The following is a 57,220-nucleotide window of genomic DNA, read 5'->3' as shown; positions in this document are numbered from 1 at the left end:
CCACGTCCCACTTGCCGCCGGCCGACTTGAGGCTGTCGAAGAACCAGCGGAAGGTCGCGTTGTCGTGGCCGTTGGCCAGGTGCACGATCACCTTGGCGTTGGGATAGACCGACTTGCTGGCGTTGTAGCCGCTGTTGATCAGTTGCGCGAGGTTGCCGAAGTTGGGCGTCTTGCCGTCCGGCCACAGCATGCCGCTGTTGATCTCGTTGCCCACCTGCACCCAGCTCACGTCGATGCCGTTGGACTTGAGATAGGACAGGATGCCGCTGGTGTGCGCATACACGTCCTTCACCAGGGTGGCGAAGTCGTGGTTGTTCCAGGCCGCCGGCTTGGTCTGCTTGCCGGGATCGGCCCAGCTGTCGCTGTAGTGGAAGTCGATCATGATGCGCATGCCCTGCGCCTTGGCGCGCTTGGCCATGTTCAGCGTGTCGGCGCCGTCGTTCCAGCCACCCTGCGGATTGACCCACACGCGCAGCCGGATCGCGTTGACGCCGGTGCCCTTGAGCAGCGAGAAGAAATCGGTGGTGGCGCCAGAGGCGTTGCGGAACACGCGCCCGCTGCTTTCCTGCTGGTCGATCCAACTGACATCGGCGCCCTTGGCGAAGGTCTGTGCCATGGCCGGCGCACACAGACAGGCGAGCAACAACACCAGCAGCCAGGCGGACACGCGCTTGCTCGATCGGTTCATGCGATTCTCGCGGTGATGGGAGGAGGGAAGGGGGGCGTCGTGCGGCCCCGAGGAGTGGGCGCCGCGACGTGCCGGGCCGTCCCCCGCGGCCGCGGCGCGCACGAGGCTAGCGCGATCGTCACGGCGACGCGCGCTGCACTGCAGCGGTGTTGTCGCGACGTCCGCAAGCGCTGTCTGGATAGCCGATGAATCTGCGCGGTGCGTCACTTGACGCGATGCGGCATCGGCGTAGCATTCCGCTCACGCCAAGGGACAGACCCGCGGCGATCCACCCAACCGTGAGGGATGCTCATGGAGTTCGACTATCTGGTGTTCATCGGGCGCTTCGAGCCCTTCCACAACGGCCACGCCGCCGTTGCCCGCCACGCCCTCGCGCGTGGTCAGAAACTCATCTTCCTGATCGGCTCGGCCGAGACCCCCCGCACCATCCGCAATCCCTGGACCGTTGCCGAGCGCAGCGTGATGATCCAGGCCGCGCTGGAAGGTGCCGGCGAGCGCTTGATCCTGCGGCCGTTGCGCGACCATCTGTACAACGAAAGCCAGTGGATTGCCGCAGTGCAGTCCACGGTGGCCGAAGCGGTGCGCAGCGACGGCGGCAGCGCCGAGGCGCGGATCGGCCTGATCGGCATGGACAAGGACGCCAGCAGCTATTACCTGCGCGAGTTCCCGCAGTGGCCGCTGGTCGATGTGCAGCACACCGAGACGCTGTCGGCGACCGAGCTGCGCCGCTATCTGTTCGAGGCCGGCAGCATCGATTTCCACGGTGCGCTGCTGATGCTGCGCGGCAACGTGCCGACGCCGGTGTTCGACATGCTCGAGGCGTTCCGCAAGAACTCGCCGTCGTATGCCGAACTGCTCGCCGAATACCAGTTCATCGAGCAGTACCGCGCTGCCTGGAAGGAGGCGCCGTATCCGCCGACCTTCGTCACCGCCGACGCGGTGGTGGTGCACTCCGGGCATGTGCTGCTGGTGCGCCGCCGCGCGGCGCCGGGCAAGGGCCTGTGGGCGCTGCCGGGCGGCTTCGTCGGCCAGCACGAGAGCATCCTCGACGCCTGCCTGCGCGAGCTGCGCGAGGAGACCCGGCTGAAGATCCCGGTGCCGGTGCTCAAGGGCTCGCTGAAGAACCGCCACGTGTTCGACCATCCCGAGCGCAGCCTGCGCGGGCGCACCATCACCCACGCCTTCCACTTCGAGTTCGTGTTCGGCGAACTGCCCGAGGTGCGTGGCGGCGACGACGCCGACAAGGCGCGCTGGGTGCCGGTCAGCGAAGTGCTGGGCATGGGCCCGAAACTGTTCGAAGACCATTTGCACCTGCTCGAATTCTTCCTCGGCCGCGGTTGACGCGGCCTCCCGGCCGGCGGACAGACCGCCGGCTTTCCCAGACGCGAAGGAGCTTCCGTCATGCAATGCCTGAACAACCTGCTGCTCAATACCGATAGCTACAAGGCCAGCCACTGGCTGCAGTACCCGCCCGGCACCGACGCCACGTTCTTCTACGTGGAATCGCGCGGCGGCGTCTACGACCGCACCGTGTTCTTCGGTCTGCAGTCGATCCTCAAGGAGGCGCTGGGCCGCCCGGTCACCCATGCCGACATCGACGAAGCGCGCGACCTGTTCGCCGCGCACGGCGAGCCGTTCAACGAGGCCGGCTGGCGCGACATCGTCGACCGCCTCGGCGGCCAGTTGCCGATCCGCATCCGCGCCGTGCCCGAGGGCAGCGTGGTGCCGACCCACAACGCGCTGATGACCATCGAATCCACCGACGCGCAGGCCTACTGGGTGCCGTCGTACCTGGAGACGCTGCTGCTGCGCATCTGGTACCCGGTGACCGTGGCCACGGTGAGCTGGCACGCCAAGCAGACCCTGCGCCAGTTCCTGGAGCGCACCAGCGACGATCCGGACGGGCAGTTGCCGTTCAAGCTGCACGACTTCGGCGCGCGCGGCGTCTCCAGCCTGGAATCGGCGGCGATCGGCGGTGCGTCGCACCTGGTCAACTTCCTCGGCACCGACACCGTGTCCGGGCTGTTGCTGGCGCGCGCGCACTACCACGAGCCGATGGCCGGCTATTCGATCCCCGCCGCCGAGCACAGCACCATCACCAGCTGGGGCCGCGAGCGCGAGGTCGAGGCCTACCGCAACATGCTCAAGCAATTCGGCAAGCCCGGCGGCGTGGTCGCGGTGGTGTCCGACAGCTACGACATCTTCCACGCGATCCGCGAGCACTGGGGCACTACGCTGCGCGAGGAGGTGATCGCCTCCGGCGCCACCGTGGTGATCCGCCCGGACTCCGGCGATCCGGTGGCGGTGGTGCACCAGTGCCTGGAACTGCTCGACGAGGCCTTCGGCCACAGCGTCAACGGCAAGGGCTACAAGGTGCTCAACCACGTGCGGGTGATCCAGGGCGACGGGGTCAACCCGACCAGCATCCGCGCGATCCTGGAGCGCATCACCAGCGCCGGCTACGCCACCGACAACCTGGCCTTCGGCATGGGCGGCGCGCTGCTGCAGCGGCTTGACCGCGATACCCAGAAGTTCGCGCTGAAGTGCTCGGCCGCCCGCGTCGACGGCCGCTGGATCGACGTGTACAAGGATCCGGTCACCGACAAGGGCAAGCTCAGCAAGCGCGGCCGCATGCGCCTGCTGCGGCACCGCGAGTACGGCAGCTACCGCACCGAGCCGGTGGCCGCCGATGCCGTCTCTGCCGAGGCGGTCGCCGGCCCGGCGGGCTACGACGATGCGATGGTCACCGTGTGGGAGAACGGCCGCCTGCTGCACGACTGGACCTTCGCCGAGGTGCGCGAGCGCGCGAACGCCGCGCGCCTGTAGGAGGCACCCATGCATGCGTCCCTGCCGAGTCCGCCGCCATTGAGCGGCGGCTCGCCGCTGTTCGCCGCGCTGCGCGCCAGCACTCCGCATCTGGAATGGCGGGTGCCGGCCGCGGCGGATGCCTCCCGCTGGCGCCAGCAGCACATCGGCGCGCGCGAATACCGCGTCGCGCAGCCGGTGACCTTCACCCCTTACGCATCGGTGCGGCCGTGTTCGGCGCGCTGCCGTTTCTGCTCGGAAACCCTGCGACCGCAGGCCGGCGGCACCGCCGCGGCGAGCCTGCGGCCACCGCCGGATTATTTCGCGCACTTGCGCCAGGCGCTGGTGCAACTGCGCGGGCTGCCGCTGTCGCACTCGCTGTCGGGACTGGAGATGACCGACGACGAAGCCTGGTTCGTGGAACTGCTGCAGACCCTGGGCGCGGCCGAGCGCGAGGGGCTGCTGGTCGAGCAGCGGGTGCTGTACAGCAACGGCGCCGGTTTCGCCCGCAGCCAAGGTGAGGTGTTGCTGCAGGCGTTGCAGCGCTTCGGTCTGTCGTGGATCGAGCTGTCGCGGCACCATCCGCAGCAGGCGCGCAACGACACGATCATGCGTTTCCGCGAAGGCGAAGCGATCGCCGACGCGGGCGTCTTCGTCGCCACCGCGCAACGCATCGCCGAAGCGCTGCCGCTGCGCCTGGTGTGCATCCTGCAGCACGGCGGGATCGCCGATGCCGACGGCGTCGCCGCCTACCTGGACTGGGCGCGTGCCTGCAGGGCACGCACGGTGATCTTCCGCGAGTTCTCCCGGCTCGGCGACGGCTACCGCGACGGCGGCACCGCACGCTATCTGACGCAGGCGCGGGTCGCGGTGGAGCAGGTGCTCGGGGCCTGCATGGCCGCGCCGTGGTGGCGCACGTTGCAGCCGCTGCAGATCACCGAGGGCTACTATTTCTGGAACCTGCGCCTGGCCACCGCCGACGGCATGGAGGTGGTGTTCGAGACCTCCGACTATGGCGCGATGCACGCGCGCCATGACAGCGGCGACATCTACAAGCTGGTGTTCTTCGCCGATGGCCGGCTGTGCGCCGGCTGGCAGCCGGATCGCGATCTGCTGTGGCGGGCGCCGCATGGATAGCCGCAGCTGGTGGACGCCGTTGCCGGATCCGCCCGAGCATCGCCTGCCGGAGGACCTGCGCCAGCGCGATCCGCTGGGCGCGCGCGACTGCGGCTGGGTCGGGCAAATGCGTCCGTTCGTCCGCCACTTCAGCGCGCCGGGCGAGCGCGTGCTGGATCCGTTCTGCGGCTTCGGCAGCACGCTGCTCGCGGCGGAACTGGAAGGGTGCCACGGCATCGGCCTGGAGATCGACGCGGCGCGCGCGGCGCTGGCGCGCGAACGGCTGCAGCGGCTCGGCCTGCACGCCGAGGTGCTGGACGGCGGCTTGCCGCACCGCGCGCCGTCCGCGCCGGTGGACCTGTGCCTGACCAATGTGCCGTACTTCGGCTGCGCTTGGCCGGCCGCGGCAGCGCCCGCCCAGCTCTACGCCAGCGCCGACTACGCTACCTATCTGCACGGCCTGCGCGCGGTGTTCCATGGGGTACGCCGGCACCTGCGCGAAGACGGCTTCTGCATCGCGATGGTGGAGAACGTGCAACTCGGCGCAACCACGGTGCCGCAGGCCTGGGACCTGGCGCGGATCCTCGGCAGCCTGTTCGCGCCCTGTCCCGAGCGCGTGTTGTGCTATCCACGCGAGACCGCGCAGCCGCTGGCGCCCGGCGACACCCGCAGCGACCGCAGCCACGAGTACGCGCTGATCTTCCAGCACCGCCGCCAGCCCATCGACCTGCCGGGTACGGCGCAGTTGCTGGAGGCGCTGCGCGCCGACGGTTTCGTCTTTGCGCTGTACGGCAGCTATCCGCGTTGGCTGGCCGATCCGGCGGCGGCACCGCGCCTGCCCGGCGACGCCGATCTGTTGCTGCCGCGCGATCTGGACGGGCTGCTGCGGCTGCTCGACTGGCTGCGCGCGCGTGGCTTCCTGCTGAGCCTGTGGGGCGAACCGCTGACGGTGCCGCCGACGCTGGAAGTGCTCGACGCCCATCATTACCTGCGTGCCGAACGCCGCGACCGCCACGGCGGCTTGCTGCGCGTGGACCTGGCGCTGGAACCCGCCGTCGCCTGACGCGGTGGCGGCGCAGACCGCCCATCTCGCTAACCGCGGGATGAGCGGCCGCGGTGGCGTCAAGGCCGCGCCGACGCGCTTGCGGCTATCCTTTGCTGCGGTTCCCTCTCTCCGGTCAACGGCCTATGTCCGCTCCCTCCAAGGTTCTCGCCATTCCCGCGCTCGCGCTGATCGCGATCGGCCTGAGCGGCTGTTTCGCCCGCAAGCAGGACGGCCTGGTGAAAGAGACCTTCAATTCCGACAACACCTATTCGCGCAACTACCCGGTGCAGCCGGCGCAGGCCTGCGAATCGGCGCGCCGGGCGCTGCTGAGCCAGGGCTACGTGGTCTCCAAGGCCACCGCCGATGCGGTGGAAGGCACCAAGAACTTCCAGCCCAGCGACGATCTGCACGAGCAACTGGAACTGCGCGTGTCCTGCGTGGCGCACGGGCAGGACGAATCCTGGGTGTTCGTCAGTGCCTTGCAGGACCGCTATGCGTTGAAGAAGAGCCCGACCTCGGCCAGTGTCGGCGTCGGCGTGCTCGGCTCGGTGTCGCTGCCGATCGGCAGCAGCGACGACTCGATGGTGCGGGTGGCCAGCAGCACGGTGCAGGACGGCGACTTCTACAAGCGCTTCTTCCAGCTGATGAGCGAGTACCTGCCCAAGAACAAGCCGGCACCGGAGCCGCCTGCGCATCCACCCGCGGCGGTGACTGCGCCGGCGCCGGCAGCGCCCGCACCTGTCCCTGCAGCGTCGACGGTGCCGACTCCGCCGCCCGCCGCAGTGCCCACGCCGCCGCCGGCACCCGGGGCCGCGGCCGCCACTGCGGCGCAGCCGCCCGTCACGACCGCGCCTCCCAGCGGCGAGCCCGGCGGCGCCGACTGATTCAGGCGTTGCTACACAAGCTGAATGCGGCCGATTTCGCTTCACGAACCATTCGCGAATCCGGTGAGAAGGTGGCGCCCGTCGAGAGCGCGGTGCTTGTGCATCGGCTCCGCCACCCAGGAGCAATCAGCATGAACACTCTCAAGTCCGCCTTGTGTCTTTCCGTCCTCGCCATCGCCACGGCCGCCGCGCCGCTGGCCGAGGCGCAGCGTCACTACGGTCCCGAGGACGCCGGCCGCCGCTTCAGCGACGGCACCCGCGTGCACTGCAAGAAGGTCGCGGTGCGCAAGAACAGCACCGATCCCGACCGCATCGGCGGCACCCTGGCGGGTGCGGCGATCGGCGGCCTGCTCGGCAACCAGATCGGCAAGGGCGATGGCCGCAAGCTGGCCACCGTCGGTGGCGCGGTTGCCGGCGGTGCGACCGGCCGCTACATCCAGGGCCAGCGTCAGCAGGCCAATGGCAACCGCGTGGTCGAGACCGTCTGCAAGCGGTATTGAGTCGCGCGACCGCATCGTGTTGGTCGGCGCCTGACTCCGACCTTGCAACCTGATGCAGCACGCCCCGGCGGAGGCCTCCGCCGGGGCGTTTTTTTGGGTGCTGGTTGCGACGTTGCGCGATTCGGCGCCGCGGCGGCTCAATCGGCGAGCAGATCGCGCAGCGCCGCGTCCAGTTCCGGATAACGGAACACATAACCCTCGCGTTGCGCACGTGCCGGCAGCACGCGCTGGCTGCCCAGCAACAGCTCGGCCATCTCGCCGAAGCCAAGGCGCAGCGCCGCCGCCGGCATCGGCAGCAGCGCCGGACGATGCAGGGTCGCGGCCAGTTGCTGCGCGAACGTCGCATTGGTCGCCGGCGCTGGCGCGGTGGCGTCGTAGGCGCCTTCGCCGCCTTGCTGCAGCAGCCACAGCAGCAGCCCGACCTGATCGTCGCGGTGGATCCAGCTCATCCACTGGCGGCCATCGCCCATGCGTCCGCCCATGCCGAAGCGGAACGGCAGCAGCATCCGCGCCAGCGCGCCGCCGTCGCGGCCCAGTACCACACCGGTCCGGACCAGACTGGTGCGCACGCCCAGTGCCTGCGCGCGCAGCGCTTCCGCCTCCCAGTCGCGGCAGAGCTGGGCGGCAAAGTCGTCGCCCGGCGTGCTGTCTTCGTCCAGCACCTCGTCGCCGCGGTCGCCGTAGTAGCCGATTGCCGAGCCGGAGATCAGGCAGCCCGGGCGCTGCGCGGCGTCGAGTCCGCTCATCCAGTCGATCAGGGCGCGGGTGGTGCCGATGCGCGAGGTGCGGAAGCGGCGCTTGCGGGTGGCGCTCCAGCGGCCCTCGGTCAGCGGTTCGCCGGCGAGATTGATCACCGCATCGGCCGGTGCGGCGCGCTGCAGATCGTCCAGCACCTGCACCGCCGGCAACAGGCGCGCCGCGCGTGCGGGGTCGCGGGTCAGCACGCTGACCCGGTGCCCGGCGTCGAGCAGGGCCGGGCACAGCGCGCGGCCGATGAATCCGGTGCCTCCGGTAACGAGCACGTGCATGCAGGGGATCGCTTGCGCCAAGGGAGCCGCAGTGTAGGTGCGCCGGGCATGGCGGAAGAGTGAACGCCGGGGGCGTCGGTGCCGCGGCGGCGGGCTTCGCGACGCCTGCACGGGGTGCAGGGCAGGCTGCGCAGGCGCCGCCTGCCGCGCGGCCACTGGAAACTGCTGCTCGCGATGTCCGTTCCATGATCCGACCACCCAGGTTTGCTCGCACGCCGCGTCTGCGCCGCGGTGTCGGCCTGTTGCTGGCCGCGCTGCTCGCCAGTGCCGCGGCGACGGCCGCACCGGCGCCGTCCGACCAGGCCAGCGCGGCCTGCCTGGGCGCACTGCTGGAGCGGCTCGGTTGGCGCATCGGCACGACCACCGCGGCGCAGCCGCAGATCGCCGCCGGCGCACCCTGCGAGCGCGGTTCGCTGGCCGAGGCGCAGGCGCACGGCGATCTGCAGGCGGCCTTGCCCGCTGCCTGGAACGACGCGCAACGGCAGCAGGCCTTGCGTGCCTTGCTGGACGCGCCGGCCACGCAGTGCGGCTACTTCCTGCAACTGGGGGCGGCCACCACGCGCGCGGTCGCACGCCTGCAGGACAATCCCGGCTACCGTTTCTCGGCGCTGCAACTGGGCTGGATCGGCTTCGGCCTGCGCGGCGCGCAGGCGCAGGGCTGGGAGCGCTTCCGCAGCTTCGGCCGCGGCTATCGCCCGGCAGGCGGCAATGCGCAGGCGATCGAGGCGTTCTACAGCGGGCACGTGCGTTCGGAATGCGGCGTCGGCCGGCAGATCGCGCAATTGGCGACACAGCGCGAACTGTATGGCGACGCGGCGTTCGATCGTGCGTTCAGCGCCGACGAGTTGTCGATCGGCACCTTCCTCACCCTGCACGACACCGACAGCATCCTGCTCGGCGCCCACGCCGGCGAGTTCTTCGCCGACGGCAAGGCGGCCAAGACCGCGCAGCGCGGCCGCGCCGCCTTCCTCGGTGCGCCCGGCTACATCGTGCACGTGTTCGAGCGCCGCTACCTGGACGACATCAACAACCAGGCCGAGAACTTCGTGGTCGCCGCGGTCAGCGCCGAGGCTGCCGCTGCGCTGCGCGCGCACGGCGGCTTCGCGTACTACGACGCCCAGAACCGGCGCATCTGGGAGCTGGCGCGGGCGCTGCGCGGCCCGGGCCGCGAACGCTTCGAGCGATTGCTGTACGCGCGCGACCCGGCGCTGCGTGCGCGCCTGGATCCGACGCAGCAGGCGGTGCTCGCGCAACTGGACGCCTTGCTCGACGATCCGTTCTACCGTGGCTTCGCGGTCTACGTGCATCCCAAGGGCGTCAAGCCGATCGGCTATCACGTGGTGCGGCTGCTGGATCGCAATCCGCGCACGCCGTTCGCGATCGAGCTGACCCTGCATAACCTGCACACCACGCTGTACCGGCGCTGGCGCGACCTGCAGCTGCGCGACTGTGCGCAAACGCCTCCGCCGGCACCTGCCGCCGCATCGGCGCCTTAGCTGCGCGTCACGTCGGCATCGCCGCTTCGTGAGACCCTAACCCTCCTTTTTTCGAACCGGGAACGACGCATGGAACTGGGACTTGTAGGCTTGGGCCGGATGGGCGCCAACATGGCCGAGCGGCTGGTGCGCGGCGGGCATCGCGTGGTCGGTTTCGACCTGGGCGAGGCCGCGCGCAGCGCGGCGCAGCAGCGCGGGGTCGACGCGGTCGACAGCATGGCCGCGCTGATCGCGGCGCTGCCGGCGCCGCGCGCGGTGTGGCTGATGGTGCCGGCCGGCAAGGTCGTCGACGACACCCTGGCCGCATTGCTGCCGTTGCTCGGCAAGGGCGACGTGGTGATCGACGGCGGCAATTCCTACTACAAGGATTCGATGCGCCGCGCCGGCGAACTCGCTGCGCACGGCATCGCCTATGTCGACTGCGGCACCAGCGGCGGCGTGTGGGGCCTGCGCGAGGGCTACAGCCTGATGATCGGCGGCGACACGGCCGCGGTGCAGCGCCTGCACGACGTGTTCGCGACCCTGGCGCCGGCCGCCGATGCCGGCTGGGGACATGTCGGCCCCAGCGGTGCCGGCCACTTCACCAAGATGGTCCACAACGGCATCGAGTACGGGATGATGCAGGCCTATGCCGAGGGCTTCGCGCTGATGGGGCGCAAGCAGGAATTCGCACTGGATCTGCACCAGGTCGCCGAGGTCTGGCGCCAGGGCAGCGTGGTGCGTTCGTGGCTGCTGGACCTGTGCGCGGATGCATTGGGCGACAACCCGACCCTGGCCGGGATCGCGCCGTTCGTCCAGGACTCCGGCGAGGGCCGCTGGACCGTGGCCGAGGCGATTGACCTGGACGTGCCGGCGCCGGTAATCACCCTCTCGCTGCTGGAACGGCTGCGCTCGCGCGACGACGATTCGTTCGCCGACAAGTTGCTTGCGGCGATGCGCAACCAGTTCGGCGGCCATGCGATCAAGCACGAGGGCGGCGACGCGCCCGCGCCGGGCGGTACGCGCCCGGCCTGAGGCCCGGCGCTCAGTCCAGCGTGACGCTGCATCCGGAGGCGGCGCTGCGCACGCCGGCCTCCAGCAGCCGCATCACCGCCAGCGCCTGCGCCGCATCCACCGGCGCGGGCGCGCGCCCCGCGATCGCCTCGCGAAAGGCTGCATAGCAGTCGCGGTAATCGCCGCGCGGCGCGGGCAGGGTCTGCACGGCGTGCGTGCCGTCGGCGCCGACCAGGCGCAACTGGCCGGGCAGGGGATCCTCGCCCCAGCCGGGCGCGCCCGGCGCGACGCCTGCGCGCAACTGCGCTTCCTGCGTATCCAGCCCGTGCTTGATGTAGCTGCCGCCGCTGCCGTGGACCGCAAAGCGCAGGCCGTTGGCAGCGACCAGCGACCCGGCATGCAGCACTACGCGCAACCGCGGATAGCGCAGCACCGCATGCACGTAATCCACGGCCTGCGCGCCCGGGCGTTGCAGCGCCAGATCGGCCTGCAGCGCCTGCGGCGGCCCGAACAGTTGCAGGGCCTGATCGAGCAGATGCGGCCCCAGATCGAACCACAGCCCCGAGCCGGGGAGTGCGTGCTCGCGCCAGCGGTCGCCGACCTGCGGACGGTGGCGGTCGAAGTGCGAATGGAACTCGGCGATCTCGCCCAGCGTGCCCGCCTCCAGCAAGGCGCGCACGCCCAGGAAATCGCCGTCCCAGCGCCGGTTCTGGAACACGCTGACGATGCGGCCGGCGCGCTGGGCCTGGGCGAGCACCTGCTGCGCTTCGGCCACGTCGAGGGTGAACGGCTTGTCCACCAGCACGTGCTTGCCCTGCGCCAGCGCGGCCAGCGCCAGCGGTGCGTGGGTCTGGTTGGGCGTGGCGATCACCACCGCGTCGATCTGCGGATCGGCGAAGGCCTGTGCCGCATCGGCAACCACATGCGCCTGCGGCCAGGCCGCGTTCACGGCCTCGGCCTGGCGCGAGACCACGGTGTGCAGGTGCAGGCCGGGCGTCTGTGCGATCAGCGGCGCATGGAAGGTGCGGCCGACGTAGCCGAAGCCGAGCAGGGCGAGATTGAAGTCGGACATGGGCGCAGGCAGCAGCGGTGGGACGCCAGTATCGCCTGGGCTGTGTGGGCGGATTGCGCATTCACGCTGCGGCGATTCTTCGGTCACGCCGCCTGTACGACGGCCTGGCGGAGACTGCGCGCACATTCAGCGGAGGAAGACACGATGAAGACGATCAATGCACGCACCCTGCTTGGCGCCACCCTGGTGGCCGGTTTCGCGTTCGGCGCGGGCCAGGCGTTCGCAGCCGGCCAGGCCACCAGCGCCAAGGACCACGGCACCATGGGCCAGCAGGACACGATGCAGCACGACACCACGGCCCATGACGCGAGCCGCCACGACTCCAAGGAGCCGGTCACCGACACCTGGATCACCACCAAGGTGAAGGCCGATCTGCTGGCCACCAAGAACGTGTCGGGCACCGAGATCAAGGTCGACACCGTCAACGGCACGGTCAAGCTGTCCGGCGCGGTCGCGACCAAGGCCGAGAAGGACAAGGCCGTGGCGGTCGCCAAGAAGATCGACGGGGTCAAGAAGGTGGATGCGGCCGACCTGAAGGTCAGCGCCGCCGCCAAGAAGTAAGCATTGCGATCCGCGGCGCGGGTGGGGATGCGACGAGGCGCCCCGCCCGCGACAGCCGGCCTGCGACGCACCCTGCGGGGTGCGTTTTTTTTGGGGGCGACAAATTCGCGACGGCCATCGCATTTCGCGTCGCATTGACACCCGCTCAGACATCATTCCTTCATGTTCGTCAACGGATCACGCGCGATGTTGGAAACCCAACCCCATCCGGCTGCGGGGCACGCGGCCGCGGCTGCCGAAGCGCTGGGCGCCGCGTTGTCTGGCCATGGCGCGCAGCCGTCGCTGCTGCTGCCGGCGGTGCGCCGGCTGGAAGCCCAGTTGAGCATGCTGTTGACCACGTTTCACGACGACACCGGGTTCTGGCCGGCGTTCTCCGCGCTGATGCAGGAACTGGATCAGGGCCTGAGCCAATCCGAGCGCCGGCGCCTGCGCAGCCATGCCGATTTCCTGCTGGTCCGCGCCGGCATGCCGGCCTGGACCCTGATCGGCACCTCCGCCGGTTCCATTCCGCCCCCGGCGCGCCGGCCCTGAGCGCGGCGCACGCGTGGCGCTCCCGCGGGCGTCCGCAGGCCGCCCGTTTCGCCGTGCGCGCGGCCTGGGATAGAGTCCGTGCGGGTGCCGCGATCGGGGTATCGCGCTTCCGCTGAATAATTCATCTGCTGCCGGGGAAGATGGGCGACAATGCGCGCCCGCGATGGCCGCAGCCGTTCCTTCTTCTAACGCACCAGCTATGCAGACCATCGCCAAACACGATGCTTGGGACCGCTGGCGGCTGCCGTTGCTGGCGCTGGCCGTCGTCCTGATCGTCATCCTGCCCTCGCTGCTGCTGCGGCAGATGAATGCCAGCACCCTGCGTGCGGCCGACTGGGTCGGCCACAGCCAGGAAGTGACCGCCACCTTGAACGCGATGGAAGCGGACATGCGCGACATGGAGTCGGCGGCGATGGCGATGTCGCATGGCGCGCAGTCGCCGATCCTGACCGCGCGCTTCAAGGATGCGCGCGCGTCGTTGCAGCCGACCATCGCCCATCTGGCCGAGCTGACCCGCGACAATCCCGACCAGCAGATCCGCATCGGCCGCCTGCAGAGCACGCTGGAACGGCGTGCCCTGCTGGCCGAGCGCATCGCCCAGGCGCGCGATCCGGAGCGGATCCGCGCGCTGATCCAGGACATGACCGCCGACAATCCGGTGCGCGGCCTGATCGCCGAACTGCAGCGGCGCGAGGACGAACTGCTGAGCGAGCGGACCGCCGACGCCGAGCAGCGCCGCATGCTCGCCTCGATGATGAGCTGGACCTCGCTGGTGGTGCAGCTGTTGTTGCTGGGCCTGGTGATCTGGCTGCTGCAACGGCAGATCGGCCGGCGCCTGGACGCCGAGCGCCACATGCTGCGCGCCAACGGCCGCGCCGCGGCGGTGCTGCAGACCGTGCGCGAGCCGATCGTGCTGCTCGACAACGGGCAGCGGATGCTGATGCACAACACCGCCTTCGCCGAACTCTACGGCATGGACTTGGCGGATCCGCCGAAGCTGCTCGCCGACGTCGGCGACGGCGTCTGGCAGGATCCGGTGATCGTGCAGCGATTGGCCGACGTGCTGCTGCGCGGACGCGAATTGTGGGATTTCGAGCACGAACAACTTGGCGCGGACGGCGTACCAAGGACCATGCTGCTGAATGCGCGGCGCATGCCGCTGCCGGACAGCGAGGACGAAGTGGTCTTGATGACGGTCAGCGACATCACCTTGCAGAAAACCGCGCAACAGCGCATCCAGGAGCTGAACCGGCAGCTGGAGGGCAAGGTCGAGCAGGTGTCCGAAGTCAATCGCGAACTGGAGGCGTTCAGTTACTCGGTCTCGCACGACCTGCGCGCGCCGCTGCGCCATGTCGCCGGCTTCGCCGACAAGCTGGCCCGCCATCTGGGCGAGGGCGCCGACGAGAAGAGCCGCCACTACCTGGAGGTGATCGGCACCTCGGCACGGCGCATGGCCTCGCTGATCGACGACCTGCTGGTGTACTCGCGCCTGGGCCGCAGTGCGCTGCGCCTGCAGGCGGTGGACATGCAGTCGCTGGTGGCGGAGACGCGCTCGGTGCTCGATGCCAACTACCAGTCCGATCACGGCGACAGCGGGCATCGCATCGAGTGGAGCATCGCGCCGTTGCCGATCCTGGTCGCCGACGAGAACATGATGCGGCAGCTGTGGCTGAACCTGCTCGGCAACGCGGTCAAGTACAGTGCCAAGCGCGAGATCGCGCAGATCGAGGTCGGCTACCAGGTGCAGCCGGACGGCAGCCACCACTTCAGCGTGCGCGACAATGGCGCCGGCTTCGACATGACCTATGCGGCCAAGCTGTTCGGCGTGTTCCAGCGCCTGCACAAGGCCAGCGAATATTCCGGCACCGGCATCGGCTTGGCCAGCGTGCGCCGCGTGCTGACCCGCCATGGCGGCCATATCTGGGCCGAGTCCGCCCCCGACCAGGGCGCCACCTTCCATTTCGTCTTGCCCCCGGCGCCCGAAGCGCCCACTACCGAGTTCATCGCATGACCGCCATCCGCACCATCCTGCTTGCCGAAGACAGCCCCGCCGATGCCGAAATGGCGGTGGATGCGTTGCGCGACGCGCGTCTGGCCAATCCCATCGTGCACGTCGAGGACGGCGTGGAAGCGATGGACTACCTGCTGCGCCGCGGCGCCTATGCCGACCGCGAGGAAGGCCTGCCGGCGGTGCTGCTGCTGGACATCAAGATGCCGCGCATGGACGGCCTGGAAGTGCTCAAGCTGGTGCGCAGCGACGAATCGCTCAAGCGCCTGCCGGTGGTGATCCTGTCGTCCTCGCGCGAGGAGAGCGACCTGGCCCGTAGCTGGGACCTGGGCGTGAACGCCTACGTGGTCAAGCCGGTGGACGTGGACCAGTTCTTCACCGCGGTGAAGACGCTGGGCACCTTCTGGGCGCTGATCAACCAGGCGCCGGACAAAGAGTAAGCGCGCATGCCCACCACCGGCCCCAGGCTTGGCCCGATCCGGATCCTCATGGTCGAGGATTCGCCGGAAGATGCCGAGCTGCTGTCCGACCAGTTGCTGGACGCCGGCCTGGAGGCGACGTTCCGCCGCGTGGAAAACGAGCCGACGCTGCGCGAGGCGCTGCGCGAGTTCGCGCCGGACATCGTGCTGTCGGACCTGAGCATGCCCGGGTTCTCCGGGCACGAAGCGCTGCGGGTGGTGCGCGAGGACGGCAATGCGGTGCCCTTCATCTTCGTCTCCGGCACCATCGGCGAGGAGACGGCGGTGGAGGCGCTGCGCGACGGCGCCAACGACTACATCATCAAGCACAACCCGACCCGTCTGCCGTCGGCGGTGGCGCGCGCGATCCGCGAGGCGCGTACCGAGCGCGAGCGGCAGCGCGTGGAACGCGAACTGATGCGCGCGCAGCGGCTGGAGAGCCTGGCCCTGCTCGCCGCCGGGCTCAGTCACGACCTGCGCAACATCCTGCAGCCGCTGCTGATCGTGCCGGAACTGATCGTCGGGCGCAGCGACGATCCGCAACTGCGGCACTTGGCCGACGTCATCGCCGAGTGCGGTCGGCGCGGCCACGAAATGGCCGAGTCGATGCTGTCGTTCGTGCGCGGCTCGCGCACGCCCAGCGAGCCGGTGCGCATCGCCGAGCTGTTCCAGGCGGTGCAGATGCTGCTCAAGAGCAGCCTGCCGGAGCGGGTGACGCTGCAGGTGGACGTGGCCGATGCGGCGCTGTCGATCGAGGCCAACTACACCGAGCTGCAGCAGTGCCTGCTCAACCTCGGCCTCAACGCGATCCAGGCGATGCCCGACGGCGGCCAGCTGAGCTTCTCGGCGGCGCCGGCGATCGGTGCCGACGGCAGCGAGCAGGTGCGCATCTTGGTCCGCGACAGCGGCATGGGCATGAACGCGGAAACCCAGGCGCGGCTGTTCAGTCCCTTCTTCACCACCAAGCCGGACGGCACCGGCCTGGGCCTGATCTCGTGCAAGCGCATCGTCGAGAGCTACGGTGGCCGGATCGGCGTGGACAGCACGCCGGGCCAGGGCACCTGCTTCGAATTGCTGATCCCGCTGCGCGCGCCGGTGCCGTCGTTCGAGCCGGAGCCGTCGCTGCCGATGGGCAAGGGCCAGCGCGTGCTCCTCGTCGACGGCGAGGCCACGCGGCTGTCGCTGCTCGGCAATGCGCTGTCCAGCCAGGGCTACCGTCCGCAGTTGGCGTCCGATGGCGCCGCCGCGCTGCGCGACGTCGAGGAGCACGGCCTGCCGGACCTGGTGATCGTCGACAGCGACATCATCCTGCTGTCGGCGGTACGCCTGCTGCTGGCGCTGCAGGACCTGGGCTACCAGGGCCCGGCGATCGTGCTCGAGGACACCGGCACCAACCTGGAACGCGACCACTTCCCCGCCGACATCGCCGTGCACGTCCTGCGCAAGCCGCTGGAAATGCAGCGCGTGTTCCGCGCGGTGGCGCATGCCCTTGAGAGTGGTTGAGGCGCTGGGATTCGGGAGTCGGGATTGGGGATTCGTTGTGAAGCGGGGATTGGGGAGTCGGGAGTCGGGATTCGCTTAGGGCAACAGCAACAGCCGTGGCCCCTTCGCGCGTGAAGCGCAGCAACGCTTTAAGCGCGTTGTTTCAATCCTAGCAATCCGCTCTTGCCAATCCCCAATCCCGACTCCCTAATCCCGGCTTTTCACTGTGAAGCGGGGATTCGGGATTTGCCCAAGGCAACGGCAACAGCCTATTGCCCCTTCGCGCGCGAAGCGCAGCGACGCTCTAGGCGCGTTGTATCAGCTACCCAGAAACCCGCTTTTGCGAATCCCCAATCCCGATTCCCCAATCCCGGCCCCTCACTGCTGCGCCGACTGGTCTTCCGGGTCGCGGCGGGCGGGGGAGCGGCGGGGGGGCAGGGGCGGCAGGGCGTCGCGCGATTCGGTGTCGTGGTCGGCGGACAGGGCCGGTTCCCAGGGGAAGCGCGGCAGGGTGCGCACGGCGTTCTCCAGCTTGCGCGACCAGGTGTCGTGGATCTCGGCGTACAGCGGGGTGTCCGCTTCCAGGCGCATGCGCTCGGTCACCCGCAGGTCGTTGCGGCGGATCAGCGCCACATCGATCGGCATGCCCACCGACAGGTTGGAACGGATGGTCGAGTCCAGCGACACCAGCGCGGTGCGCGCGGCGTCCTCCAGCTGCATCTCCGAGCGGATGATGCGGTCCAGGATCGGCTTGCCGTACTTGGATTCGCCGATCTGCAGGTACGGCGTTTCCGGCGAGGTGGCGATGGCGTTGCCGAGCGGGTAGATCATGTACAGCCCGGGCCGTTCGCCGGCGATCTGCCCGCCCAGGATCAGCGTCGACTGCACGTTGATGCCGCTGTGCTGCGATTGCTCGGACAGCTTGACCTGGCTGGAGGCCAGCACTTCGCCGACGTACTCGGCGACCTCGAACAGGTGCCGGAAGGTGCGCAGGCTGCGCGGCGCGTCCGGATCGTCGGCGTCGCGCTGCAGGCGCGAAAGCGTCAGCTGCGTGGTCGCCAGGTTGCCGGCCGACATCAGCGCGAACACCGCCTGGCCCGGATACTCGAACACGTGCAGCTTGCGGTGGACGCGGACGTCGTCCAGCGAGGCGTTGGTGCGGGTGTCAGCGGCGAAGACCAGGCCTTCGTCCACTTCGATGCCGACGCAATATGTCATGGCGCTGCCGAAAACCGGGTACGTCCCGATTCTATGGGGGCGGCTCGGGCTTGGCTAGCCGTTGACGCTCGCGGTCGCGGCATGCGCGAATAGCGCATGACCACCGTGCTTCTGAGCCTGGGCAGCAACCTGCGCCCGCATCACCATCTGGCCGCGGCGATCGCGGCGCTGCGCCGGCAGTTCGGCGCGGTCGCGGTGTCGCCGACCTATCGCACCGCGGCGGTCGGTTTCGACGGGCCGGCCTTCCTGAACAACGCGGTGGCGCTGCAGACCGACTGGGAGCTGGCGCCGCTGGACGACTGGCTGCACGCGCTGGAAGACGCGCATGGCCGCGACCGCAGCGGCCCGCGGTTCAGCGACCGCACCCTGGACATCGACGTGGTGTTCTACGGCGACCGCATCGTCGAAGGCCCCGGCCACCTGCGCATCCCGCGCCCCGAGCTGCGCCACGCCTTCGTGCTCAAGCCACTGGCCGACATCGCCGCCGACTTCGTCGACCCGGTCAGCGGCCAGCGCCTGGGCGCGCTGTGGCAGGCGCATGCGGAGCATGGCAAGGCGTTCGAGGTGGTCGAGTTGGATGAGTAGTGGGGAGTGGGGAGTCGGGATTGGGGATTCGCTGTGAAGCAGGGATTCGGGATGCAGGGATTGGGGATTCGCTTCAGGCAGCAGCAACAGCGAGACCTCATCGGGTAAGCGCAACGACGTTCGAGCGGGCGCTATCGGGCCGCTGCAATCCGCTTTTGCGAATTCCCAATCCCGACTCCCCAATGCCGGCCTCACATCAGCCCGCGCCCGCCATCCACCCGAACGGTCTGCCCGGTGACGAAGCTGGCGTCGTCGAGCAGCCAGCGCACGGCCTCGGCGATTTCCTCGACCTGGCCGGTCCGCGCCAGCGGGGTGCGTGCCAGCAGCGCCTGTTGCGCGGCCGGGTCCTTGCCGGCGTCGGGCCACAGGATCGCGCCGGGGGCGATGGCGTTGACGCGGACCTGTGGTGCCAGTTCCAGCGCCAGCGAGCGGGTCAGCATCGCCAGGGCGGCCTTGGCCGCGCTGTACAGCGGATGCGCGCGCAGCGGCGTTTCCGCGTGTACGTCGGTCATGTTGACGATCGCGCCGCCGTGCTGACGCAACTGCGCGGCGGCGGCCTGCGCCAGGAACAGCGGCGCGCGTGCGTTGACCGCGAACAGGTCGTCCCATTGCGCCGGCGTGGCCTCGTGCAGCGGCGTGGGATAGAAGTTGGAGGCGTTGTTGACCAGCGCATCGAGCCGTCCGAAGCGCGCCACGCACTGCGCCACCAGGTCGGGTAGCCGCGCGGTGTCGCGCAGGTCGGCCTGCAGGGTCAGCGTGCTGCCGGCGCGCATGGCGTCCAGTTCCTGCGCCAGCGCGTGCAGCTCGGCCTGCGAGGTGTGCGCATGCAGGGCGACGGCGTAGCCGGCCGCGTGCAGGCGCCGGGCGATGCCGGCGCCGATGCGCCGCGCGCTGCCGGTGATCAGGGCGACTTTGGTCTGGGTCATGTACGGATTCCATGCTCGGCTATGCTGTGCATTGTCCACGCAATCCGGCACCGCATGCCCACCGACCTTCCTTTGCCAGATGCCACCGCGCTGGCCCACAGCGAGCGCCTGGCCGCGCATCTGCGCGCCGAGATCGCCGCCGCCGGCGGGGCCATTCCGTTCTCGCGCTTCATGGAGCTGGCGCTGTACGCGCCCGGCCTGGGCTACTACAGCGCCGGCAGCAGCAAGTTCGGCGAAGAGGGCGATTTCGTCACCGCGCCGGAACTGGGGCCGCTGTTCGCCGCCACCGTGTCCAATGCGTTGGCGCCGGTGCTGCAGCAACTGGGGCCGCAGGCACGCATGCTGGAAGTGGGCGGCGGCAGCGGCGCGTTCGCCGAGGTCATGCTCAAGCGCCTGCTGGCGCTGGATGCGCTGCCCGAGCGCTATGCGATCCTGGAGCCCAGCGCCGACCTGCGCGAACGCCAGCGCGAGCGCCTGGCGCGCGCACTGATCCCGCCGGTGTTTGAGTTGGTGGAGTGGCTGGACCGGCCGTTCGACGACGACTGGAACGGCGTGCTGTTCGCCAACGAGGTGATCGACGCCTTGCCGACGCCGCGCTTCGCGCTGCGTGACGGCGAGGTGTTCGAAGAGACCGTGACGCTGGATGGCGAGGGCCGCTTCCGCCGCGGCGAACAGCCGGCCGATCCGCTGCTGGCGGCCGCGGTGCGGCACATCGAGCGTTATCTGCAGATGCCGTTCGCCGATGGCTACCGTTCCGAATTGCTGCCGCAGTTGCCGTACTGGATCCAGGCGGTGGCCGGCGGCCTGCGCAGCGGCGCGATGCTGTTCGTGGACTACGGCTATCCGCGCCGCGAGTTCTATCTGCCCGAGCGCGACGAGGGCACCTTGCGCGCGTTCTACCGGCATCGCACGCATGCCGATCCGTACCGCTGGCCGGGCCTGCAGGACCTGACCGCGTCGGTGGACTTCACCGCGCTGGCCGAGGCCGGCACCGGGGCGGGCTTCGACCTGGCCGGTTACTGCAACCAGGCCAGTTTCCTGCTCGGCAATGGCCTGGACGCGCTGCTGGCCGAGGCCGAGGCGCGCAGCGACACCGCCGCGCAACTGCGCCTGCGCCAGCAGGTGAAGCAGCTGACCCTGCCCAGCGAGATGGGCGAGCGTTTCCAGGTGATGGGCTTCGAACGCGACGTGTCGCTGGCGCCGGCATTCCTGTCCGGCGACCTGACCTGGCGGCTGTGATGGCGGCAGTGCGCGCGTTCCGCTGGCCCTGGCTGTGGCTGGGGCTGTGGTGGCTGGGCATCGCGGTGCTGATCTACGTGTGCATGATGCCGCACCCGCCGCAGTTGTCCGACCTGCCCGACAGCGACAAGGCCGAGCATTTCATCGCCTACCTGCTGCTGGCCGCCGCGGCGGTGCAGGTCTATGCCGGGCCACGCGCCTGGACCTGGGCCGCGCTGGGCCTGCTGGCGCTGGGCGTGGGCATCGAATTCGCGCAGGGCGCCTGGACCACCACGCGCTCGGCCGATCCGCTGGATGCGCTGGCCGATGCCCTGGGCGTGGCGGCCGGCATAGCCACCGCGGCCACGCCGTGGCGCGATCTGCTGTGGCGGCTGGAGCGCGGCAGCCGCCGTTGAGCGACGTCACCGCGCGGTCTACGGCGTCGGCCAAGTTGTGGAATTCCCGGCCGCGCGCAAGGCGCGGCACACGCACCGCGTCCTAGAGTGCCGGCGCCGGGCAGGTGCCCGGTCGCCGCGCGGCGACTCCGCGCGCCTGTGCAGGAGAACACGCATGCAAGCACGCTACTCCCCCCGTGCCGCGCGCGGCGCCGGCCTGTTCGTCGCGCTGTGCCTGGCGGCCAGTGCCGCCGCACCCGCCAATGCCGCCTGGAACGATGTCTGCAGCGGTACCGCCACCTACACCAGCTCCGGCTATTCCGGCGGCGCCCTGCTGCTGGATCCCATCGACCCGACCGCGACGATCACCGCGCTGAACCCGGCGCAGCTTAATTACGGTGGCGTCCAGGCGGCGCTGGCCGGTGCCTACCTGCAGGTGCAGGGACCGCGCGGCACGGTCACCGTGTACGTCACCGACCTGTATCCGGACGGCGCCGACTGCGGGCTGGACCTGTCGCCCAATGCCTTCGCCGCGATTGGCGACACCAGCGCCGGGCGCATCCCGATCCGCTGGCAGGTGGTGGCCGCGCCGGTCACCGGCAACGTGGTGTACCGGATCAAGGAGGGCAGCTCGCAATACTGGGCGGCGATCCAGGTGCGCAACCACCGCTATCCGGTGGTGAAGTTCGAATACAAGAAGAACGGCGACTGGGTCAGCTTGCCGAAGACCGCGTACAACCATTTCGTCGGCGAACAGATGGGCGCGCAGCTGCTGGAGATCCGCCTCACCGACATCCGCGGCCAGGTGGTCACCGATACGCTCGGTGCGTTGCCCAGCCAGGGCGACAAGGGCGTGTACTTCGCCGACGGGCACGTGCAGTTCCCGCGCTGAGGCGCGTTCACGCATGCGCGGCGGTTGCGCCGGCGCATGCGCTATCGGTCTACGCGCGCCTGCGCCGCGGAGATGACCCCGCAGCGCAGGCGCGGTGGTGCGCTCAGAACTTGAAGTGCAGCGTCGCCATGTAGCGGCGGCCGTTGTGGTAGCGCCCGGCCGGGTGGTCCTTGTCGCCCAGGTACTGCAGGTATTCCTCGTCCAGCAGGTTCTGTGCGTCCAGCTGCAGCGACCACTGCGCGTTGAACGCATAGCCCACGCTCGCGCCCAGATCGGTGTAGGCGTCGACGCTGGCCGGCGCGGCGCCGGCGACGTAGCCGCCGGCCAGGTAGCTGTCGCGCCAGTTCAGGCTGATCCGCGCGTTCCACGGCCCCTTCTCGTAGTACGGACTGAAGGCGACGCTGTTGCGCGACTGGTAGGGCAGCGGGTTGCCGCTGTTGTTCTCGCCGCTGGCATAGGTGTAGTTGGCGGAGAGGCCGAAGCCGCTGTCGCCGAACGGCTGCTGGTAGGCTAGCGTGAAACCCTTGACCTTGCCGTCGCCGGCGTTGCGCGGGCGCTGGATGCTGTAGTCGCAATAGCCGTCGGCGGTGCAGCCGTTGCTACCGAGCATCTGCGCCCAGGTCTGCGGCGAGGTGTCGCGGATCGCGTTGTACTGGCGCTCGATGGTGGCCGAGGTGTCGATGTAGTTGTCGATCTTCTTGTAGAAGATGGACCACGCCACCACCGCCTGCGGCGCGAAGTAGTACTCGGCCGAGAGATTGAAGTTCCACGATTCGTAGGGCGAGAGCGCGGCATTGCCGCCGCTGCCGGTGAGCGTGGTGTCGTTGAGGAAGGTGTTGTTGACCATCTGGTTGTACGGCGCCCAGGCGATCACCTTGCCGGCGCCGAAGCGGAACACCCAGTCGTTGTCGGTGTCGTAGGCCAGGTTCAGCGACGGCAGCAGGAAATGCTCGGTCTGCGTGCGGGTCTGCCACTTGCTGTCCAGGTCCTGCAGGGTTGGCGTGCCGCTGTAGACGAAGCCGCTGCCTTCGGTCTTGGAGCGCACGTAGCGCAGGCCCAGGTTGCCGCGCAGGCCGGCGTTGGAGAAGTTCAGCTGCACGTAGCCGGCGTTGTTGGTCTGCTGCAGCGCCCAGGTGTTGTTGAGGTAGCTGGAAGGGTCCGGATTGGCGTAGTCGACCGGGCTGTTGCGGATCCAGTCGATCACGTTGCCGCGCCCGGCCTGCACGTGCTGGCCATGGTCGGGATAGAACCCGCGGATGTCGGTCAGGCCGATGGTGCCGATGTCGGCCAGCGTGGCCGGGGTGACGCCGCCGTACACGTTGAGCGCGAAGTCCTCGTCGTGCTTGCCCTCGCGCACGCCGACCAGCAACTGGTTGAACACGCCGTCGAATTGCAGGTCCAGATCGAGCTGGCCGTAGCGGTCCTTGCTCTGGGTGGAGAACACGCCGTTGTTGCCGATCCAGCCGCCGGCCGAGCCCCAGTTGGCCGGATTGCGCGCGGCGGTGGGATCGTCGAAGCGGATGCCGCGGTCCAGGTCCCAGCGGAAGCCGCCGTTGTAGAACGGCTCGATGAAGTACTGCGCCAGGTGGTCGTTGTCGGACTTGCTCTGGCCGACCTGGCCGCGCAAGGTCCAGCGTTCGCCGCGGTAGGCGCCGCGCAGGTCCAGGCCCTTGGTGGTCACCTGCGACTGGCGCACGTTGTTGTCGTAGATCACCGTGCCGCCGCCCGCATTGGCGTTGGCGCTGGAATGGCCGCTGTTGACCACGCCGTTGCGCACGTCGCCCAGCGCGTCGACCGCGGCCACGGTGCCCGGGTTCCAGGTGAGGAAGCTGTACATCGACTGGTTGTAGTTGTCGAAGTCTTCCTTGATGTACAGGCCGCTGAGGTTGAACTCCAGCGCGTCGCTGGGCTTGAGCTGCAGATTCACCACTGCGCTGTCGCGCTTGCGGTCCTGCTGGAACCAGGCGGCGTTGATCGAGTTGGGCACGTCGGCATCGGCGGGTACGCCGGTGGCGTTGGCGAAGGTGCTGGCCTTGGCGTAGCCGAACACCTCCAGGCCCTGGCGGTCGACGCGTTCTTCGTAGTGCTGCGCGGACACCGCGACGCCGAAGGTCTCCTGCGGATTCTTCCAGCTGTACAGCAGCGACGCGTTGGGCTTGCCCTCGCTGGCCTGCTGGCTGTAGCTGTAGCCGACCGAGCCGGCGATCTCGTTGGCCTTCAGGTCCAGCGGCTGGCGGCTGTGCATCAGCACGGTGCCGCCGAGGCTGCCTTCGGTCAGCCGCGCCTCGGTGGACTTGACGATCTCCGCGCGGCCCAGGATCTGCGGCGACAGCAGGGTGTAGTCGAAGCCGCGGTTGGGCTGCTCGCCGTACAGCCAGATCGCCTGCGCCACCGGGTGGCCGTCCAGGAACGACAGGTTGAGGCTGGGATCGGTGCCGTCGATGCTGACCCGCTCGCCCTGGCCGAAGCGACGGTCGATGGTGACGCCGGGGATCTGCGCGAACGCCTCGGCGACGTTGGTGCTGGGGAACTTGCCGATGTCCTCGGCGGTGATCGCCTCGGACACGGTGACGTTGTTGCGCTTGGTGTCCAGCGACTTCTCCAGGCTGGCGCGGATGCCGACTACCTGGACCGCGTCCAGATCGGTGGCGGCGGAATCAGCCTGCTGCGCCTGCGCGGCGAAGGCGAGGACGCTGGCGGCGATGGCGGCCGACAGGACGGAATGGCGATATTGCATGATGTCTCTCCCTCATCATTCAATGGATCAACGCGATTGCGCGGACGTCGGGCCGCGCGCCGGAGTGGCCTGTTGCCTTACTGCCTGTGATGCGGATGCGGGCTGGGATGCCGGGTGGTGCGGAACGTGGAGACCATGCCGTGTGCCACGGGACGCCGGATGCTGCCGATGTGGTGCGCACGCGCAGGCCCGACCGGCCTGGGCGCGTGCAGGGCGCCGGGACGTGAGCCGGGTGTTTGTGTCGGCGAGGCCGCCGATCGCGGTCGATCGGACCACGCCTCGCCAGCGGGACGCCGCAGGAACAGCGGCAATGGTGGGCTGGGCGCGGCGGGCGCGCCCGGCAGGCGCTGTCTCTGTGCAGGCCACGAAGTGCCGCCTGCGACACGCGATGCGTGCGAACGGATCATTGCGATCACATGCCTCCCTTGGCCCGCTTTCGCGCCGCACATGCGCGGCGACACCCCCGTGTGCGCCGATTCTTACGAGGCTATGACAACGATGTCAAGTCTCGATGAGAAAATTTGTCTGGTTCTGGTTTTGCCGCTCAATATCGGCAATGGATCCCGGAAAGGGCGCTGCGGTGGAACGCGAATATAGATTTATCAATGGCTTGCGTGAGGGATCGGAGCGGTTTGCGCCCGTGCGCAAATGAGAATGCACTGCGGTTATGTGGCGCCGCACAAAATTGGTCTCGTTCTTGCAATTGGTGCGGCATAGGTATCGTGACAACGATGCGTGGAAAGCGCCGCGGCATGAATATTTTATCAACGCAAGTAATTGATAAATAATAACTTTGCCGGGATAGGGGTGCGAGTCCAGAGGTCATTTTGCGATTTCGTGCGGCACGGCGTTGACACAATCTTTCTAAGACCATAAGAATCGAAGCGCCTGGAATTGGTCCTTGCCAATTCGGGCCAGATCCCCCAAGCCGCACCATGCAGTCGCCCGTTCCGGGGAAGGGACGGGGACGCGCCACCTGCAACACAGGGCGCAGGAACAGCCAGAACGCTCCATCGACGCCGGTTCTGCACGGACGGCATCGCCCTGCGCGTCGCGTGGGGCGCGAGGGAGGGTGCTGCCTGCCGATCGCCGCCCTGGATGTCAGCCGTCGTCGTGCCGATCGCCATCAACCAGGATAGCCCAATGCCACATGTCGCCCCCTCCCGTTCGCATTGTTGTCCCCTGTCCGTCCTCGCCAGCGCCATCGCGCTCGGCCTGTTCAGTGCCGCTGCGCAGGCGCAGGAAGCGCCCGCGTCCGATTCGATTTCCCAGCTCGACACGGTGACCGTCACCAGTTCCTACCAGAAGAGCCTGATCACCGCGCTGGACAACAAGCGCGAGGATGCGCGCATGACCGACGGCATCTCCTCGGAGGACATCGGCAAGTTCCCGGCCGAGAACATCGCCGAGGCGATCCAGCGCATTCCCGGCGTGCAGATCTCCACCATCAACGGCCGCGGCTCGACCATCAGCATCCGCGGCCTGGGCCCGCAGTACTCGGCCACCACGATCAACGGCCAGACCATCAAGAGCGCCGATTTCACCGACGGCTTCCGCTACGACATCATCCAGCCGGAGGTGGCCGCGGCGATCGAGGTGATCAAGTCGCCGTCGGCGGACATGGATGCCGGCGGCCTGTCCGGCACGGTCAACATCGAGACCACCAAGCCGCTGGACTACAAGGAGCGCAAGCTGATCTTCTCGGCGAAGGAGCAGTATTCCGAATTCGCCGGCGGCGCGCCGACGCCGAAGGGCGTACTGACCTACATCGACCAGTTCCATCTGGCCGATGGTGGCGAACTGGGCGTGTTCGTCAATGCCGGCTACCAGAAGCTCCGTGACCGCGCCGACTACCTGTGGATCGACCGCTGGTACACCCAGGCCACCGGCGACGGCACCCTGTACATCCCGCGCCGTCCGCGCTACCGCTCGATCGAGCGCGAGACCGATCGCAAGATGTTCACCGCCGGGTTGCAGTGGAAACCCAACGACCGGCTGGAGATGAACCTGACCGCGCTGTATTCGCAGGACAAGACCGACAACGACATGAACCAGTTGGTCTACTCCTTCGATCGCAATTATCTCAATGTGCTGCAGACCGACGGCCTGACCGCGACCAAGGTGTCGGCGTCCAACTATTGGCTGGAGAACAACCGCCAGCTCGAGCGCCACGACCTGAGTTCGCAGCTGCTGACCTGGGACGCGCGCTGGAAGGGCGACGCGTGGACCTTCAGCGGCGTGGCCAACTACACCGAAGGCAAGACCGACGAGGACGAGCGCGCGGTGATCCTCGGCCGCAAGCCGAGCGCGACGCTGTTCGACATGTCCAATCCCGGCGCGATCTCGCTGACCACCGACGCCGACGCCACCGACGCCAGCGCCTGGAACAAGGCCAATCTGGTCCGCGACGAATACCCCAACGGTGCGATCAACGCGCTGCGCAACAAGGAATGGTCGCTGCAGTTCGATGCGGAGCGCTATGTCGGCAACGGCTTCCTGGATGCGGTCAAGGTCGGCACCAAGTTCCGCCGCGAGACCTTCGACCGCAACGTCTGGCGTCGCGACTTCCTGTACCTGATCAACTCCGGCGCGGTGTCCGGCTACGGCATGTTCCCGGAACTGTCGGCGGCCAGTTCCAACGTCAGCAACTTCCTCGACGGCGACCTTGCCTCGCAGAGCGACTGGGTGGCGCCGGACGTGTACGCCTACGCCAGGGCCTTGGCGGCCTCCGGCATCACCGTGCCGGTGCTGTTCGCGCCACAGGCCAGTTACCACATCCGCAACGACATCTTCTCCGCCTACGCGTTGGCCAAGATCGACACCGACGTCGGCAGCATGCGCCTGCGCGGCAACGTCGGCGTGCGCTACGAGAGCACCAAGCGCACCACCGACACCTACCTGACCACCGCCTCGCAGTACAGCGAGGACGCCAACGAGGTGGTCGGCACCGAGCGCGCGCCGTACGACTACCACAACTGGCTGCCCAGCCTGAACCTGGTGCTGGACATGCGCGAAGACCTGCTGCTGCGCTTCGCCGCCGGCAAGGTACTGGTGCGGCCGATCCTGGACAGCAACACCGCCATCGCCACCACCATCTCCTCCGGCAGCAATACCGGCGGCACCACCACCTACGACGTGGCGCTGGGCCAGACCGACCTGAAGGCGCTGACCGCCGACCAGGCCGACCTCAGCCTGGAGTGGTACTACGGCCAGGGCGGCGGGCTGACCCTGGCCGGCTTCTGGAAGAACGTCAAGAACGGCACCTTCAACAGCATCGTCTGCCCGGCCACGTTCAACGGCACCGCGCTGTCCACCAATGGCGCCGGCGACTGCGTGGACGGCGGCGGCAACATCTACGAGATCACCGCCACCCGCAACGATCCGAGCAAGGTCAAGATCAAGGGCTACGAACTGGGCTGGACGCAATCCTTCGATGCCTGGCTGCCGATCCAGGGCTTCGGCCTGACCGCCAATTTCACCCGGGTGATCCCGCAGCGCGACACCGACTTCAAGATCCGCAACCTGTCGGAGAAGACCTGGAACGCCACCGGCTACTGGGAGAACGCGATGTTCTCCGCACGCCTGTCGCTGAACCACCGCAGCGAGTACGAGCAGGACAGCAGCGACAGCTTCTTCGCCCGCGAAGGCCACACCATGAAGGCGCGCACCCAGGTCGATGCGGTGCTCGGCTACCAGGCCACCGACAAACTCAGCTTCCAGCTTGGCGCGCTCAACCTGACCAACAAGAAGGAAGAGGCATACAAGGACATCAGCAGCCGCTGGCAGATGACCGGTGTCACCGGCCGCAGCTTCTACGTGTCGATGCAGTGGGACATCCTGTGAGGGCGGCGCACGCGCCTGCGGGCTAGCGCGAGCCTGGCCCGGCGCCGCGGTGGCGCCGGGCGGTCGATCCGATGAGGACAAGCGCATGCAACGAAGAACCTTTCTGGCCGGCAGCGCCGGCGCCGGCCTGCTGCTGGCGCTGCCGCGCGGAAGCTGGGCCGGCATGGCGGACTCCGCCGGCATCGCCGGCATCGGCACCGCCGCGGTGGCGGCCGTGCCCGCGCTGACCCGGGCGGCCGATCCCGGCCTGTTCTGCCTGGACGAGGGCTGGCGTTTCCACGAAGGCGACATTCCGTTTCCGCCGATCACCGGGCAGGACGCCAGCTACGACAACGCCAAGGCCGGCAAGGCCTGGGGCGCGGCCGCCGGCGATTTCGACGACAGCCAGTGGCGGCAACTGCGGCTGCCGCACGATTTCGCCATCGAGCAGCCGATCGAGGAAAGCGCCAACGTGGCGCAGGGCTATCGCCGCCGCGGCATCGCCTGGTACCGGCGCAGCCTGCGGCTGGATGAAGCGCAGCGCGGCAAGGCGCTGGAACTGCGCCTGGACGGCATCGCCAGCCGCGCCACGGTGTGGGTCAACGGCCTGCTGATGGCGCGCGGCTGGAGCGGCTACGACGGCCTCGCCATCGACATCAGCGCGATCGCGCGCTATGGCCAGGACCTCAACACCATCGCGGTGCGCGTGGACGCCGAGGCGATGGACGGGTGGTGGTACGAAGGCGCCGGGCTCTACCGGCATACCTGGCTGGCAATACGCGATGCGCTGCATATCGTCGGCGACGGCGTGCATGCGGTGCCGCGTGCCGGGGCCGACGATCGCTGGACGCTGCCGGTGACGGTCACCGTCGCCAACGTCGGCGAACAGGCCGATGCGGCGCTGCTGGAGGCGACGCTGTACGACGCGCAGGGCACGGTGGTGGCGCAGGGCAGTACCACGCTGCAGGCCGGCGCGCTGGCGCAGGTGGAGGCGCGGGTGGTGTTGCAGGTAGAGCAGCCGCAGCGTTGGGACGTGGCCGCACCGCACCTGTACCGGCTCGCGACGGTGCTGCGCAGCGTGGGCCGCGAGCGCGATCGCCGCGAGTGCGCGATCGGCTTCCGCACGCTGCGCTTCGATGCACAGCAGGGCTTCTTCCTCAACGAGCGGCCGCTCAAGATCAAGGGCGCCTGCCTGCACCAGGACCATGCCGGGGTCGGCGTGGCGGTGCCGGACAGCCTGCTGGAGTTCCGCATCCGCCGGCTCAAGGCGCTGGGCTGCAACGCGATCCGCCTGCACCACGCGGTGGCCGCCGAACTGCTCGACGTGTGCGATCGCCTGGGCATGCTGGTGATGGCCGAGAACCGCGTGTTCAATCCGGCGCCCGACTACGCCGCGCAACTGCGCTGGCTGGTGCGCCGCGACCGCAACCGCGCCTGCGTGTTCCTGTGGTCGGTGTTCAACGAGGAGCCGATGCAGGGCACCGTCGCCGGCTACGAGATGGTGCGCCGCGCGGTGGCGCTGGTGCGCACGCTCGACGACAGCCGTCCGGTGACCGCGGCGATGAACGACGGCATGTTGACCCAGCGCAACGCGTCGCATGCGGTGGACGTGGTCGGCTTCAACTACCGCCAGTTCAACTACGACCGGGTGCATGCGGCGATGCCGCACACGCCGCTGCTATCCAGCGAGGACACCAGCGCGTTCCAGACCCGCGGCGCCTGGTTCACCGACATGGAGGCGCACGTCATCGCCGAGGACGATTCGGTCGCTGCGCCCTGGGGCAACACCCATCGCGCCTCGTGGAAGCTGATCGACGAGCGGCCGTACCTGGCCGGCAGCTTCGTCTGGACCGGCTTCGACTATCGCGGCGAGCCGACCCCGTTCGAATGGCCGTCGGTGTCCTCGTTCTTCGGCATCATGGACCTGTGCGGCTTCCCGAAGGGCGCCTACTGGCTGCGCCAGGCGCAGTGGATCGACGAGGCGCCGGTGCTGCAGCTGCTGCCGCACTGGAACTGGCCGGGCCGCGAGGGTACCCCGATCAAGGTGATGGCGTTCTGCAACGCGCAGCAGGTGGAGCTGTGGCTCAACGGCCGCTCGCAAGGGCGGCAGGCGGTGGATCGGATCGCGATGAACACCTGGCAGGTCGTGTACGCGCCCGGCGTGCTGGAAGCGGTGGCGTACCGCGACGGCCGCGAGGTCGCGCAGCAGCGGGTGCAGACCGTCGGCGCGCCGGTCGCGCTGCGGCTGACCCCGGACCGCACGCGCATGCGCGGCGACGGTCGCGACGCGCAACCGATCACCCTGGAAGCGGTGGACGCGCAGGGCCGCCACGTGCCGTTCGCCGATGCGCAGATCGCGCTGCAGATCGAGGGCGGGCGCCTGCTCGGCGTCGGCAACGGCGACCCTAACCGGCATGCGCCCGACAACGTGCCGCAGGTGCAGTTGTTCAATGGCTTGGCGCAGGCCATTGTCGAGGCCGGCAGCGGCCGCCGCAGTCTGCGTATCGAGGCGCGCGCGCCGGGCCTGCGTGCGGGGCAGGCACGCATCGCGTTGCAGGCGGCGGCGCCGCCGCTGTCGTTGCCGCCGGTTGCCGCGGCGATGGTGGTGGGCGGCTGGCGGCACACGCTGCCGTTCGCCACGCCGCCGGATCCGGCGCTGCCGCGCGCGCCCAACGACAACAACAGCTGGAGCTTCTGCCAGCCGGGCAACCTGGAGACGCGCGCCGAGCGCGACGGCTACGCGCTGTACCGGACCGCGTTCACGCCCTGGGCCGGGATCCAGCAGCGTGGTGGCCGGCTGCGGCTGGGCCGCGCGACCGGCGCGGTACAGGTGTATCTGGACCGGCAGCGGGTCGCCAGCGTGGCCGCGGGTCAGCCGCTGTCGCTGCGGCTGCCGCCGGCGTCCGGCGAACGGGTGCTGGCCGTGGTGATGCAGGTGAGGGCCGGAACGCCTTTCGGCTTCGACGATGTCGCGACAGTGGAGTATTGAGCCAATGAAACGTGCTTTCCGCCAGATCTTCCCGCATGGCCTTGCCGGGCTGCGCCGCGTCCAGGCGCTGTCGGTGCATGCGCATGCCGTGCTGTTGCTGCTGGCCAGTGCGCTGCTGGCGCCAGTCGCGTCTGCCGCGGCGGCGCAGGATGCGCAGGACGAGGCCGCGCGCGGCGTGCTGCTGCGCACGCTCGGCCCGCGCGCGGCCGAGCTGCAGCTGCAACGGCAGCCGCGCGGCCGCGGCAACGACTGGTACCAGGTCGCCGCCGAGGCCGGCACGCTGCGCGTGTCCGGTTCCTCCGAGGTGGCGCTGGCGCATGGCGCGTACAGCTACCTGCAGTCGATCGGCGCGGCATCGGTGAGCTGGGAAGGCAGCCGGGTCGCGTTGCCTGCGGCCTATGCGGACTTCCGTGGGCAGCGCACCGCGACCCCGTTCGCGCACCGCGCCTATCTCAACGTCTGCACCTACGGCTACACCACGCCGTGGTGGGACTGGGCGCGCTGGGAGCGCGAGATCGACTGGATGGCCCTGCACGGCATCGACATGCCGCTGGCGATGGAAGGCCAGGAGTACGTGTGGCAGGCGCTGTGGCGCGAGTTCGGCGTCGCCGATGCGGAGCTGGCGCAGTATTTCTCCGGCCCGGCGTTCGCACCGTGGCAGCGCATGGGCAACATCGAGGGCTACGACGCGCCGTTGCCGCAGCAGTGGATCGAGGACAAGCACGCGCTGCAGCTGCGCATCCTGCAGCGCATGCGCGCACTCGGCATGAAGCCGGTGCTGCCGGCCTTCGCCGGCTACGTGCCGAAGGCGTTCGCGCAGGCGCATCCGCAGGCGCGCATCTACCGCATGCGCGCCTGGGAGGGCTTCCACGAGACCTATTGGCTGGATCCGGCCGATCCGCTGTTCGCGCGCATCGCGCAACGCTTCATCCAGCTCTACGACCGTACCTACGGCAAGGGCACCTACTACCTGGCCGATGCGTTCAACGAGATGCTGCCGCCGATCGCCGCCGACGGCAGCGATGCGCGCCTGGCCAGCTACGGCGACAGCACCGCCAACACCGCCAGGACAAAGCCGCCGGAGGTGCCGCCGGCGCAGCGCGACAAGCGCCTGGCCGAGTACGGCCGCGCGCTGTACGCCTCGATCCAGCGCGCCAACCCGGACGCGGTGTGGGTGATGCAGGGCTGGCTGTTCGGCGCCGACCGCCACTTCTGGACGCCGCAGGCCATCGCCGCGTTCCTGCGCGAAGTGCCCAACGACAAGTTGTTGGTGCTGGACATCGGCAACGATCGCTACCCCGGCACTTGGAAGCTGTCCGACGCGTTCGACGGCAAGCAATGGATCTACGGCTACGTGCACAACTACGGCGGCAGCAATCCGGTGTACGGCGACCTGGCGTTCTACCGCGAGGACCTGCGCGCGCTGCTCGCCGACAAGGACACGCAGCAGCTGGTCGGCTTCGGCGCGTTCCCGGAAGGGCTGCACACCACCTCGGTGGTCTACGAATACATGTACGCGCTGGCCTGGGGCGCGCAGCAACGGCCGTTGCAGGACTGGCTCGACGACTACACCCGCGCCCGTTACGGACACACCTCGCCGGCACTGCGCGCGGCCTGGGACGACCTGCAGGCCTCGGTGCTGTCGACCCGCTACTGGACGCCGCGCTGGTGGCGCAGCCGGGCCGGCGCCTACCTGTTGTTCAAGCGGCCGACGCTGGATATCGGCGAGTTCGACGAGGCGCCCGGCGATCCGCCACGGCTGCGCCGCGCCCTGCAGCAGTTGCTGGCGCTGGCGCCGGAATACGCCGACGCGTCGTTGTACCGCTACGACCTGGTCGACTTCGCCCGCCACTACGCCACCGGCCGCGTGGACGCGCAGTTGCAGCAGGCGGTGGCCGCCTACCGACGCGGCGATGTCGCAGCGGGCGACGCGGCGGCGGCACGGGTGCGCGAGGCAGTGACGCAACTCGATAGTCTGGTCGGCGGCCAGCAGGACACCCTGTCGAGCTGGCTCGACGCCGCCGCCGGCTATGCCAAGACCCCGCAGGACGCGGCCTACTACCGGCGCGACGCCAAGGCGCAGGTCAGCGTGTGGGGCGGCGAGGGCAACCTCGGCGACTATGCCTCCAAGGCCTGGCAAGGCATGTACGCCGACTATTACCTGCCGCGCTGGACCCTGGCGCTGCAGATGCTGCGCGAGGCGGCGGTCGCCGGCGGCAGCGTGGACGAGGCGCAACTGCAGCAGCGGCTGCGCGTCTGGGAACGCGACTGGGTAGCGCGCGACACGGACTACGCGCGGCAGGCGCCGGCCGATCCGGTCGCCGCGGTGCGCACGCTGCTGCAACAGGTGGATGCGCCATGAGCACGGTGCCCGCCAGTCATCCCGTGGCGCCATCGCGCGAACGCTTCCTGTCGCTCGACGTGTTCCGCGGCCTGACCATCTTCCTGATGATCCTGGTCAACACGCCGGGTGCCGGCGCCGATGCATTCGCGCAGTTGCGGCACACGCCATGGTTCGGCTTCACCGCCGCCGACCTGGTGTTCCCGTCGTTCCTGTTCGCTGTCGGCAACGCAATGAGCTTCGCGCTGGACCGCGGCCAGCCGCTCGGCGCGTTCCTGCGCCGGGTCGGCAAGCGCAGCGCGCTGATCTTCCTGCTCGGCTTTTTGATGTACTGGTTCCCGTTCGTGCACCAGGGCGCCGACGGCCACTGGAGCCTCACCGCGATCGACCAGACCCGGGTGCCGGGCGTGCTGCAGCGCATCGCCTTGTGCTACGCGCTGGCGGCGCTGCTGTGCCGCTGGCTGTCGCCGCGGGGCCTGCTGGTCATGTGCGTCGCGCTGCTGCTCGGCTACTGGGGCGCGCTGTACCTGTGGGGCCAGCCGGGCGCGGAGCTGAGCAAGCTCGGCAATGCCGGCACGCGCCTGGACCTGTGGCTGCTGGATCCGGCGCAGTTATACCGCAAGGACGGCGGGTTCGATCCGGAGGGCCTGCTCGGCACCTTGCCGGCCACGGTCAACGTCATCGCCGGCTACCTGACCGGGCTGTACGTGCGCCGGGTCGGCAAGCAGGCGCGCACGGTGCGCTGGTTGTGGCTGGCCGGTGTCGCCCTGGTCCTGCTGGCATTGGCCTGGCAGCCGTGGTTCCCGCTGGCCAAGAAACTGTGGACCGGCTCGTTCGTGCTGCTGACCGTGGGCCTGGACCTGTGGCTGCTGGGCGCGCTGCTGTGGGCGATCGAGGTGCGTGGCTTTCAGGCCGGCAGCGGCTTCTTCACCGTGCTCGGGCGCAATCCGCTGGCGATCTACCTGTTCTCCGAACTGTTCGTGGTCTGCCTGCGGCTGGTCCCGGCCGGCGCCAGCGGCATGGATCTGTACCAGTGGCTGGGAATCGCGGTGTTCCAGCGGCTGCTGCTCGGCCCCTGGGGCAGCCTGGCCTGCGCGTTGGCATATACGTTGCTGTGCTGGCTGGTGGGTTGGTGGATGGATCGGAGGAGGCTGTACCTGCGGCTGTGACCCGGCGTGCACGGACCGCGAATTGGTACTATATTGGACATAACGAATCCATGCGGACTGGAGAGCGCGCCATGACCAAGCCCAAGCCGCAGGCCGATCCGCGCCTGCATGCGCTGGCCGTGGACCCGGACGCGCCGACGCCGCTGTATCTGCAACTGGCCAGCAAGCTGGTGGAGGCGATCAAGGGCGGGCAGTGGAAGCCGGGCGAGGCGCTGCCGGCCGAACGGCAGCTGTGCGAATACCTGCAGGTGTCGCGGGTGACGCTGCGTCAGGCCGTGGATGCGCTGGTCGAACAAGGTCTGGTGTCGCGCCGGCAGGGCGCCGGCACCTTCGTCACCTCGCACATCCAGCATCAGCTCAGCGGCCTGGCCAGCTTCAGCGAAACCCTGCGCATGAAGGGCCTGGAGCCGGGCACGCGCTGGCTGGAGCGGCGCACGCGCCCGGCGCATGGCGAGGAGATCCTGCGCCTGGGCCTGTCCCCGGACACGGTGGTCGCGGCGCTGACCCGCCTGCGCAGCGCCGACGGCCGGGTGATGGCCTACGAAAAGGCGGTGCTGCCGCAGCACGTGGTGCCCGATCCGCACGCCATCGCCGATTCGCTCTACAGCTACCTGGACGAGCGCGGCACCCCGGTGGTGCGGGCGCTGCAGTACTTCCGCGCCATCAACCTGCCGGCGCGGCTGGCCGGCCATCTCGGCATGAAGGAAGGCGAGGCGATCCTGCACGTGGTGCGGGTCGGCTACACCCGCGACGGCAGCGCGATCGAACTGACCGACACCTATTGCCACAACGACTACTACGACTTCGTCGCCGAACTGCGACGCTGACCGCCGATCCCCGCGCCCTCCCGGAGCACGCCGCCCATGACCACCGCACGGCCCGCCAGTCCCTACGCCTCCATCGCCATCGTCGGCCTGTTGTTCTTCATCATGGGCTTCTTTACCTGGATCAACGGGCCGTTGATCCTGTTCGCCAAGGTCGCCTTCAATGTCAGCGACACGTTCGCGTTCCTCATCCCGAGCGCGTTCTACATTTCCTACTTCTGCCTGGCATTGCCTTCTTCGTTCATCCTGAAGCTGACCGGGATGAAGAAGGGCTTGGCGCTGAGCCTGCTGATCATGGCGATTGGCGCCGCGATCTTCGGCCAGTTCACCAATGCCCGTTCCTACGTGGGCGCGGTGAGCGGCATCTTCATCATCGGCGGCGGCCTGGCCTTGCTGCAGACCGCGGTCAATCCGTACATCAGTATTCTCGGGCCGATCGACGGCGCGGCGCGCCGCATCGCGCTGATGGGCATCTGCAACAAGGTGGCGGGCGCGCTGGCCACCTATGGACTGGCGAAAGTGGTCCTGCACGGCATGGAGGATTTTTCGACGCAGATCGAACAGGTGCTGCCTGCGCAGAAGGAACTCCTGTTGCAGGAGTTCGCTGGCCGCATCCACGGCCCTTACATGGCGATCGCCGGTATCCTGGCCGTGCTTTCCGTCGCCATCCTGTTCTCGCCATTGCCCGAGATCAGCCCCGAGACGGCGAACGCGTCGGCCTCCGACGAGCGCAGCCGCGACAGCATCTTCGCGTTTCCGCACGTGTGGCTGGGTGCGTTGTGCATCTTCGTGTACGTCGGCGCCGAGGTGATGGCGGGCGATGCGATCGGCATCTACGGCAACAGCCTCGGGCTCTCGCTCGACTACGCGAAATATTTCACGATCGGCACGCTGGCCTGCATGTTGGCCGGCTACCTGCTTGGCCTGGTGCTGATCCCGAAGTACATCTCCCAGGAAAAGTACCTGTCCATTTCGGCCTGCCTCGGCATCGTGTTTTCGCTGTGCGCGATGGTGACCGGCGGCTATGTCTCGGTGGCGTTCGTGGCGGCGCTCGGATTCGCCAACGCCATCATGTGGCCGGCCATCTTCCCGCTGGCCATCAAGGGGCTGGGCAAGTTCACCGAAAAGGGCGCAGCGCTGTTGATCATGGGCATCGTCGGCGGCGCCGCGGTGCCGCAGCTGTTCGCCCATCTGAAGGAGTCCTTCGATTTCCAGGTGGTCTTCGCCGGCCTGATGATCGCCTGCTACCTGTACATCCTGTTCTTCGCGCTGCGCGGTCACCGCGTCGGCCAGGGCGCGCGGTGAGCTGACGCGCTTTTCTCCAACTCGGCAAACTCATTCCAATGCGCAGACCCACCATCAAAGACGTCGCCGAACGGGCGCGGGTGTCGCTGAAGACCGTTTCGCGGGTCATCAACAACGAACCCTCGGTGATGCAGGCCACGCGCTCGCGCGTGCTGCACGCCATCGCCGAACTCGACTACGAGCCGGATCCGTCGGCGCGCAATCTGCGCAGCGGCACCCCGTTCGTGATCGGGCTGGTGTACGACAACCCCAACCCTTACCACATCATCGGCGTGCAGAACGGCGTGCTTGCCGCCTGTCGCGAGACCGGCTTCGGTCTGCAGATCCACCCCTGCGACTCCACCGCGCCGATGCTTGCAGAGGAACTGGCCGAGTGGACCCAGCGCTCGCGCCTGGCCGGGCTGGTGCTGACCGCGCCGATGTCCGAGCGCGCCGACCTGGTCGCGGCGCTGGCCGCGCGCGGGATCAAGACCGTGCGCATCATCGCCGCCACCGAGGATCCGCAGGACGGCCCGTGCGTCTACGTCGACGACCGTGACGCCGCCTACGAGATCACCGAACACCTGATCCAGCTCGGCCACCAGCGCATCGGCTTCCTGTGGGGCGGCACCTCGCACCGCTCCAGCGGCGAGCGTTATGCCGGCTACGAGGCGGCGCTGAAGGACTACGGCATCACCCTGGACAAGCACCTGGTGATCCCTGGCGACTACACCTTCGACGACGGCTTCCGCGGCGCCCGCCGGCTGCTGGCCCTGCGCGAACCACCGACCGCGATCTTCGGCTCCAACGACGAGATCGCCGCCGGCGTGCTGGCCGCAGCCAAGTCGGCGGGCATGAACGTGCCCTACGACCTGTCCATCGCCGGCTTCGAGGACAGCCCGTTCTCGCGCCAGTCGTGGCCGCCGCTGACCACCGCCAAGCAGGCCACCGAAGATATCGCCCGCCACGCCGCGCGGCTGCTGATCAGTCAGCTGCGCAGCGATGCCTACGAAGATCATCCGGCGCCGGTGCACAACCAGGGCTTCGTGCCGCAACTGGTGGTGCGCGGCTCGACCGCGCCCATGCAGCCGCATTCCCGCCGTTCCTCCTCCCCAGACCCCACGTGATCCTGCCCATGGCGCTGCCCTCCGAAACCGAAACCCTGATGTTCCGCGAAGCCGCGGAAGCCGCCGCGGTCGTCGCCGCGCAGTTCGAACGCAACCACGCCACGGTGGCCGCACTGGCCGCGTCGCTGCGCGCCGACCCGCCGCCGTTCGTGGTGACCTGCGCGCGCGGCAGCTCCGACCACGCCGCCACCTACGCCAAGTATCTGTTCGAGACCCAGCTCGGCGTGGTCACCGCCTCGGCCTCGCCGTCGGTGGGGTCGGTGTACGAGGCGCCGCTGCAGTTGCGCGGGGCGCTGTACCTGGTGATCTCGCAATCGGGCAAGAGCCCCGACCTGCTGCGCAATGCGCAGGCCGCCAAGGACGCCGGTGCGCGCGTGGTGGCCCTGGTCAATGTCGAGGATTCGCCGCTGGCGCAGCTGGCCGACACGGTGATCCCGCTCGGTGCGGGCCCGGAGAAGAGCGTGGCTGCGACCAAGAGCTACCTGGCCTCGCTGGCGGCGATCCTGCAGCTTGGCGCGCACTGGAAGAACGACCCGGCGCTGCTGGGCGCGCTGCAGGCCCTGCCGCAGGCGCTGCACGCGGCCTGGCAGGCCGACTGGCGCTCGCTCACCGACGGCCTGGTCGAGGCCCACAACCTGTTCGTGCTCGACCGCGGTCTGGGCCTGGCGGCGGCGCAGGAAGCGGCGCTGAAGTTCAAGGAGACCTGCGGCCTGCACGCCGAGGCCTACAGCTCGGCCGAAGTGAAGCACGGGCCGATGGCCCTGGTCGGCCCGGGTTTCCCGGTGCTGGCGTTCGATCAGCCGGACGAAGCCGGCGAGGGCACCCGGCGCCTGGCCGAGGAGTTCCGCGGCCGTGGCGCGCAGGTGTGGCTGGCCAGCGCCGGCGGCGACCTGCCGCTGGTCGCCGCGCCGCACCCGGCGTGCGCGCCGCTGCTGGCGATCCAGAGCTTCTACCGCGCGATCAACGCCCTGGCCCTGCGCCGCGGCTACAACCCGGACCTGCCGCCGCATCTGAACAAAGTGACGGAGACCGTCTGATGACCACGGTGGCGCTGCGCAACGCGCGCGTGCTCGGCGAGGATGGATTCCTCGACGGTGTCAGCGTGCTGCTGAAGGGCGGGCGCATCCTCGCCCTGCTCGACGACGCCGACCCGCGCGTGGCGGCAGCGCCGGTGCAGCACGACCTGGGCGGCGGCAGCCTGCTGCCGGGCTTCATCGACCTGCAGGTCAACGGCGGCGGCGGCGTGCTGTTCAACAACCGCACCGATGTCGAGGCGCTGCGCCGCATCGGCCAGGGCCATCGCCGCTACGGCACCACCGGCTACCTGCCGACGCTGATCAGCGACGACGTGGAGGTGATGCGCGCGGCGATCGCCGCCACCCGCCAGGCCATCGCCGAGGGGGTGCCGGGCGTGCTCGGCATCCACCTGGAAGGGCCGTACCTGGCGCCGGCGCGCAAGGGTACCCACAACGCCGACAAGTTCCGCGTGCCCGACGCCGACGAACTGGCCATGGTCACCTCGCTGGACAACGGCGTCACCCTGATCACCCTGGCACCGGAACGCGTGCCGGCGGCCAGCATCCGCACCTTGGCCGCGGCCGGTGCGCGCGTGTTCGCCGGCCACACCGCCGCCAGCTACGAAGAGACCCGTGCCGGGCTGGACGCCGGCATCTGCGGCTTCACCCATCTGTACAACGCCATGACCCCGCTGCAGGGCCGCGATCCCGGCGTGGTCGGCGCGGCGCTCGAAGACCGCAACGCCTGGTGCGGGGTGATCGTCGACGGCGTGCACGTGCATCCGGCCAGCCTGCGCGTGGCGCTGGCGGCCAAGCCGCGCGGCACCGTGTTCCTGGTCACCGATGCGATGCCGATGGTCGGCGCCGACAGCCCCGCGTTCGACCTGTACGGCGAAACCATCACCGCCATCGACGGCGTGGTGCGCAATGCCGCCGGCGCCCTGGCGGGTTCGGCGCTGGACATGGCCAGCGCGGTGCGCAACAGCGTGCAGTGGCTGGGCGTGCCGCTGGAAGAGGCCGCGCGCATGGCCTCGCTGTACCCGGCGCAATGCGTGGGCCTGGATCACCGCTACGGCCACATCGCGCCGGGCTACCAGGCCGACCTGGTACTGCTGGACGACGCGTTGCAGGTCCGTCATACCTGGATCGCCGGCGCGATGGAGTAAGCGGCCGCGGGCACCGCCTGGCGGTGCTCGCCGAGGGCGTTGTGCCGCCGGCCGTGGTCTGGTTTGCTGTGGCCTGGCGTGCGCCGAGCCTATGCGCGGGCACAGGCAGGTGCCAGATCCGTCCCGCCTCACAAGGAACGTCCGGTGATCTACGAGATTCAACCCTATGCCGCCGTGAGCGGATTCCGCTTCGGTTGCAGCCAGGCGCATATCGCCAAGGCGCACGGCGCGCCGTTCACCACGGTGATCGACAACATCCAGAAGATCGTGACCGAGACGCGCGAAGGCTGCGAACTGGTCTACGAGCGCAAGGCGCTGCGCTACGTGACCCTCAATCGGCATGTGACGCCGATGGTCGAGGGGATCGACATCTACGCCCCGGACGCACTGGCGCGGCTGATGGCGCACGATCCGGATCATGCGATCGGGCCGCGCTATGCGCTGTTTCGCCGCCTCGGTATCTGCGTCGGCGGCCTCGGCGCCAAGCGCATCCCCGAGGGCCGGCTGGTCAGCGCCTTTGCCGAGGACAAGCGCGACTTCTTCGAATTCTTCGTCGCCGAGGACTGAGTCTCGCTCGCGCGACGCTTGGACAGTGGGTGGGTCTGCGTCTCCACGCCGGTCATTTGCCAGCGCGGTTGGTCTGAGAAGCAATGGCGGCAGCGCCGTGGCGCGCCGCTGCGCCATTTTTGCTGGGCATGCCTGTTGAGCAAAAGATGAAAAGTCTTCCGTCTCTCTCCCCACACGCGGTGTTGTCACCCGCATGCATTAGGATCGCGGGCGATCGCCACAGGGGGGGATCGTCATGCGCATCGTACGGACGGTGCCGCGTTCTTGCGGCAGCGGTGAAGGCTGGTTCGAGGGAATGTCGCGTGGCGTCGTGGCTTGGCGCATGCAGCGGAATGGCGGCGACGATGCGCCGCGTCGTGCGACTGCGCGGCCGCAGGTGCCCATGTCGACGCTGCTCGGCGCTGGCAGCATGCGTGCCGGGGCCGTCTTGTTGTTGTGGGCCACGGCCTGGCCGGGCTGGGCGGCGACATTACCGGCGGCGTGCCGGCGGCCGGCGTTGCCGGTGGCCTGCGCCGGCCCCACTGCGGTCGGGCGCTTCATCGCCCGCAATGCCGGCCACTGGCAGCCCTATGCGTTCGCCACGCCGCTCGATGTGCCCGCCGGGGAGACCCTGGCCATCGCGATTTGCGGACAGGCCAACCAGGCCGTACAGGATGCGCAGTGGCAAGCGCAGCCATCGTTGCTGCCGACACTGGTGCACCGCGTCGGGGCAAACGCTACGCTGTCGATCCTGGTGCAGGACAGCGCCAACGTCGCCCTGGCCGGGCGGCTGACCCTGGGCGAGGACACGCTCGCCGCCGACGGCACCTTGAGTACGCCAGTGGGGCCGGTGCAGGCGGCCTTGATCGGCACGCTGGTCGACGGTCCCATCGCCGACGGCGCTCGCATCGATCTGCGCCTGCGCGATTCTGCGAACGTCAGCCTGCAGACCGCGCAGAGCCATCTGCACCTGGGCGGCGGCAGTCTCAGCGAGCGGCTGATCGCGCCACGCGATGCAGCGGTCGCGGCCGCCGATGGCGCCTGTGTCGAGGTCGCCGTGGAGCGCAGCGATCGGGTCCTTGGTGGCCACGGCACGCTGACGGTCGGCGGCGGCCGCCTGCAGGGCGTGTTGATCGCGCACCCGCTGCGTGGCAGCCGCGTCGCCGTGCAGGCGGACGACGCGGCCAATGTGGCGGCGGACGAGGTCCGCCTGTTCGCCGGCCAGTTGCTGGACGAAGCGCTGCAAGCCGGGCCGTGGCTGGGCGGCCAGATCGCAATCGCGCTGGCCAATGCCGGCAATGTCGATGCGCACGCGCTGGACATCCAGGATGCGGTGCTGGTCGACGAACTGGTCGACGCCGGGCACGTGCAGGACGCGGCGGTCGACCTGCGCCTGGCCGATACCGGCAACGCCAGTGTCGAGGGCGCACTGCGCATCCGCGATGGCGGGTTGATCGACGAGCCGCTGGACGCCGCCGAGTTGCGCGCCTCCGACGTGACTGTGACGCTGCTGCGCAGCGGCAACGCCGCGGCGGCCGATGCGCGGATCGCGGACGGGGAATTGATCGACGAAGCGATCGATGCCGGTGCGGTGCAGGACGCGACCTTGGCGGTGCGCTTCGAGGACGCCGGCGATCTGCATGCGCTGGCGGCGCGGATCGAGGAGGGCGAACTGATCGACGAGGCGGTCGATGTCGCGTCCTTCGACGGCGGCACGCTCGACGTCGCGTTCGCGGACAGCGGCAACGTCACCGGCGATGCCCTGACCATTGCCCATGGCGAACTGATCGACGAAGCGGTCGACCTGCAGGGCACGCTCGCGCGTGCGCAACTGCGCCTGGACATGGCCGATGCCGGCAATGCCCGGGTCGAGGCGCTGGACATCGTCGAGGGCGAACTCGTCGATGAGCTGCTGGACCTGGGCGATGCGCACGCTGCCAGCGCGGAACTGCGCGTGCGGCGCAGCGCGAACGCCGGTGGCGCGCTGTCGGCGTCCGCCCAGCGCGTGTCGATCGTGTATGGCGAGTTGATGGATGAGGTGATCGACGCGGCAGGCACGCTGGACGGATTCGCCGGCGTCGTCGAGCTTGGCGACACCGCTAATGCGCGCGCGGCGCAGATCACATTGCAGGGCGCGCAGTTGCTCGATGGCGTCCTGGATGCGTCAGTGCTGCGCATCAGCGAGCTCGGCGTGCAACTGGCCGACGTGGCCAACGCGCGTTACCGGGACGCCCTGCAGATGCAGGACAACAGCACCCTGCTGGGGACACTGGCCGACGTGGACAGCCGCGATGCCGCCTCGCAGATCGCCACGGTGGTGGTCGGCAGCGGGGAGGCGATCCAGGTGCCATAGCGGTTGTCCGGCGAGCGGTGTGGCGGGTGGCGGCATCGCCGCAATCGCCGCCAGGCAATTCGGGCAACTTGCCGCTCGTTCGGGGCGCGGGGTTAGGTGCGACGGCGTTCTCGCCACGCATCAAGCGGGAACGTTGTTGCACCGTAGGAGCGGCTTCAGCCGCGACGGGCGTTCCCGGTAACGCGTTCGCGGCTGAAGCCGCTCCTACACGTGGGCCTTGGGGCACTAACTGCAGAGACCGTGACCAAAGCGCCTGAAAACATCGAGACGAACAGATCGCAGTGGATGGGTTCCAGGTTTTTAGAGGTGCCCTTTAATCGCTGCTGGATGTTCGCTTCAGCTGCGATGGACCATCCCAGGAGAGCCGGTCGTGGCTGATACACAAGCAGCGGACGAGTGCCGCTTCCACCGCGCATCCATGCAAGCGCGACGTGGCCGCGCTCAGGACGCGTCGGCCTGCGACTCCCGCCGCGCCGCGGCGATCGCCGCGATCCGTGCCTTGGCCAGTGCCTCGCCGATCTGCGGGCCGCTCAGGCCCTGCGCCGCCAGGTCGCGCGCGTTCACCGCCAACGCCGCCGCATGCAGGCGCTGCAGCGTGCGGCCCTGCGGGTAATCGGCGTCCTCGCTGCCGAGGCGGCCGCGCTTGTCGGCCTCGCACACCGTGGCCAGCTGCGCGATGCGCTCGGGCTTGCGGAAGCCATCGCAGCGCTGCAGCAGTTCGTGCACGGTGCGGTCGCGCAGTTCGGCCAGGCGATGCACGTTCAGATGCTCGCGGCAGGCGATCTCGGCCAGTTGCCGGTGCTCCTGCGGCACCTTCAGCCGTTCGCACAGCGCGCGCAGCGGTGCCAGGCCGCGTTGTTCGTGCATCAGGTGGCGCGGCCACTCCTCCGGCGGTGTCAGCGCCTTGCCCAGGTCGTGGGTCAGCGCGGCGAAGCCGATCAGTGCGTCGCCCGGCGCCAGCCGCGCGGCCATGTCGCTGACCAGTTCCTGATGGCGGCCGGTGTCGATTTCGGGGTGGTACTCGGCACGCTGCGGCACGCCGTACAGCGCGTCCAGCTCGGGCAGGACCCAGCGCAGCGCCTCGGCCTCGCGCAGCGTGCGCAGGAACGCCGACGGCTGCGCCGAGGCCAGGCTGCGCCGCAGTTCCTGCCAGACACGTTCGGGCACCAGCGTTTCCAGTTCGCCGCCGGCGGCCATCGCACGCATCAGGTCCATGGTCTCGGGCGCGACGACGAATCCCAGCGGCGCCAGCCGCGCCATGAACCGCGCCGCGCGCAGCACGCGCAGCGGATCTTCGGCGAAGGCCGGGCCGACATGGCGCAGCACCCGCTGTTCGAGATCGCGCGCGCCGCCATAGGGATCGACCAGGCGTCCGTCGGCCTCGTCGCGGGCGATCGCGTTGATGGTGAAGTCGCGCCGCTGCAGGTCCTCTTCCAGCGTCACCGAGGGATCGGCCTGCACCACGAAGCCGTGGTAGCCGCGCCCGGCCTTGCGCTCGGTGCGCGCCAGCGCGTATTCCTCGCCGCTGCGCGGATGCAGGAACACCGGGAAATCGCGGCCGACCTGCTTGTAGCCCAACTCCAGCATCTGCTGCGCGGTGGCGCCGACCACGACCCAGTCGCGATCGCCGGGCGGCTGCCCGAGCAGGGCGTCGCGGACGGCGCCGCCGACTAGGTAGATGTGCATGGGGCTGGGATTCGGGAGTGGGGATTCGGGATTGGTCAGAGCGACATCGCGCGAGCGGATGCCGCTGTGGCCTGTTCCAGGAATGCTAACCGCATACGGATGCGTGCGCTTTTACCAATCCCGACTCCCTAATCCCGACTCCCCGCCTCACACACAAACTTCTTCCGCGGCGCATCCAGCTTGCCGAGCATGCGCTCGGTGACCGGCAGGGCGTCGCCGTTGAGGCGCCAGTCGTAGATCACGCTGAACGCCAGGATGCGCGCCACGTACTCGCGGGTTTCCTTGTAGCTGACGGTCTCGATCCAGAAATCGGCATCGTGGCCCGGACGCTGGCTCTGCCAGCGCGCGGCCGGGCCGGGGCCGGCGTTGTAGGCGGCAATGGTCAGGTAGGGCAGGCCGTAGGTGTTGAGCAACTGGCGCAGGTAGGCGGTGCCGATGGCGATGTTGGTGTCCGGGTCGTACAGGCTGGCGGCGCCGCCGTAGCCGGCCAGGCCGAGCGTGCGGGCGACGCTGGCGCCGGTGGCCGGCACCACCTGCATCAGGCCCATCGCATTGGCCGGCGAGCGCGCGTTGGGGTTGAACACGCTCTCGGCGCGGATCTCGGCGGCGACCCAGGCCGGGTCGATCGCGTTCCTGCCGGCTTCGCGGCGGATGGTCTCGGCGTGATGCAGCGGGAAGCGCAGCGTGTACAGCCGCTGCTCCTCCGGGCGCTTGCCGAGCCCGAACACCGCGCGGTCGAACCAGCCGTTGTTGCTGGCCACTTCCACCGCCAGGCGCCGCTGGGTGTCGTCGAAACGGCTCAGCGCATCGTTCCACTCGGCCACGGCCCAGCCGGCGCGGTCGATCTTGAACAGCTCCAGCGCGCGCACCAGCGCCGGATCGCGCGCCACCGCCGCTTGCGCCTGCGCGCTGTCGTTCGGTTCCCACGGGCACAGCGCGTACGGCTGCTTGAGCCGGTCGGCGGCGAGGAAGCCGTGGAAGGTGGCGGAGTTGGCGGCCGCACGGTACAGCCGCTGCGCCTCGCTGGCGTTGCCGGTCTTCTCCGCCAGCCGCGCCTCGAAGTACTGCCAGCGCGAATCGCTGCGCTGCGCCGGCGGCATCTTGCGGATCGCGGCCAGTGCCGCCGGCCAGTCGCCGCGCGCCATCGCCTCGCGCGCGCGCCACTCGTGCAGGCGTTCGTCGTACGCGGACTCGGGCACCGCGTTGAGCCGGCGCGCCGAATCGGGGCCGTACGAGGCCACCGTCCACAGCGCGATCTGGTACAGCACCGTGCCGCGCTGCGCCTCGCTGAACTGCAGTGCCTGGGCGAACTGCGGCAGTTGCCGTTCGGCGGCATCCGGATCGGTCTTGGCCAGCTTCGCCAGCCCATCCACCGCCACCTTGCGGCTGCGCTCGGTCTTGGGCCAGGTCAGTGCGCGCATATGCACCGCGTCCAGGAACGCGGCGTAGTCGTTGGCCAACGCCAGGTCGGCGGCGGGCAGGCCGCGTGCGGCGGCGCGCATCACCGCCGGCTGCTGTGCGTCCGCGGCCGCTTCCACGCGTGCCCAGCGCAGCGCATCGGTCATGCCGCCGCGCGCCTGCAGCACCGCGAACACCGGATCGCAGGCGTCGGGCAGCGACTTGCCAGCGTTGCGCCACAGCGCCTGCGCTTCGTCCACCCACTGCGCGTCGGCGCGGCCGGTGGCCTGGCGCGCGTTGAGCTGGGCGCAGCGCAGGCCGAGATTCTCGGTAGGTTTCCAGTTCGCCAGCAGCGCCGGCCAGTCCTCGCGCCGCGCCAGCGCCGGCAGCCACAGCGCACGGAAGCTCTCGGCCACCGGCTGCCCGGCGTAGCGCTTGAGGAAGTCCTGCGCCTGCGCATCGGACACCTTGTCGATGTTGCGGCGCAGGTTGGCGTACTCCAGCCAGCCGTACAGCGGATGCTGCTTGAACGCGGCCGCGCGGACCGGATCGAACCGGCCCTGCTCGGCATCGTCGATCGCCGAGCGGATCGCCGGGCGCTGGGCATCCAGGGACTGGGCGAGGGCGGAAACAGGGCCGCACAACGCGGCGGCGAACAGCAGGAGAGACGTGCGCAGGATCATGCGCGGGACTATACCGAACGCGGATGAATCGCCGTTTCAACTGGCGATGGTGGACGCTGTCGTCGCTTTGGCCGGCGTGGCTGCGGCGATGGGGAGCCGCGTCGGCCAGGTGGGCCGGCGAGTGCGCTGGGTGTATCGAGGTCATCGTGGCGACAGGCGGAGCCATGGCACGTCGTGTCGGTGCCGTGCCCTGCAGCGTTTGCAGATCGGCATCGCGCGCCGGGCCGTTCGGTGCCCCGGCACGGACGGGTGAGCGCGGTGCAGCTTCGTGCGCTCGAACCCTGCGGGACGCTTCGCGCCGTACCCTCACCCCAACCCCTCTCCCGGTGGGAGAGGGGCTCGGCTTCTCCCTTCTCCCATCGGGACCAGGGCCCCCTTTTCGGGGGAAGGTGCCCCGCAGGGGCGGATGAGGGTACGGGCGAAGCCTCTGATCGCCAGATCGCGCGGGCGCTTCGCGCGCCGCACCCTCACCCCAACCCCTCTCCCGAGGGGAGAGGGGCTTGAGCATTGCGCGGCTTGACGATGTCTTGCGCATCCCATGTCTACCAGATCGACCAGTCATCGCGATGGCCCGCGCTTTGCCTGCCGGACGCTTGCACGGCGTTTACGATTTGTTTACAAAGAATTCCACGCCGTCGCGGTGCAGGGGGTCGCAGCGGCCGACCCACATCCTTTCTGGAGAGAGAGACGGATGAATTTCCTGCACCGCCATCCTTTGGTCTTCGCGGTATCCCTGGCCCTGCTCGGCGGCGTCCCCGCCATCGCCGGTGCCCAGCAACAGACGCCTCCGGCCGCGCCCGGTACGGCCACCACCCTGGACAGCGTGCAGGTCACCGGCACCCGCATCCGCCGTGCCGAAGTCGAGGGTCAGGTGCCGGTGCAGACCCTGAGCCGCGCCGACATCGAACGCACCGGCCTGACCTCCATCGGGGATGTGCTGCAGGAACTCACCGCCTCCGGCTCGGCCTTGAATGCGAAGTTCAATTCCTCCGGCAATTTCGGCTTCCCGCCGGACGGCAGCGGCGTCGGTGCCGGTTCGGCGCAGGTGGATCTGCGCCATCTGGGCGCCAAGCGCGTGCTGGTGCTGGTCGACGGCATGCGCTGGGTCAACGAGTCCTCCGCCTCGGGCGTGGGCGCGGCCACCGACCTCAACACCATTCCGCTGGCCATCGTCGAGCGCGTCGAGGTGCTGGAAGACGGCGCGTCCTCGCTGTACGGCTCCGATGCCATCGCCGGCGTGGTCAACATCATCACCCGGCGCAACTTCGAGGGCGGCCAGGTCACCCTGAACTACGGCGAGTACGACAAGGGCGATGGCGCCAGCAAGGGCGTGGACCTGGCCTGGGGCCACAGCACCGAACGCACCAGCCTGTTCCTCGGCGCCAGCTACACCAAGCAGGATCCGATCTACGCGCGCGACCGCGCACAGTCGCTGTATCCGATTCCCGGCACCGGTCTGAGCTTCGGCAGCTCGGCCACCCCGGACGGGCGTTTCATCTTCGTCGATCCCAACACCGGTGCCGAGCAGAACCTCACTCCGAACAGCGGCGCGCGCGCGCCGCGTTACGACGGCACCGGCGGCTGCACCCGCAGCGACGACTACCACTGCTTCACCACCGCCGACCGCTACAACTTCGCCGCGTCCAACCTGCTGCTGACCCCGTCCGAGCGCAAGGGCGTGTTCGGCCAGTTCCGCTTCTTCTTCAACGACGACGTGCAGTGGTACCTGAAGCTGCTCGGCAATCGCCGCGAATCGACCAACCAGGCCGCGCCGGAACCGATCTTCCTCGGCCCCGATGCCGGCACCGGCAATCCGCTGGCCGACAACATCGTCATTTCCGCCGCCAACCCGTACAACCCGTTCGGCTTCGCGCTGGATTCGGGCAGCAACCTGATCATGATCGGGCGCCGCCCGGTGGAAGGCGGTGCGCGCGTGTTCGAGCAGCGCGTGGACACCCAGTACGTCGGCACCGGCTTCATCGGCAGTTTCGAGGGCGCCGACCGCACCTGGTTCTGGGACGTCAACGGCGCCTACAGCAAGAACAAGGCCGAGCAGACCAACTACGGCAGCTACAACATCTACAACATCAACCTGGCGCTGGGCGATCCGGCGGCGTGTGCGGCGGTGGCCGGCTGCGTGCCGCTGAACATCTTCGGCGGCGCCGGCAGCATCACCCCGGACATGCTGCGCTGGATCCAGCCGGTGGTGCACGACCGCAGCCAGAACGAGCTGACCCAGTTCACCGCCAACCTCAGCAGCGACCTGTTCCGGCTGCCGGCCGGCGCGGTGTCCTTCGCCACCGGCGTGGAGTACCGCAAGTACGAGGGCTTCTACCGCCCGGATCCGCTGACCGTGATCGGCCACTACAACGGCGTGCCGTCGTTGCCGACGCAGGGCAGCTACGACGTCAAGGAGGCCTACCTCGAACTGAGCGTGCCGATCTTCGCCGACTCGCCGCTGGGCGACAAACTGGACCTGAGCCTGGCCGGGCGCTACTCCGACTACTCCACCTTCGGCGGCAAGTTCACCCCGAAGTACGGCCTGCGCTGGCAGGTGGCGCCGGACTTCGTGCTGCGCGCCAGCTATGCCGAAGGCTTCCGTGCGCCCAGCATCGGCGAACTGTACGGCTCGGCCGCGCGCGCCGACCTGACCCTGTCCGACCCGTGCTCGATCGGCCTGGGCGGCACCGCGCCGCGCGGCAGCGCCAGCAACTGCGCCACGCTCGGCGTGCCGGCCGGCTACCAGCAGGCCAACTCGCAGATCTCGGTGACCACCGGCGGCAACCGCGCGCTGGAGCCGGAGAAGGCGCGCAGCTTCAGCGCGGGCTTCGTCTGGAGCCCGTGGTTCGCCAGCAACGTGCCGTGGTCGGACCGCTTCGACGTGGAGGTGACCTTCTACCGCCACGACATCGACGGCGCGATCCAGGCGATCAACGCGCAGACCCAGCTCGACCTGTGCGTGGACACGCTGTCGCCGACCTACTGCGACGGCATCACCCGCGCCTCCACCGGCGGCATCAACGGCTTCAACAACCGCCTGACCAACCTCGGCTCGATCAAGACCGACGGCTGGGACGTGGACCTGTTCTGGAACTCGCCGGAGACCGCGGCGGGCCGCTTCAAGATCGGCTGGCAGAACACCTTCGTCACCCGTTACGTCGCCACCGGCGCCGCCGGCCAGGTGCAGCCGCAGCGCCCGGGCGTGGAAGTGGTGGACAGCTCGATCCCCGAGTGGACCAGCAACCTGAGCCTGGACTGGTCGCGCGGCCGCTGGAATGCGTCGTGGACGCTGCGGCACATCTCCGAGCTGACCGAACAGTGCGGCGACGCGGTCGCGTTCCCGGTGTGCAGCAACCCGGTGGCCGGCACCAACACGCTGGACGCGATCACCTACCACGACCTGCAGGTCGGCTACCGCTTCGACTGGCTCAAGGGCCTGACCCTCAGCGGCGGCGTCAACAACGTCTTCGACAAGGATCCGCCGATCTGCCTGTCGTGCTCGCTCAACGGCTACGACGCCTCCACCTATGGCATCCCCGGTGGGCGCTACCTGTATGTGCGGGCGGATCTGAAGTTCTAGTCCCGGCCTGCGCGATGGCACCTTGCGGGAGCGCGTGTGCGCTCTCGCAGGGTGTTGCCGATGCGATAGGCCAAGCCTTGATGCGGTTTGACTGTGGTGGCAGCATGTTGGAGGCGCCATTCTCGCGATGCGCTTTCGCAAATGCGTCGCGGCTGAAGCCGTTTGCGTCTCGCTCGTGAAGTCGCGAAGCGCAGGTCTGCCGAGCACGTCGGGCGCGTCGCGTCGGGGCTGAAGCCCCTCCCACATGAGATGCTGGTGTGGCGCTGTGCCTCAGCGCAACAAGTGCTGCGGCACTTCGATCTCGGTGGCCACGGCGAGGTGGTCGGAGAAGGCGGCGGGCACCGCACGCTGTTCGTTGCAGCGCAGGCCGTCGCTGACCAGGATGTGGTCGATGGCGCGCTGCGGGCGCCAGCTCGGGAAGGTCGGCACCACGCAGCCCGGCGGTTGCAGCCGGGTGCGCTGGTACAGGAACTGCATTTCCGGGCGGTCGGCGACGCAGTTGAAGTCGCCCATCAACACCACGTTGGGATGATCGGACAGCAACTCGGCGATGAAGGCCAGCTGCGCCGCGCGCGAATTGGCGCCCAGCGACAGATGCGCCACCGCCACCGCCAGGCCTTCGGCGCCGTTGCCGAACTTGGCCAGCAACACGCCGCGCCCGCCGAGCCGGCCGGGCAGGGCGTGGTCCTGCACTTCCACCGGCTCCAGCCGGCTGAGCAGGCCGTTGGCGCTGGAGGCCACGCCGCCCACGCGGCGGTTCGGCTGGTGGCTCCAGTAGTTGAAGCCGGCGCGCTCGGCCAGGTAGTGGGTCTGGTTGGTGAAGCCCGAGCGCAGGCTGCCGGGGTCTGCTTCCTGCAGGCCGACGATGTCGTGGTCGCTGGCCAACTGCGCGATCGCGTCCAGGCTGCTGCGCTTGCGCCCGGCCGGCAGCGCGTGCGACCAGCTGCGGGTCACGTAGTCGCTGTAGCGGCGCGTGCTGGAACCGGCCTGGATGTTGGCGGTCAGCACGCGCAGGGTGCGGGTGGCGGGAGCGGTCACGGCGGTGCGGCCCGGCGGTCGGCGCTTACTTGGCCATCGCCGCGCGTTCGCGCGCGATCAGGTGATCGGCCACGCGCAGCATGTCGTCGTAGCTCTTGCCCTTGACCAGGTACTTGCCGTTGATGATCAGCGACGGCGTGCCGGTGATGCCGCTGCGGGTGGCGAACTGCTTGGCGCGGTTGGTCTTGGTGGCCACCGCGAAGCTGCCCATGGTGTCGGCGAACTGCTTCGGGTCCACGCCGTACTTGGCATAGAAGTTGGCGATGTCCTGCACCGAGTCGCGGCCGCGCTCGCCCTTCAGGGTCTCGTCGACATGGATCGCCTTGTACAGCGCCTCGTGGGTCTTCTCCTGCACGCCCAGCGCCTCGGCGGCGTAGAACGCGCGGGCGTAGTCGTCCCAGGTACCGCCGAACATCGCCGGCACATAGACGAAGCGCACGTCCGACGGCAGGCCGGCCTTCCACGGGCCGATCAGCGGCTGGAAGCGCGCGCAGGCCGGGCAGACGTAGCCGAAAATCTCGGCCACCTCGATCTTGCCGTTGGTCGGCTGGAACGGCTGGCCGCCCGCGATGTCGACGTAGTCGGTGCCGGCGACCGGCTCGGGGCCGTTCGGGGTCTTGGCGGCGACCGGCTTGGCGGCGGCGTTGTCGGCTTCCGTGGCGGCAGGCTGTGCAGCGGCATCGGCGGTGGTGGCCGCGGGCGCGGCCGGCGTCTCGGCAGGCGCAGCGGCGGCATCGTTGCCGGCGGCGGGCGCGGCAGCCGGGGCGGCAGCGGTGCCGGAGGCAGGGGCGACGGCGTCGGCAGTGCCGTCCTGGGCCTTGCATGCCACCAGGATCGGCAGCAGGGCCATCAGGGTCAGGGCGAAGCGGGTCTTCATCGGCGACATCTCCAGCAGGATGGGGGACAAATGCCGGACGCACCGCAAGCGCGGTCCGGCCACCCCGTCATGATGCCATGGCGCGGATGAAGCGCCGTACGCCGATTACTTGCCCGCGCGCTCGCGGGCGATCAACGCGTCGGCGATGCGCAGCATGTCCTCGAAGTTCTTGCCCTTGACCAGGTACTTGCCGTTGACGATCAGCGCCGGGGTGCCGGAGATGTCGGCGCGCACGGCGAAATCGCGCGCGGCCTTCACCTGCGCGGCGACCTGCGGGCTCTGGTAGGCGGCGATGAAGGCCTGCGGCTTGACCCCGAAGCCGGCGTAGAACGTGGCCAGTTCCTCCGGCGCCACGTTCTGCACCGGCACGCTGCGCTTGTCGTGGATGGCCTCGAACATGGCGCGGTGGCTGCGGCTCTGCACGCCCAACTGCTGCGCGGCATAGAAGGCGCTGGCGAAGTTGTCCCAGTAGCCGCCGAATGCCGCCGGCACCAGGGTCAGGCGCACGTCCTTGGCCTGCTTGCCGGCCCATTCTTCCAGCAGCGGCTCGAAGTGCGCGCAATGCGGGCAGGTATAGCCGAACACTTCCACCACCTCGATCTTGCCGGCCAGCGGCGCGAACGGCTTGGGATTGGCGATCAGCGTGTAGTCCTCCCCTTCCACCGCGGTGGCGGACTTGGGTTGCGCGCAGGCGCTCAACGGCAGCAGGGCGAGCAGGCACAACAGCAGGCGGGGCAGACGGTTCATGCGATCTCCAATGGCAAAAACGAACGCCGGTCGTCGGGACCGGCGCGAAGGGGAAACGGGCCGGCGCCGCCGCGGCGGCGCTCGGTCAGGATTGTTGCGGTGGCGCCGGCTGCTGTGGCGTCGCCGCGGCCGGGGCCGCCTGCGCGGCGGCCGCGTCGTCGGCGCGGTCGTGCAGGCCCTGCAGGTAGCTGCCCAGCGCCTTGATCTCCTGGTCGGTCAGCGGCTTGGCCACCTGCGCCATGATCTTGAACATCGTCGGATCGCGCTCCTGGGTGGTGCCGGCCTGGTACTCCTGCAGGCGCCGCGCCACGTAATCGGCGTGCTGGCCGCCCAGATGCGGATAGGCCGGACCCGGGTTGCCGGCGCCGGCCGGGCCGTGGCAGGCCATGCACGCGGGAATGCCGCGGGTCGCGTCGCCGCCGCGATACAGCTGCTGGCCGACCTCGTAGAACTTCATGCCCGCGTAGGGACCGTCGGCGATCACCGCGTCGTCGGCGATGCCGGCGCCGGCCTTCTGCGTGGCGAAGTAGGCGCCGATGTCGCGCATGTCCTGCGCGCTCAGCGGCTGCACGAACGGCACCATCGCCGCGACCGCGCCGCTGGTGCGCTCGCCGTGGGCGATCAGCGCCATCTGCCGCGCGCTGTAGCGCTCCACCTGGCCGGCGATGCGCGGATACATGGCGATCGCGGGGTTGCCGTCCGCGCCGTGGCAGGCGGCGCAGGCCGCGGCCTTGGCCTGGCCGGCCTTGGGGTCGCCCCAGGCGGCCTTGCCGATGTCGCCCTCCAGCGGCGTGGTGCGCACCGGCGCGTGGTCGGGAATGGGAACCACCGAGGTCTGCGCGAACGCGACCGCGGCGGCGACGGAAACCGCTAGACCGGCAAAGGCAAGAACGCGAGCGTGGCGCATTGCTGAAGCTCCGTATGACCCGACCCCGCGGCTGCCGGACGGCGACCGCACTCGCGCGATTATCGGCATGCCGCGGCCCGGCGGTCAACGAAGCCCGCCCGGGGCCCTGGACGTGCGATCCTAGGGGGATGTCGCTGATCCTCGAACGTGCCCACTATCTGTTGTCCGCCCACAATGCCCGCCAGTTGCCTGACGACGGCGGCTGGGAAGTGGCGTTCGCCGGCCGCTCCAACGCCGGCAAGTCCAGCGCGCTGAACGCGCTGACCCGGCAGAACGCCCTGGCCCGCGTGTCCAAGACGCCCGGCCGCACCCAGCAGCTGGTGTTCTTCCAGGTCCAGCCCGAGCGCTACCTGGTGGACCTGCCCGGTTACGGCTACGCCAAGGTGCCGCAGGAACTGCAGGCGCACTGGCAGAAGTTCATCGACACTTATTTCCGTACCCGCGAAGCCCTGCGCGGGCTGGTGGTGGTGATGGACATCCGTCATCCGCTGAAGGACTACGACCGGCAGATGCTGGGCTACGCCGCCCAGCGCGGGCTGCCCGCGCACGCGCTGCTGACCAAGGCCGACAAGCTTGGTCGCGGCCAGCAGGCGCAGGTGCTGCAGCAGGTGCGCAAGGAGCTGACCAGTGCGTTCGGCGATACGGTCAGCGTGCAGACCTTCTCCGGCGAGACCCGCCAGGGCGTGGACGAAGCACGCGGCATCGTCGGCCGCTGGCTGGGGCTGGAGACGGAGCCGACTGCCGCGGAGTGAGCGCGGCGGTGCTGGCAGCCAAACTCCGCGAGACGCTTCGCGCCGGACCCTCACCCCAACCCCTCTCCCGGTGGGAGAGGGGCTTGCGGCCGTTCTTCGCTCCAACGTTAGAAAACCAGCCTCAAGGCGCGGCCGGCAACGGCGAGAACTCGGTCGGCACCCAGGCGAATGCCTCACCCTCGCGCCGCACGTGGCCCAGTCCCGGGAATGGCAGGTGCGCGCCGGCCACCCACCAGCCTTGGTCCGCGGCCTGCGCCAGCATGCGCTTGCGCGCGGCGATCGCCGCGGCGCGGTCGCTGTCGGACTCGAACGACGCCTGCGGCTGCGCGAACTGCACCGCGTGGTAGTGCACCAGGTCGCCCCACACCAGCAGTTGCTGCCCCGCACCACCGTCGAAGCGGTACGACACGTGCCCGGGCGTGTGGCCGTGGGTATCCAGCGCCACCGCGCCGCCGGGCAGCGCGTCGCCGGGGCGGAAACGGCGCAGCCGCTGCGCAGCCTGGTATGGCGCCACCGCCGCACGCGCCAGCGGGAAGGCGAAGCGCAGTGCCTGCGGCGCCCCGGCCTCGCTGGCCGGGTCCAGCCAGTACGCCGCGTCGGCGGCGCTCAGCCACACCGTCGCCTTGGGATAGGCGAGCTGGCCCTGTGCGTCCAGCAGGCCGCACAGGTGATCGGGATGGGCGTGGGTGAGCAGCACGTCGTCGACCTGTTCGGGCGCGTAGCCGGCCGCGCGCAGGTTGGCCAGCACCTGGCCGAGCCCGGGGCCGAAACAGGTCGCGGTGCCGGTGTCGACCAGGGTCAGGTGCGTGCCGTCCTGGATCAGATAGGCGTTGACCGCGGTCTGCAGGCCCTTGTCGTTCTCCGGCACATAGCGGTGGTCGAGCAGACGTGCGATCGCCTCCGGCGGAATGTTCGCCAGCTCCGCGCGCGATAGCGCCACGGTGCCGTCGAACAGGGCGGTGACGCGCAACCGGCCGATCGCCTGGCGATAGACGCCGGGCACCTGCGTCTGGGCGCTGGCCGGCGCGGCGGCGTGGGCGGAGGACGGCAGCGTCAGCGCCGCGCTGGCGCTCAGGGCCAGCGCGCACAGCGCGCGCAACGGGAACACGGACATGGGATTTCCTGGCAGAGCGGCGTGCGCCGCGGTAATGACATGCTGCGCCGGCGCCGCTGCGCGATTCGCTCATTCCGCTGCGCGCGGCGCTCAATGCCGGCTTGGCTCAGTTGCCGATGCTGGCAGGATCCAGGCCATAGCGCTGCTGGAAGCGTTGGCTGAAACTGCGCACCGAGCGGTAACCGGCGTGCGCGGCGACCGTCTTCAACGGCCAGCGCGTGGTGTACAGCAGTTGCATCGCGTGCGCCAGGCGCGCATCGGTGAGCAGTTCGCGCAACGACGTGCGTTCGCCGGCCAGGTGCCGGCGCAGGGTTGCGCCGCTGAGGCCCAGACGCTCCTCGATGTCGCGCGAACGCCAGTCGCGTTGCGGCTGCGCGGCGATCAGGTCGCGCACCTGCGCGGCCACGCTCGGCGCCGGCGGCAGTAGCAGGCCGCCGTGGCCGCGCCGGCACAGCGCCAGCACCAGGGTCGCCAGCGCCAGCCGCGCCTCGGTGTAGCGGCCGTCCTGCAGCGCCTGCCGCCATTGCAGCAGGGTGCTGCCGAACTCCTCGGCGCGCAGGCGTGCGAGCTCCGCGCCGGCGGCAGGCAGCGGTTCGTTCCACAGCACGCGCGCGGCGCTCAGCGCTTCCTCGCACAGCGGCACCAGCACGCTCAGGTACAGGCCGCTGTGCGGATCCGGGATGTTGACCACATCGATGCGGCAGCGCCGCGTCACCAGGAACAGGTCGCCCGGCACGAAGTCCAGGGTCTGTGTCGCGGTGCGCACCTGCTTGCGTCCCTGCAGCAGGATCGCCAGGTGCGGTTGCGGGATCTCCACGGAGCGCGCGCCGTGCTCGCGGCGCGCGGTGATGCAGGCGTAGCCCTCGGCCTGCGTGCAGTCGGCCAGGCTGGCCAGGCGCGCCAGCAGCAAGGCGTCGGGGGAAGTGGTGTCGGCCATGGCAGTGATGCTAGCGCAGCGCGGTGCGCGCCCGCTCAGACATGCACACCGAACACATGCCCGATCGCACCGCTGGCGAGCATCGCCGCCGCGCCCCAGAACACCACCCGCACCGCGCCGCGCAGGCCCGAGGCGCCGCCGGCACGCGCGGCCAGCGCGCCGGTCAGCGACAGGCCGATCAGGGTCGCCGCGCCGGTCACCCACAATTGCCGGCCGTCCGGCGCCA

General features: G+C 69.4%; 45 protein-coding genes (2 of these 45 running past the window's edge). 30 read left to right on the top strand and 15 right to left on the bottom strand.

Going from position 1 to position 57,220, the window contains the following annotated elements:
• Positions 1 to 688: the 5' portion of a glycosyl hydrolase 53 family protein gene (locus PIQ37_RS07425; RefSeq protein ID WP_342072965.1), read on the bottom strand. It extends 311 nt beyond the left edge of the window; 688 of the gene's 999 nt are visible here — the first part of the coding sequence; the start codon lies at positions 686 to 688; its stop codon lies beyond the left edge, outside the window.
• Between the two features lie 285 nt (positions 689 to 973).
• On the opposite strand from PIQ37_RS07425, the gene PIQ37_RS07420 reads away from it, so the two are divergent.
• From PIQ37_RS07420 to PIQ37_RS07395, 6 genes are all read left to right on the top strand, one after another.
• Complete coding sequence (locus PIQ37_RS07420) at positions 974 to 2,029, top strand: bifunctional nicotinamide-nucleotide adenylyltransferase/Nudix hydroxylase (protein WP_017909091.1); 1,056 nt, start codon at positions 974 to 976, stop codon at positions 2,027 to 2,029.
• 60 nt (positions 2,030 to 2,089) lie between these two features.
• The gene (locus tag PIQ37_RS07415) at positions 2,090 to 3,514 is read left to right on the top strand and encodes a nicotinate phosphoribosyltransferase (RefSeq protein ID WP_342072964.1); all 1,425 of its coding nucleotides are present in this window, start codon (positions 2,090 to 2,092) and stop codon (positions 3,512 to 3,514) included.
• 9 nt (positions 3,515 to 3,523) lie between these two features.
• Entirely contained in the window at positions 3,524 to 4,630 is a 1,107-nt protein-coding gene (locus PIQ37_RS07410; RefSeq protein WP_342072963.1) for a hypothetical protein, read from the top strand.
• Entirely contained in the window at positions 4,623 to 5,672 is a 1,050-nt protein-coding gene (locus PIQ37_RS07405; protein WP_342072962.1) for a DNA methyltransferase, read from the top strand. Before PIQ37_RS07410 ends, PIQ37_RS07405 begins: the two co-directional genes overlap by 8 nt.
• A gap of 125 nt (positions 5,673 to 5,797) precedes the next feature.
• On the top strand, positions 5,798 to 6,538 hold the full coding sequence (locus PIQ37_RS07400; RefSeq protein ID WP_342072961.1) for a DUF2242 domain-containing protein: 741 nt from the start codon (positions 5,798 to 5,800) through the stop codon (positions 6,536 to 6,538).
• Positions 6,539 to 6,669: 131 nt separating this feature from the next.
• Complete coding sequence (locus PIQ37_RS07395) at positions 6,670 to 7,038, top strand: glycine zipper 2TM domain-containing protein (protein ID WP_026143726.1); 369 nt, start codon at positions 6,670 to 6,672, stop codon at positions 7,036 to 7,038.
• A gap of 137 nt (positions 7,039 to 7,175) precedes the next feature.
• Here the strand turns inward: PIQ37_RS07395 and PIQ37_RS07390 are convergent, their stop codons facing one another.
• Positions 7,176 to 8,066 (bottom strand): TIGR01777 family oxidoreductase, encoded by an 891-nt coding sequence (locus tag PIQ37_RS07390; RefSeq protein ID WP_342072960.1) that lies wholly within the window; start codon positions 8,064 to 8,066, stop codon positions 7,176 to 7,178.
• 185 nt (positions 8,067 to 8,251) lie between these two features.
• Between PIQ37_RS07390 and PIQ37_RS07385 the strand changes: the two genes are divergently transcribed.
• Together PIQ37_RS07385 and gnd are read left to right on the top strand one after the other, a co-directional pair.
• Positions 8,252 to 9,562 carry a hypothetical protein gene (locus tag PIQ37_RS07385; RefSeq protein ID WP_342072959.1) on the top strand — a complete coding sequence of 437 codons (1,311 nt, stop codon included), beginning with the start codon at positions 8,252 to 8,254 and terminating at the stop codon, positions 9,560 to 9,562.
• 69 nt (positions 9,563 to 9,631) lie between these two features.
• The gene (gnd, locus tag PIQ37_RS07380; protein ID WP_017908376.1) at positions 9,632 to 10,576 is read left to right on the top strand and encodes a phosphogluconate dehydrogenase (NAD(+)-dependent, decarboxylating); all 945 of its coding nucleotides are present in this window, start codon (positions 9,632 to 9,634) and stop codon (positions 10,574 to 10,576) included.
• A gap of 10 nt (positions 10,577 to 10,586) precedes the next feature.
• Here the strand turns inward: gnd and PIQ37_RS07375 are convergent, their stop codons facing one another.
• Positions 10,587 to 11,627, bottom strand: a complete 1,041-nt coding sequence (locus PIQ37_RS07375; RefSeq protein WP_342072958.1) for an oxidoreductase — start codon at positions 11,625 to 11,627, stop codon at positions 10,587 to 10,589.
• A 144-nt stretch (positions 11,628 to 11,771) separates the two neighbouring features.
• Between PIQ37_RS07375 and PIQ37_RS07370 the strand changes: the two genes are divergently transcribed.
• The 5 genes from PIQ37_RS07370 to PIQ37_RS07350 all read left to right on the top strand — a co-directional run bounded on the left by PIQ37_RS07370 (position 11,772) and on the right by PIQ37_RS07350 (position 16,688).
• Positions 11,772 to 12,188 (top strand): BON domain-containing protein, encoded by a 417-nt coding sequence (locus tag PIQ37_RS07370; RefSeq protein ID WP_342072957.1) that lies wholly within the window; start codon positions 11,772 to 11,774, stop codon positions 12,186 to 12,188.
• Positions 12,189 to 12,374: 186 nt separating this feature from the next.
• A complete protein-coding gene (locus tag PIQ37_RS07365; RefSeq protein WP_342072956.1) occupies positions 12,375 to 12,719 on the top strand; it encodes a hypothetical protein in 345 nt (114 codons plus the stop codon).
• Between the two features lie 199 nt (positions 12,720 to 12,918).
• On the top strand, positions 12,919 to 14,730 hold the full coding sequence (locus PIQ37_RS07360; protein ID WP_342072955.1) for a sensor histidine kinase: 1,812 nt from the start codon (positions 12,919 to 12,921) through the stop codon (positions 14,728 to 14,730).
• Positions 14,727 to 15,167, top strand: a complete 441-nt coding sequence (locus PIQ37_RS07355; RefSeq protein WP_019797077.1) for a response regulator — start codon at positions 14,727 to 14,729, stop codon at positions 15,165 to 15,167. The genes PIQ37_RS07360 and PIQ37_RS07355 overlap by 4 nt, the downstream gene beginning before the upstream one ends.
• Positions 15,168 to 15,173: 6 nt before the next feature.
• Positions 15,174 to 16,688: an ATP-binding response regulator gene (locus tag PIQ37_RS07350; protein ID WP_342072954.1), complete on the top strand. Its 1,515-nt coding sequence runs from the start codon at positions 15,174 to 15,176 to the stop codon at positions 16,686 to 16,688.
• 357 nt (positions 16,689 to 17,045) lie between these two features.
• Here PIQ37_RS07350 and PIQ37_RS07345 read toward each other — a convergent pair whose 3' ends face one another.
• Entirely contained in the window at positions 17,046 to 17,885 is an 840-nt protein-coding gene (locus PIQ37_RS07345) for a 20S proteasome subunit A/B (protein WP_342072953.1), read from the bottom strand.
• A gap of 96 nt (positions 17,886 to 17,981) precedes the next feature.
• On the opposite strand from PIQ37_RS07345, the gene folK reads away from it, so the two are divergent.
• A complete protein-coding gene (gene folK, locus PIQ37_RS07340; RefSeq protein ID WP_342072952.1) occupies positions 17,982 to 18,470 on the top strand; it encodes a 2-amino-4-hydroxy-6-hydroxymethyldihydropteridine diphosphokinase in 489 nt (162 codons plus the stop codon).
• A 191-nt stretch (positions 18,471 to 18,661) separates the two neighbouring features.
• Here the strand turns inward: folK and PIQ37_RS07335 are convergent, their stop codons facing one another.
• Positions 18,662 to 19,396, bottom strand: coding sequence for a pteridine reductase (locus tag PIQ37_RS07335; RefSeq protein ID WP_342072951.1), 735 nt, complete (start codon positions 19,394 to 19,396; stop codon positions 18,662 to 18,664).
• A gap of 54 nt (positions 19,397 to 19,450) precedes the next feature.
• On the opposite strand from PIQ37_RS07335, the gene PIQ37_RS07330 reads away from it, so the two are divergent.
• The 3 genes from PIQ37_RS07330 to PIQ37_RS07320 all read left to right on the top strand — a co-directional run bounded on the left by PIQ37_RS07330 (position 19,451) and on the right by PIQ37_RS07320 (position 21,901).
• Positions 19,451 to 20,635 (top strand): class I SAM-dependent methyltransferase, encoded by a 1,185-nt coding sequence (locus PIQ37_RS07330; RefSeq protein WP_342072950.1) that lies wholly within the window; start codon positions 19,451 to 19,453, stop codon positions 20,633 to 20,635.
• A complete protein-coding gene (locus PIQ37_RS07325; RefSeq protein ID WP_342072949.1) occupies positions 20,635 to 21,030 on the top strand; it encodes a VanZ family protein in 396 nt (131 codons plus the stop codon). Before PIQ37_RS07330 ends, PIQ37_RS07325 begins: the two co-directional genes overlap by 1 nt.
• 154 nt (positions 21,031 to 21,184) lie before the next feature.
• Positions 21,185 to 21,901, top strand: coding sequence for an expansin EXLX1 family cellulose-binding protein (locus PIQ37_RS07320; RefSeq protein WP_407136905.1), 717 nt, complete (start codon positions 21,185 to 21,187; stop codon positions 21,899 to 21,901).
• Positions 21,902 to 22,004: 103 nt separating this feature from the next.
• On the opposite strand, the gene PIQ37_RS07315 is transcribed toward PIQ37_RS07320, so the two are convergent.
• On the bottom strand, positions 22,005 to 24,638 hold the full coding sequence (locus PIQ37_RS07315; RefSeq protein WP_342072948.1) for a TonB-dependent receptor: 2,634 nt from the start codon (positions 24,636 to 24,638) through the stop codon (positions 22,005 to 22,007).
• A gap of 1,143 nt (positions 24,639 to 25,781) precedes the next feature.
• Here PIQ37_RS07315 and PIQ37_RS07310 point away from each other — a divergent pair.
• From PIQ37_RS07310 to PIQ37_RS07260, 11 genes are all read left to right on the top strand, one after another.
• Positions 25,782 to 28,481, top strand: coding sequence for a TonB-dependent receptor (locus PIQ37_RS07310; protein WP_342072947.1), 2,700 nt, complete (start codon positions 25,782 to 25,784; stop codon positions 28,479 to 28,481).
• Positions 28,482 to 28,566: 85 nt separating this feature from the next.
• On the top strand, positions 28,567 to 31,449 hold the full coding sequence (gene galA / locus PIQ37_RS07305; RefSeq protein WP_342072946.1) for a beta-galactosidase GalA: 2,883 nt from the start codon (positions 28,567 to 28,569) through the stop codon (positions 31,447 to 31,449).
• 4 nt (positions 31,450 to 31,453) lie between these two features.
• Positions 31,454 to 33,811 carry an alpha-N-acetylglucosaminidase gene (locus PIQ37_RS07300; RefSeq protein WP_342072945.1) on the top strand — a complete coding sequence of 786 codons (2,358 nt, stop codon included), beginning with the start codon at positions 31,454 to 31,456 and terminating at the stop codon, positions 33,809 to 33,811.
• Positions 33,808 to 34,959, top strand: a complete 1,152-nt coding sequence (locus PIQ37_RS07295; protein WP_342072944.1) for an acyltransferase family protein — start codon at positions 33,808 to 33,810, stop codon at positions 34,957 to 34,959. Before PIQ37_RS07300 ends, PIQ37_RS07295 begins: the two co-directional genes overlap by 4 nt.
• Positions 34,960 to 35,030: 71 nt before the next feature.
• Positions 35,031 to 35,786, top strand: coding sequence for a GntR family transcriptional regulator (locus PIQ37_RS07290; RefSeq protein WP_010343151.1), 756 nt, complete (start codon positions 35,031 to 35,033; stop codon positions 35,784 to 35,786).
• A 36-nt stretch (positions 35,787 to 35,822) separates the two neighbouring features.
• Positions 35,823 to 37,088, top strand: a complete 1,266-nt coding sequence (locus tag PIQ37_RS07285; RefSeq protein ID WP_152237548.1) for a sugar MFS transporter — start codon at positions 35,823 to 35,825, stop codon at positions 37,086 to 37,088.
• Positions 37,089 to 37,126: 38 nt separating this feature from the next.
• Positions 37,127 to 38,194 (top strand): LacI family DNA-binding transcriptional regulator, encoded by a 1,068-nt coding sequence (locus PIQ37_RS07280; protein WP_010343153.1) that lies wholly within the window; start codon positions 37,127 to 37,129, stop codon positions 38,192 to 38,194.
• Between the two features lie 8 nt (positions 38,195 to 38,202).
• Positions 38,203 to 39,231, top strand: coding sequence for an SIS domain-containing protein (locus PIQ37_RS07275; protein ID WP_342072943.1), 1,029 nt, complete (start codon positions 38,203 to 38,205; stop codon positions 39,229 to 39,231).
• Positions 39,231 to 40,376 carry an N-acetylglucosamine-6-phosphate deacetylase gene (nagA, locus tag PIQ37_RS07270; RefSeq protein ID WP_342072942.1) on the top strand — a complete coding sequence of 382 codons (1,146 nt, stop codon included), beginning with the start codon at positions 39,231 to 39,233 and terminating at the stop codon, positions 40,374 to 40,376. The genes PIQ37_RS07275 and nagA overlap by 1 nt, the downstream gene beginning before the upstream one ends.
• A gap of 144 nt (positions 40,377 to 40,520) precedes the next feature.
• Complete coding sequence (locus PIQ37_RS07265) at positions 40,521 to 40,943, top strand: hypothetical protein (protein WP_342072941.1); 423 nt, start codon at positions 40,521 to 40,523, stop codon at positions 40,941 to 40,943.
• A 382-nt stretch (positions 40,944 to 41,325) separates the two neighbouring features.
• On the top strand, positions 41,326 to 43,275 hold the full coding sequence (locus PIQ37_RS07260) for a hypothetical protein (RefSeq protein ID WP_342072940.1): 1,950 nt from the start codon (positions 41,326 to 41,328) through the stop codon (positions 43,273 to 43,275).
• 441 nt (positions 43,276 to 43,716) lie between these two features.
• Here PIQ37_RS07260 and PIQ37_RS07255 read toward each other — a convergent pair whose 3' ends face one another.
• Entirely contained in the window at positions 43,717 to 44,961 is a 1,245-nt protein-coding gene (locus tag PIQ37_RS07255) for a multifunctional CCA addition/repair protein (RefSeq protein ID WP_342072939.1), read from the bottom strand.
• A 128-nt stretch (positions 44,962 to 45,089) separates the two neighbouring features.
• The gene (locus PIQ37_RS07250; protein ID WP_342072938.1) at positions 45,090 to 47,042 is read right to left on the bottom strand and encodes a transglycosylase SLT domain-containing protein; all 1,953 of its coding nucleotides are present in this window, start codon (positions 47,040 to 47,042) and stop codon (positions 45,090 to 45,092) included.
• Between the two features lie 691 nt (positions 47,043 to 47,733).
• On the opposite strand from PIQ37_RS07250, the gene PIQ37_RS07245 reads away from it, so the two are divergent.
• Positions 47,734 to 50,622 carry a TonB-dependent receptor gene (locus tag PIQ37_RS07245; protein ID WP_342072937.1) on the top strand — a complete coding sequence of 963 codons (2,889 nt, stop codon included), beginning with the start codon at positions 47,734 to 47,736 and terminating at the stop codon, positions 50,620 to 50,622.
• A gap of 270 nt (positions 50,623 to 50,892) precedes the next feature.
• On the opposite strand, the gene PIQ37_RS07240 is transcribed toward PIQ37_RS07245, so the two are convergent.
• The 4 genes from PIQ37_RS07240 to PIQ37_RS07225 form a co-directional block, all read right to left on the bottom strand.
• Positions 50,893 to 51,660: an endonuclease/exonuclease/phosphatase family protein gene (locus PIQ37_RS07240; protein ID WP_160961706.1), complete on the bottom strand. Its 768-nt coding sequence runs from the start codon at positions 51,658 to 51,660 to the stop codon at positions 50,893 to 50,895.
• Between the two features lie 25 nt (positions 51,661 to 51,685).
• Entirely contained in the window at positions 51,686 to 52,537 is an 852-nt protein-coding gene (locus PIQ37_RS07235; protein ID WP_267086332.1) for a thiol:disulfide interchange protein DsbA/DsbL, read from the bottom strand.
• A gap of 105 nt (positions 52,538 to 52,642) precedes the next feature.
• On the bottom strand, positions 52,643 to 53,284 hold the full coding sequence (locus tag PIQ37_RS07230) for a thiol:disulfide interchange protein DsbA/DsbL (RefSeq protein WP_017910536.1): 642 nt from the start codon (positions 53,282 to 53,284) through the stop codon (positions 52,643 to 52,645).
• 85 nt (positions 53,285 to 53,369) lie between these two features.
• The gene (locus PIQ37_RS07225) at positions 53,370 to 54,191 is read right to left on the bottom strand and encodes a c-type cytochrome (RefSeq protein WP_342072936.1); all 822 of its coding nucleotides are present in this window, start codon (positions 54,189 to 54,191) and stop codon (positions 53,370 to 53,372) included.
• Between the two features lie 128 nt (positions 54,192 to 54,319).
• Here PIQ37_RS07225 and yihA point away from each other — a divergent pair, with 128 nt between their 5' ends.
• Positions 54,320 to 54,943, top strand: a complete 624-nt coding sequence (gene yihA / locus PIQ37_RS07220) for a ribosome biogenesis GTP-binding protein YihA/YsxC (protein ID WP_342072935.1) — start codon at positions 54,320 to 54,322, stop codon at positions 54,941 to 54,943.
• Positions 54,944 to 55,064: 121 nt separating this feature from the next.
• On the opposite strand, the gene PIQ37_RS07215 is transcribed toward yihA, so the two are convergent.
• The 3 genes from PIQ37_RS07215 to PIQ37_RS07205 form a co-directional block, all read right to left on the bottom strand.
• Entirely contained in the window at positions 55,065 to 56,057 is a 993-nt protein-coding gene (locus PIQ37_RS07215; protein WP_342072934.1) for an MBL fold metallo-hydrolase, read from the bottom strand.
• Between the two features lie 106 nt (positions 56,058 to 56,163).
• Positions 56,164 to 56,994 carry a helix-turn-helix transcriptional regulator gene (locus PIQ37_RS07210; RefSeq protein WP_342072933.1) on the bottom strand — a complete coding sequence of 277 codons (831 nt, stop codon included), beginning with the start codon at positions 56,992 to 56,994 and terminating at the stop codon, positions 56,164 to 56,166.
• Positions 56,995 to 57,029: 35 nt separating this feature from the next.
• A protein-coding gene (locus PIQ37_RS07205; RefSeq protein WP_342072932.1) for a VIT1/CCC1 transporter family protein crosses the window boundary here: on the bottom strand, positions 57,030 to 57,220 show its end. It continues 505 nt past the right edge of the window; the window shows 191 of its 696 coding nt (coding positions 506-696); the start codon falls outside the window, past its right edge; the stop codon is at positions 57,030 to 57,032.

It is taken from the genome of Xanthomonas protegens, assembly GCF_038442435.1.
GTDB lineage: Bacteria > Pseudomonadota > Gammaproteobacteria > Xanthomonadales > Xanthomonadaceae > Xanthomonas_A > Xanthomonas_A sontii.
The sequence above is the reverse complement of the archived record's forward strand: the minus strand, read 5'-3'. Positions and strand labels throughout refer to the sequence as shown.

Bases quoted from the DNA above. Each gene is read 5' to 3' on its own strand.
- PIQ37_RS07255 (WP_342072939.1), bottom strand. From the start codon at position 44,961: ATGCACATCTACCTAGTCGGCGGCGCCGTCCGCGACGCCCTGCTCGGG.
- PIQ37_RS07385 (WP_342072959.1), top strand. From the start codon at position 8,252: ATGATCCGACCACCCAGGTTTGCTCGCACGCCGCGTCTGCGCCGCGGT.
- PIQ37_RS07400 (WP_342072961.1), top strand. From the start codon at position 5,798: ATGTCCGCTCCCTCCAAGGTTCTCGCCATTCCCGCGCTCGCGCTGATC.
- PIQ37_RS07310 (WP_342072947.1), top strand. From the start codon at position 25,782: ATGCCACATGTCGCCCCCTCCCGTTCGCATTGTTGTCCCCTGTCCGTC.
- PIQ37_RS07275 (WP_342072943.1), top strand. From the start codon at position 38,203: ATGGCGCTGCCCTCCGAAACCGAAACCCTGATGTTCCGCGAAGCCGCG.
- PIQ37_RS07290 (WP_010343151.1), top strand. From the start codon at position 35,031: ATGACCAAGCCCAAGCCGCAGGCCGATCCGCGCCTGCATGCGCTGGCC.
- PIQ37_RS07320 (WP_407136905.1), top strand. From the start codon at position 21,185: ATGCAAGCACGCTACTCCCCCCGTGCCGCGCGCGGCGCCGGCCTGTTC.
- PIQ37_RS07315 (WP_342072948.1), bottom strand. From the start codon at position 24,638: ATGCAATATCGCCATTCCGTCCTGTCGGCCGCCATCGCCGCCAGCGTC.
- PIQ37_RS07390 (WP_342072960.1), bottom strand. From the start codon at position 8,066: ATGCACGTGCTCGTTACCGGAGGCACCGGATTCATCGGCCGCGCGCTG.
- PIQ37_RS07210 (WP_342072933.1), bottom strand. From the start codon at position 56,994: ATGGCCGACACCACTTCCCCCGACGCCTTGCTGCTGGCGCGCCTGGCC.
- PIQ37_RS07415 (WP_342072964.1), top strand. From the start codon at position 2,090: ATGCAATGCCTGAACAACCTGCTGCTCAATACCGATAGCTACAAGGCC.
- galA (WP_342072946.1), top strand. From the start codon at position 28,567: ATGCAACGAAGAACCTTTCTGGCCGGCAGCGCCGGCGCCGGCCTGCTG.
- PIQ37_RS07295 (WP_342072944.1), top strand. From the start codon at position 33,808: ATGAGCACGGTGCCCGCCAGTCATCCCGTGGCGCCATCGCGCGAACGC.
- PIQ37_RS07360 (WP_342072955.1), top strand. From the start codon at position 12,919: ATGCAGACCATCGCCAAACACGATGCTTGGGACCGCTGGCGGCTGCCG.
- PIQ37_RS07325 (WP_342072949.1), top strand. From the start codon at position 20,635: ATGGCGGCAGTGCGCGCGTTCCGCTGGCCCTGGCTGTGGCTGGGGCTG.
- PIQ37_RS07285 (WP_152237548.1), top strand. From the start codon at position 35,823: ATGACCACCGCACGGCCCGCCAGTCCCTACGCCTCCATCGCCATCGTC.
- PIQ37_RS07245 (WP_342072937.1), top strand. From the start codon at position 47,734: ATGAATTTCCTGCACCGCCATCCTTTGGTCTTCGCGGTATCCCTGGCC.
- PIQ37_RS07300 (WP_342072945.1), top strand. From the start codon at position 31,454: ATGAAACGTGCTTTCCGCCAGATCTTCCCGCATGGCCTTGCCGGGCTG.
- PIQ37_RS07405 (WP_342072962.1), top strand. From the start codon at position 4,623: ATGGATAGCCGCAGCTGGTGGACGCCGTTGCCGGATCCGCCCGAGCAT.
- PIQ37_RS07225 (WP_342072936.1), bottom strand. From the start codon at position 54,191: ATGCGCCACGCTCGCGTTCTTGCCTTTGCCGGTCTAGCGGTTTCCGTC.
- PIQ37_RS07330 (WP_342072950.1), top strand. From the start codon at position 19,451: ATGCCCACCGACCTTCCTTTGCCAGATGCCACCGCGCTGGCCCACAGC.
- PIQ37_RS07395 (WP_026143726.1), top strand. From the start codon at position 6,670: ATGAACACTCTCAAGTCCGCCTTGTGTCTTTCCGTCCTCGCCATCGCC.
- PIQ37_RS07370 (WP_342072957.1), top strand. From the start codon at position 11,772: ATGAAGACGATCAATGCACGCACCCTGCTTGGCGCCACCCTGGTGGCC.
- nagA (WP_342072942.1), top strand. From the start codon at position 39,231: ATGACCACGGTGGCGCTGCGCAACGCGCGCGTGCTCGGCGAGGATGGA.
- yihA (WP_342072935.1), top strand. From the start codon at position 54,320: ATGTCGCTGATCCTCGAACGTGCCCACTATCTGTTGTCCGCCCACAAT.
- PIQ37_RS07410 (WP_342072963.1), top strand. From the start codon at position 3,524: ATGCATGCGTCCCTGCCGAGTCCGCCGCCATTGAGCGGCGGCTCGCCG.
- PIQ37_RS07260 (WP_342072940.1), top strand. From the start codon at position 41,326: ATGTCGACGCTGCTCGGCGCTGGCAGCATGCGTGCCGGGGCCGTCTTG.
- folK (WP_342072952.1), top strand. From the start codon at position 17,982: ATGACCACCGTGCTTCTGAGCCTGGGCAGCAACCTGCGCCCGCATCAC.
- gnd (WP_017908376.1), top strand. From the start codon at position 9,632: ATGGAACTGGGACTTGTAGGCTTGGGCCGGATGGGCGCCAACATGGCC.
- PIQ37_RS07350 (WP_342072954.1), top strand. From the start codon at position 15,174: ATGCCCACCACCGGCCCCAGGCTTGGCCCGATCCGGATCCTCATGGTC.
- PIQ37_RS07235 (WP_267086332.1), bottom strand. From the start codon at position 52,537: ATGAAGACCCGCTTCGCCCTGACCCTGATGGCCCTGCTGCCGATCCTG.
- PIQ37_RS07335 (WP_342072951.1), bottom strand. From the start codon at position 19,396: ATGACCCAGACCAAAGTCGCCCTGATCACCGGCAGCGCGCGGCGCATC.
- PIQ37_RS07345 (WP_342072953.1), bottom strand. From the start codon at position 17,885: ATGACATATTGCGTCGGCATCGAAGTGGACGAAGGCCTGGTCTTCGCC.
- PIQ37_RS07250 (WP_342072938.1), bottom strand. From the start codon at position 47,042: ATGATCCTGCGCACGTCTCTCCTGCTGTTCGCCGCCGCGTTGTGCGGC.
- PIQ37_RS07280 (WP_010343153.1), top strand. From the start codon at position 37,127: ATGCGCAGACCCACCATCAAAGACGTCGCCGAACGGGCGCGGGTGTCG.
- PIQ37_RS07365 (WP_342072956.1), top strand. From the start codon at position 12,375: ATGTTGGAAACCCAACCCCATCCGGCTGCGGGGCACGCGGCCGCGGCT.
- PIQ37_RS07230 (WP_017910536.1), bottom strand. From the start codon at position 53,284: ATGAACCGTCTGCCCCGCCTGCTGTTGTGCCTGCTCGCCCTGCTGCCG.
- PIQ37_RS07375 (WP_342072958.1), bottom strand. From the start codon at position 11,627: ATGTCCGACTTCAATCTCGCCCTGCTCGGCTTCGGCTACGTCGGCCGC.
- PIQ37_RS07420 (WP_017909091.1), top strand. From the start codon at position 974: ATGCTCATGGAGTTCGACTATCTGGTGTTCATCGGGCGCTTCGAGCCC.
- PIQ37_RS07355 (WP_019797077.1), top strand. From the start codon at position 14,727: ATGACCGCCATCCGCACCATCCTGCTTGCCGAAGACAGCCCCGCCGAT.
- PIQ37_RS07215 (WP_342072934.1), bottom strand. From the start codon at position 56,057: ATGTCCGTGTTCCCGTTGCGCGCGCTGTGCGCGCTGGCCCTGAGCGCC.